Below are 53,701 nucleotides of genomic sequence, written 5' to 3' on the forward strand. Positions count from 1 at the left end.
CGATCGCGTTGGCGAGCATCGTCAGCGCGTGGCCGGCCGGGAACTGCGGCTCGGTGAAGAAGGCCGCCGTCTCCAGCGCCCCGCGCATGTCCGCCTCGGCCGCCGCCGGCTCGCCCAGGTGCATCTGGACCTGGCTGCGCAGGAACAGCGGTCGACAGGCCAACCAAGGCCGTTCGGCCTCGCGGCAGAGCGCGATCGCGGCGCTCAGGTCGGCCTCGGCCGCCGCCGTGCGATCCGCTCGCAGCAGACGCTCGGCCCGGATGTGCAGCGCCGCCGCCTGACGGTGCTTCAGGTCGTGGTCACGGCCCAGATCGTGCAGCTCGGTGAGGAGTTCGTCGACGTCGTCGGCCTCGGTCGCCATCGCGACGATCGCGCGGTGGTGCAGCACCAGCGCGAGCGGTGCAGCGTCGGCGAGCCCGTCCCGCAGCAGCTCGGCGGCCCTGGCCCGGGCGGCGTCGAACAGCTCGTCGGCGTCCGGCTCCTCGCCCCGGAACCGGGCCATCGCGATCCGCACCTCGGCCCCGACCGCACGCCCGGGCGCGTCCGCCGCCGCGTAGCCGGCCGCGGCCCGCACCAGCTCCGCGACGCCGGCCGCGAACTCGCCCTCCTCGACCAGCTCGACACCCCGCGCCTCGGCGATCGCCGCGAGCGCGAACGGGTCCACCTCCAGCCCCTCGGCCCGCGCGGCCGCCGCGTAGTCCCGCCAGGCGGCCTCGGAACGCGGATGTCCCTGCTCGTCCAACTCGCGTGCGTGTGCCAGCAGTTCGCCAGCGTCGCCGCCCGCCTCGACGGCCGGGGCGGCCGGCTCGATCGATCGGGGCTCGGCCACCTTGACCGAACGCAGGCCCAACGGCAGCGACTTCGCCACCGGCGCGGCCCCGAGCCGCTTGCGCACCCGCGTGGTCACCGCGTCGTTCCCGTTGCGCGCGTCGAAACGCGCGGTGATCTCGAACAGTTCGCGCTCGACCGTGTCGCGCAGCGCGCCGGCCGAGGTGTCCTCGAAGACCACCAACTCGGGCCCGCCGACCGCGACGAGCCGGCGCAGCAGCACCGCGACGCCCGCGAGGAAGTCGGAGTGGTCGGACGGGTCGCTCTGCGGGCGCTCCAACCACGCGCGGTGCTCGGCGAGGATCTCGATCCCGCGGCCCTCGTTGCCGGTCAGCGCGCAGAACTCGATGTGCTCGGCGACGGCGCCGTACGTGCTGACCTTGCCGCGCACCGAGCGGTAGCCGCGCAGGTGGTGCGCCCGCGCCTCGTCCGGCCTGCCCTCGCGCACGAGCGGCAGCATCGAGGTCGCGAGCGAGATCTGCGGCTCCTCGGCGCAGGTCAGCGTTCCGGCCAGGGTCGGGGCGAGCAGTTCGAGCGCGTCCGCGTCGGTGCCGCGCGCGATCAGCCAGCGGGCCTGCTCGCGCCGCTCGCACGCGTCGCAGTCGGCGAGCCGATCGCGATCCGCCGCGAGCCACGCGTCGAAGGCGACGGCGCTCTCCGCGTCGTCCCCGAGGTGTCGCGCGAGGTAGAACCGGCTCTGGTGCACGGGCCGCAGGCTGTGTCCGGCCGTGCGGTAGCGGCGTTCCATGTCCGTGAGATAGCCGCGGATCGCGGGCAGCGGAACCTCGGGCACCGACAGCAGCGAGCTGGTGATCCACTTGAGGTCCCAGAACAGATGGTGCGTCAGCTGCTCGTCGAACCCCTCGGGGTGCTCGTCCCACAGCTTGAGCAGCCGCGACAGCGGGACCGGCGTGCGCGGCGACTCGCCGCCGTAGTTGTACGCGGTGATCAGTCGCAGCAGCGCCCACGCGAGGTTCGCGTCGCTGCCCATGCGCTCGGCCACCACGACGAGTTCCTCGGCCCGGGCGGAGCGGCCCTTGCCGTACGGCAGTTCCTCGTTCGCGTCCAGCGCGGCGAAGAACCCGGCGTCGTCACGGATTTCCATCGAAAGCTTCCTATTCACCGGGGTTCGGCTGGTGGACGGCGCGCTCGAGCAGGCCCAGGAACGAGCGGCCGAGCAGGCCGGTCTCGGCCGATGTGAGCGGCCGGTGGCTGAGCAACAGCGCCTGGCCGTACAGCCCTTCGACCGCGGCCCGGGCCAGCTCGGGGTCGCCGAGCCCGGCGATCCGGCGGACCAGCGGGTTGAGGTGGTTGAGCACGAGCTGCGCGCGCGGGCCCTGGCCGCGAAGCGAGCCGAGGATTCCCGACCAGAGGTCGTCGCCGCGCCCGGCCGCGTCCTGCTCGGCCTCGGCCCGGCCCCGCTCGCCGCGCGCGTCCCGGCCGTCGAGCAGCAGCGCGGGCACGCCGACCGGCTGGAAGGTGCGCAGCGACACGTCGCACGAGAGCGGATCCAGCGCGGCGCGCGCGTGCGCGAGGAAGGCGGCCGCCGCCAATTCGGCGGCCGGGTCGACCGAGTCCAGGTGCGCGGTCACGGTGTCCGGGTCGAGCTCGGCGACGGTCGTGCCGGGCCGGATGTCGGGCAGCCGGTACACCAGGTCGAGGTCGTACGTGTAGCCGCCGTTGACCACCCCCAGCCCGGCCGCCGCCGCGATCGGCGCGACCTGCCGGTACTCCTCGACCGAGGACGTCACGTGCACGACCGGGTGCCGGCGGGCGAACTCGTCGAGCGCGATCCGCCCGTCGGTGGTCTCGAAGGGCAGCCACGGCAGCACCAGTCGCAGCAGCTCGTTGTCGTGCCGGGCGAGCGCCTTCACGCCGAGGTGATGCACACTCAGGAACCGTGCCAGGCGTGCCTGGTCGTGCGCGGCGACGTCCGCGAGCCAGTCCCGGATGTGCCCGCCGAGCGCCTCCCGCACGCCGGCCAGCGACTCGTCGTCGTACAGGCTCTCGCGGGACGCGGTGGGTCGCAGCGTGTCGGTGTCCACGACGCAGCGCACGAAGAACGCCCAGTCGGGCAGCAGCCCGTCGGCGTTCTCGGTGAGCAACATCCCCTTGAGGTGTACGCGGTGCTTGCCGCGCATCGCCGGGCTGACCGCCTCCGGCAGCACGAACGCGGCGCCGCGCACGCCCGCGAGCGGCACGTCCAGGTCGATCACGTCCAGCGGCGTGAAGCCCAACCGGGACTCGCAGTAGGCCGTGAGCGCGGCCCGGCGCAGCCCGGCCGTCGGGTAGGAGCGGTCCCAGACCGCCGGCGTTTCGGTGATCGGCGTGCGGTCCGCGCCGGCGACGACGGTGACCTCGTACGGCAACAGCGCGCCGAAGTCGCGGGCGAGCTCGATCACCCGCTCGGCGGTGAACCACTGCTCGCTGCCCCGACGCGGCGTCAGGAACACGGTGGTGCCCGGCTCCCGCCGCTCGATCGGGTCCAACGTGCGGACCGTGTACCGGCCGTCGGAGCCGGCCTTCCACTCCACGGGCGGCGCGTCCACCAGCGCCGAGCGGGTCACCACGGTGATCTCGTCGGCGACCACGAAGCACGCGAGCAGCCCGATGCCGAACTGCCCGATGTAGTCCCGGCGCGCGCTCTCCAGCGCGTCCCGCTTGGAACTGCGCCCGATCGTCGCGAGGAAGCGGTGCACGTCGGCCTCGGTCAGCCCGACGCCGGTGTCCTCGACCCGAAGCCCGCCGCCCTCGACGGTGATCGTGATCGCCGCGGGGGCGTCCGGGGTCGCGGAGCGCCGCGCGGTGACCGCGTCGACGCCGTTCTGCAGCAGTTCGCGCAGGTACACGCGGGGACTGGAGTACAGGTGGTGCGACAACAGGTCGACCAGACCGCGCAGATCGACCTGGAAGGTGTGGTCTGCGGCGGGTATCGCGGCGTCGTTCATACGGGGTTCGTCACCTCGGGGCAGGTTCGCCGGCCGGTCCCGGCCGAGTGCTGATGGTACGAAACGGCGGGGACAGGCGGCGAGTCACTCCCGGGGCCGGAACCTGGTCGCAACCGGGCCGGACCCCCGACCGGCTCCGACCGGACCGGTCCGGAGCGAGCCTCCGAACCGGTCCCGGCCGCGAGGGAACGTGCGGCCGCCGGCCTACTTCTTCGGCGAATCCACGGTGCGCCCGTCACGCAGTGCCTGGAACAGCGCCTTGGCGCCCTTGTCGTCCCACAACACGGTGGACATCTTGCCCACGGTGTAGTCCCGATTCGCGATCGGCACCGTCGTGCTGACGCCGTTGCCGCCGGACAGACTGCCCATGTCCTTGAACAGGCCGTACAGGTCGAACAGGCCGGCGTCGTCGTCCACGATCACCGAGCCGAGCGAGGCGTCGGCGACCGGGAACGCGCTGAACGGGTTGAGCAGGATGCCCGGTGACTTGGCCTTCTTCGCGATCGCGCCGAGGAACTGCTGCTGCCGCTCCATCCGGCCGATGTCCTGATTCGCGTCGAAGTGGCGGGCCCGGACGAACGAGAGCGCCTGCGCGCCGTCGAGCGTCTGGCAACCGGCCTTGAGGTCGGCGCCGGAGTCCTTGTCCTGGATCGGCTTCTTGAGGCAGATGTCCACGCCGTCCATCGCGTCGACGATGTTGTTGAAGCCGCCGAACCCGATCTCCGCGTAGTGGTCGAGCCGCATGCCGGTCGACATCTCGACGGTCCGCGCCAACAGCGACGCACCGCCCAAGTCGAAGGCCGCGTTCAGCTTGTTCTTCTGCGGCTTCACGGTCTTGCCGTTCTTCTTGTACGCGGGGATCTCCACGTACGAGTCGCGCGGCAGGCTGATCAGGACGGTGCCGCCCTTGCCCTTGTGCAGCAGCATCATCGAGTCGGTGCGCTTGCCCGCGGCCTTGCCCGTGTGCAGCTTCTTGCGGTCCTCCGCGTCGAGCCCCTCGCGGCTGTCCGAGCCGACGATCAGCCAGGTCGTGCCCGCGGACGCCTTGGGCCGGCCCTCGTAGTTGTCGAGCACGTCCTGGTGCCGGATCTGCGAACTGGCCCAGAAGTACGTGACCGTGCAGAACACGATCACCAGGACGACGAAGACGCCGAGCCCGATGAGGATGCGTTTCTTCCAATTGACCGGGCCGGCCGCACGCCCCGAGCCGCGGCGCGACGGGCCGCCGGGGCCGCCCGGACCGCCGGGGCCACGGGGTCCACCCGGACCGTCGGGGTCGTCGGGGCCGCCGGGACCCGCCGGCGACCGCTGCGGAGGCGGCCCCACCGGTGCCGGCGGCGCGCCGTGCGCACCGCCGATCGGCGGCTGGGGCGGGTAGCCGTCGGGCGCCTGTACCGGCATCGCGCCGGCCGGCGGCCCACCCGATTGCGGTGGCAGCACCGCGGTCGGGTCGGCGTCCGGCGCCGGCGGATAACCGCCGGGCGTGTGGCCCGCGGGGCGGGCCGGAATCGTTCCCGGAGGGGGCTGCTGCGGCTGTTGGTCGCCATCCGCCCATCCCGGCGGCCAATTGTTCATGGGATCGAAGCTTTCACTCGATCAGCCCTGAAGCAACCGAAAGCCCATCTCATCGACCATCTGTTCCACAGTTGATGCTCACTTCTTACACGAGACCTCGTCGCCGGATTTGGCGGAGTATGCCGGATTCGGCGTCGCGGTGTCGGCGGGCTGCTCGGTGGGCACGTTGCCGACCCGCACCTGGGCCGCCCCGGCGTACGACGAGCCCGCGATGACCTCGATCGTCCGGCCGAGCCCGGTCACCGGTTCCAGGACCGAGCCCGGGAGCGCGGCCTGGACGGTCTTGACCGAGCGGTTCCACCTTGGGTCGAACCGGATGATGGTGCGCACGCCGTCGGTCGCGGTCGAGTTGCGCGGCGCGCCGACCATCGCGAAACCCGCGCCCTTGAGATCGTCGTGGACGCGCGTGCCCAGGCCGGACGTGGCGGTGCCGTTGTAGACCTGTACCGAGATCTCGTTCGGCGCGACCTCGACCGGCACGGGCCCGGAGGACACCGGGGCGTTCGTCGCGCCCGGTGTGTCGGCCTTCGGCGGCGCGATCAGGTCCTTGTCGTCGCGGATCGCCTGGAACAGGCCCCGCGCCTTCACGTCGTCCCACAGCACCGTCGAGCCCCAGTCGGGGACCTGGTGGTCCATGCTCTTGAGCGGCACCTGCGCGTAGGTGACGCCGGAGTTCGACAGGTTCTTGAGCTTGCTGCCCAGGTCCAGGAAGTTCTGCGGGCTCATGCCCTCGTCGACCTTGATCGAGCCGAGCACCGCGTCGAGCACGTTCTTGAGCTTCAGCGGGTCGGTCAGGGTGCCGGAGGCGGTGGCCTTCGCGAGCACCTGCGTCATGAACTTCTGCTGGCGCTGGGTGCGACCGATGTCGCCGGTCGGGTCGCTGGCGATGTATCGGGCCCGAACGAACTGCAGGGCCCTGACGCCGTCCAGCTTGCTGGTGCCGGCGGGCAGGTCGAGGCCGGACTTGGGGTCGCGCAGCGGTTTGGGCGTACACATCTCGATGCCGCCGAGGGTGTCCACGACGCTCACGAACGACAGGAAGTTGACCTCGATGTAGTGGTCGATCCGAATCCCGGTGGCCTGCTCGACCGTGGCGACCGTCAGCGGCGGCCCGCCCAGCGTGTAGGCCGCGTTGATCTTGCCCTTGGAGGGGCCGCGCTGCTGGCCGGTGGCCTTGTCCCGGTGCGCGGGGAACTCCACGTAGCTGTCCCGCGGCAGGCTCGTGATCGTCGCGCGATCCCGTTTGCCGTTGAGGTGCACGATCATCAGCGTGTCGGTGCAGTCGCACGACTCCCCGCCGGCGTGCAGCTTCTCGAGCGTGGACTTGGGGATGCCGGCGCGGTTGTCCGAGCCGACGATCAGAAAGTTGAGGTCCTTGCCCGAACCGGTGTCCGGTCGGTTGTCGAGGCCCTTGAACGGGTCGATCCGTTCGATCTTCCCGTCGAAGTGCTTCACCCAGGCCCAACCGATGCCGCTGCTGACCAGAATCGCCGCCGCGAGCACGCCGGTGACCAGGACGAACCAGTTGCGGCCGACGTTGCGCCCGCTCCGGTCGCCGTTCGTGGTTCGCGCCGGGGACCGGCCGCCTGTCGTCGCCATGGGTGCGGTTGTCCCTCCTCGCGGGCCGTTCTCGTCCGACCGTTCGGTGCGTACCGTCCCGGCGCGCCGTGTGGATGCCATCCGTACCCGCGTACACCCAAAGGACGCCTGCGCGTCGCGCCGCGGTTGCGGTGGGGCGTCGAACCACGGTAAAGCGGGACGGACCGGGAATCGGGACGGCACGCCGAGGGCCGCACACCATCCCCCAGTCGGTCGGTGCCCGCCGACGGGTCCGTTCGCAGTACGCTCCGAGGCGATGAATCCCACCGCCGACGAGCCCGCCACGCCCGAGCTTCCCGCTCGCACGGTGGCGGAGCCGCTCCCCGAAAAACCGTCCGTCTCCGTGATCATGCCGGTGCTCAACGAGGCCCGGCACCTCGAAGAGGCCGTGGGTCGAGTCCTCGCGCAGGACTACCCCGGCGAGATCGAGGTCGTGATCGCGCTCGGGCCGTCCACGGACGACACGGACGCGATCGCCGCCCGCCTGGTCGCGCGCGACCCGCGGGTGCACACGGTCCCCAACCCCACCGGCCGCACGCCCAGCGCGCTGAACGCCGCGATCGGGGCGTCCAAGCATCCCGTCGTCGTGCGGGTGGACGGCCACGGCATCCTGCCGGCCGGCTACATCTCCACCGCCGTCCGGCTGCTCGCCGAAACCGGCGCGGCCAACGTCGGCGGCCTCATGCACGCCGAGGGCACGACCCCGTACGAGGAGGCCGTCGCCCGCGCGATGACCTCCAAGCTCGGCGTCGGCAACGCGCGCTTCCACACCGGTGGCGGCGCGGGTCCGTCCGACACCGTGTACCTCGGCGTCTTCCGGCGCGAGGTGCTGGAGGAACTGGGCGGCTACAACGAGGAGTTCGAGCGCGCCCAGGACTGGGAGCTGAACTACCGGATCCGCCAGGCGGGCTACCTGATCTGGTTCTCGCCGGAGCTCAAGGTCTCGTATCGGCCGCGACCGACGACCAAGGCGCTCGCCAAGCAGTACTACAACTACGGGCGCTGGCGCCGGGTCGTCTCCCGGCACCACCAGGGCTCGGTCAACCTGCGCTACCTGGCGCCGCCGGCCGCGCTCGCCGCCGTCGCCGCCGGCGCGGTCGTGGGCCTGTCCGGGCGCAAGGCCGGCTGGCTGCTGCCGGGCGGGTACGCGGCGGGCATCCTGGCCGGCGCCGCGTGGGAGGGCCGCGACCTGCGCCCGAACGCGCTGGTACGCCTGCCCGGCGTGCTCGCCACGATGCACGGTTCGTGGGGCGCGGGCTTCCTGACCAGCCCGAAGAGCCTTGCCGACCGGGTCGAGGCGGGCACCGAGAAGCAGGCGGAAGAGCTCGACTGACAGGACGTCGTCCGCTGTTCGTCGGCCCGGGTCGCGCGCGTGCGGCCCGGGCCGACGCGCGTCCGCGAGGCGTCGCTCCGCCGACGACTCGCCGTTTCCCCGGCCGGAAACCGGGTCCTTCCGGTAAAGCCAAGTAACGTGGCCGCCTGTTCACCGCCCGTCCCCGGTGACAGTCTGTGAAGCGTCGGCACGGCCTTGGGAGACGACGGCAATGAGCGACAGGGACTCGGCTGTGGCCGCGGGTGTGGCCATCCCGGATGCCCGGCAGGCCGCGGAGGATCGCGCGCCCGGGCCGCCCGAACGGCTGCGGCGGGTCGTGGTCACCCACACGGGCGTGGGTGACGAGGACGCCGAGGCAGCGGTCGAGGGCGCGTACGTGCTGCGCGTCGGACCCGCCGAGACGGTCGAGGTCGACACGTCCGTCGAGGTCACCGAGTCGGGCGTGGTGCGCTCCCTGCGGGTGCCGGTCGATCCGGCCAAGGCCGCCGAACTGGCCGCCGCGCGGGCCGCCGTGGCGGCGGTGGACGGCGCCGGCGGCGTCCTCAAGGGCCTGCGCCGGATCATGGCCCAGCGCGACCTGGAGGCGGTCCGGCGCACCCATCGCGCGGACGCGCAGCGGGACGCGGACACGTGGGCGGCCCGCTGCGCCGAGGCGTACGAGCCGTACGTGCGTGCGTTCGCGGCCGGCTCCGACCCCGACCCGAGGCCGGCCCCGGCGGCCCCGGCAGCCCCGGCCCCCGTACTCGGCATCGGGCCCACCAACACCGGCGGGCAGGGGTACGCGTGGGCCCGCGCGGTCGAGCGGCACCTGCCGGGCGTCCGCGCCGAGGCGTCCGCGCTCGCGTCGGCCAACACGCTCGGTCACCCCGCCGATCACACGATCGGCACCGACGACTGGCTGTCCACCCGGTGGCAGCTGGGCCGGCTCGGGCACGTCCTCGACCGCTACACGCACGTGCTCGCCGAGTGCGGGATGCCCGCGTTCGGCCGGCTCGGCGGCTCGTGGGTGGACGCCGACGCGGCCGAACTGCGCGCGGCCGGGATCGCGCTCGGGCTGGTCCTGCACGGCTCGGAGATCCGCGACCCCGCGAGGCACCGTGCGCGGGTCGAGTTCTCGCCGTTCGATCCGCGGCACGAGCTGACCCACGCGCTCCAGGCCAAGGTGGACCGGCTGCTGCCGATGCTGCGCGAGCTGGCCGTGCCGACGTTCGTGGCCACGCCGGACCTGATCGCGGACGTCCCGGACGCGCTGTGGCTGCCCGCGACGCTGGATCCGGCGCTCTGGCGCACCGAAGCGCCGGTGCTGGAGCGCGAACGCCCGGTCGTCGTGCACGCGATGACGAGCCCGTTCCTGCGGGGCACCGCGCGGATCGAACCGACGCTGCACCGGCTGCACGACATCGGGCTGATCGAGTACCGCCGGATCCTGCACCGATCGGCCGCCGAACTCCCGGGACTGATCGCGGATGCCGACGTGGTGCTCGACCAATTCGCGTGTGGTGCCTACGGCATGACGTCGTGTCAGGCGCTCGCGGCGGGCCGGCTGACGATCTGTTACCTGCACGAGTCGGCGACCGGGCACCTGCCGGCCGACGTACCGATCCTGAACGCGAACCCGGACACCCTGGCGGAGGTCCTGGAGCGGGTCGTCGCCGAGCCGGACCCGGCCCGCGAACTCGCCGCGCGCGGCCCGGCCTACGTCGAGGAGCACCACGACGGCCGGCGCTCGGCCCGCGTCCTGGCCGATTTCCTGGGCGTGGCCGCGGAGTGACCACTAGCGTTCGGGTGTGGCAATCGACCCGAGCGCGGACGTGGACGAATCGGCGATCATCGGCGCGGGCACCCGGGTGTGGCACCTGGCCCAGATCCGGGAGGACGCGGTCCTCGGCACGAACTGCGTGATCGGGCGCGGCGCGTACGTCGGTCCGGCGGTGCGGATCGGCGACAACGTCAAGGTGCAGAACCACGCCCTGGTGTACGAACCGGCGATCATCGAGGACGGCGTCTTCATCGGCCCGGCGGTCGTCCTGACCAACGACATGTACCCGCGCGCGGTCACCCCCGACGGCGCTCTCAAGGGCGAACAGGACTGGCGGGCACAGGGCGTGACGGTCCGTCAGGGCGCCTCGGTGGGCGCCCGCAGCGTCGTCGTGGCCGGCGTCACGATCGGCCGGTGGGCGCTGATCGCGGCGGGCGCGGTGGTCCACCGCGACGTCCCGGACTTCGCCCTGATGGCCGGCGTCCCGGCCCGCCGCGTCAAGTGGGTGGGCAGGGCGGGCCACCCCCTGACCCAGGCGGGCGGCACCCACTGGCGCTGCCCGGAAACGGGCGAGCTGTACACGGAACGCGCCGGCGCACTGAGCCCGACGAAGCCGGTCGACTGAGCTGCGCCCGCCCTGTCCGGTCGCGGTCCTCGACGCCGCCCGCGCGCGTTCCGCGGCGGGCGCCGTCTCAGTCCAGGTCCAGTGTCGCGTCGATGGTGTCGCCGTTCGGGTGTGGGTGGGCTCGGTGGTGGACCCGGGCTCCCGCGCCTGTCAGCAGGCGTTGTGCGGCCGTGTTGGCGTCCGTCGTGCTTGCCACGATTCGGGGGGCGCCCTGGGACTCGGCCTCGGCGCGCAGGAGGGCCACCACCGCGCTGCCCACGCCCTGGCCGCGGTGTGAGCGGCCGATCCACAGGCCCGTCTCCAACGCGCCGTCCGGGCCCGGTTGGAGGCGGGCCGCGCCCACCACGCGGTCGGCGACCAGGATCGCGTACGTGGTCGGGGTCGCGGCCCACTCGTGGTGGAAGGCCAGGAACGCGGCGCGGCGGTCGGCGGTCCAGCCCGGCGGGCCGTCCACCGGCGGCATGACCTCCAGCGGATCGGCATCGGCCACGGCCGTGTCCAGGAGCGCCGCCAACAGGTCCTCGTCCAAGCGGTGCAGCCGCACCCGCGCGTTGTCCACCCCCGGAGCGTGACCGCGACCGGCGACCCGCGTCAACCGGATCGGCGAGCCGGTACCGGCGGACACCCCGCGCCCACACACGCCCGCGGCCGGCCCCCGACGCCCCCGATCAGGGGCGCGGGCGGCCGGCCGCGATCGTGCCGTGCTTGTCGCCTACCGGCTCTTCTTCGGCGCGCACACGTTCTTGTCCGCCGTCTCCAGATCGATGTTCTTCGGCGGCTCGCTCGACGGCTTCGTCATGTCCGGGGGAGCCGTGGCCGGATAGTCCTTGCCGATCAGCACCTCGTACCGGGTCAGCGTCGTCGACGTGCTCTCGATCAGCGCGGTGTCCGGTAGGCCCGTCGCGGCGGCCAGGGCCTTGGCGCCGTCCAGCTGGCCCTTGGGATACGTGATCGTGCTGGTCGCGTGCGGCTTGCCGTCCCTGGCGTTGCCGGCGCTGACCGCGACGAACTTGCGGGAGACGAGGTCGGTCGCCACCTCGTTGGCCCGCTTCGACACGCCGCTGCCGTTGCGGACGTCGACCTTGATCGTCGCCGGGTCCACCTTCGGCGCCTCGGGAGTCGTCGCCGGCGGTTGCTCGGTCGCCGGCTTCTCACCCACGGTCAGGGGGGTGTCCGTACGCAGCATCGCCATGAGGTTGCTCGCCTCGGGCTGCTTGGGCTGCACCTTCGACTTGGCCATCGGCGGGTACTCCTCGATCGGCAGCGTCGTGAACGCCATCCGCTTCTCGGGCACCTTCTTCAGCTGGTTGCCCAGCGAGATCAGCTTGTCCACGCCGCCGAGGCCGTTGTCCACCGTCAGCGACGACACGGCGATGTTGGCGAGCTTGAACATCCCGTCGACGTTGGTCAGCGACGCGCTGCTCTTGAGCTTGCGCGTGAGCGCCATCAGGAACGCCTTCTGCGCCTTGATCCGGGCCAGGTCGCTGCCGTCGCCGAACGCGTGCCGCGCGCGCAGGAACTTCAGCGCGGTCTCGCCGCTGAGGTTCTGGTCGCCCTTGTCGAGCTTGAGGTCGGTGCCACCCTGCCCGTTCGGCAGGACCGGGTCGTTGATCGGCTCGGAGATGCACATGTCCACGCCGTCCACGGCGTCGGTCATCTTCTTCACGCCGGTGAAGTCGATCATGATGTAGTGGTCCACCTGGACCCCGAGCATCTTGTCGACGGTCGACACCGTGCACGGCGGACCGCCGTTGGCCAGGCTCTCGTTGAACGACTGCGGCCCGTTCGACGCCGGGTAGGTCTTTCCGTCCACGACGCACTTGGGTATCTGCACCATGGTGTCGCGCGGGATGCTGACCAGCGTCGCGTTGGAGCGGTCGGCCGAGACGTGCATCAGGATCGTGACGTCGGCCAGGCCCTCGGTGTGCTCGGCCGCGCCGTACTTCTTGCCGAGACCCTTACGGCTGTCGTTGCCGATCAGCACGATGTTCAGGGCCTTGCGCCCGAACGCGTCCTCCTCGCCCTTCGGGATGCCTTCGCTGCCCGCGTTCTTCTGGGTCGTCGATATCTTGCTGTCCAGGTACTTGATGTACCCGTACGCGCTGCCGGCCAGGACCACCATCAGGCCGACCACGGTGATCGCGATCCACTTGAGGCGCTTCTTCACCTTGCTCTTGGTCGGCGTGCTGTTGCGCGCCCCGGCGCGGCCGGTCGGGGCGGTGCCCGCGCGGTCGCGTCGGCGCGGCGGGCCGTCGGCGCCCGCGGAGGACGCGGAGGCCGCCGCGACGGCCGGCGCTCGCCGGGTCTCGGGCCCCGCGTCCCGGCGTCGTGGGTTCGGCACGTCGGCGCCGGCGGCCGGACCGTCGGCTCTGCCGCCGGTCGTACCGCCTCCGCCCGGTGCCCGCAGCTCGAAGCTGCCGGTGTCCGGGTTCATCACCCACATGTCCGCGACATCCGCGTCGTCCATGCCGCCCAGGGGATCGTTGTCCCCAGGCGCGCCACGGTGCGGCCCGTTGCCTCTGTTCACGCCGAGATCCCTCCGGCTGTTCCCGCTGACACGGCCCCCGGCTGCGCGCGGCCCTCGTATGGCGACACCGGGGCTCCGGAGCCAGACGCGCGGAACCTGTCGGTGGTACGTGGTGGTCGGTATGGAGCAGCCACCATAACCGGCGAGATCTCGCCATGGTCACAACGACTGCGCTTCGTTGGCACTCGGATCATCAGAAAAGGTGCAAAACCTGTCACTCGATGGATCCTGATCAATCGTCAGCCGGTCGAGAGGGATCGTGGCGGAGCGATGTCGCTCGATGTCCCCACGATCCCCCCGACCGTGCCGGTGCTACTTCTTGCGCGGTGATGCGCACTTCGTGTTGTCGGCCGTCTCCAGGTTCAGATCGGTGGCCTTGGGCGGTTCCGGCGGGGCGCCGGGCGGGGTGCTCGACGAGCCCTGCGTGGGCGAGCCGTTCGGGTCGCGTTCCGGCAGGTCCGCGCCGATCAGCAGTTCGATCGTGGTGTCGCCGGAGCGGGCGACCTCCAGGGCGGTCTCCGGCAGGCCCAGGGCCGTCGCGATCGCCTTGGCCTGATCCTGCTTGCCCTCGGGGTAGGTGATCCTGCTGTTGGCGTGTTCTCGGCCGTCCGGCATCGTCGTGCCCGAAGTGGCCTTGAAGCCCTTCTCCTTGAGCGCTTCGACGACCGGTGTGATCCGCTTCTTGGCGGTACCGGTGTCCACGGTCACCCTGATCTTGGCCGCGTCGGCCGGCGCGATCGTCTGCGGCGGTGCGGACGGCGGGACGGTCACGGGCGGAGGCGGCGGATCGGCGGCCGGATCGCCCTCGGTCAACGGGCGGTCCGCGCGGATCGCGGCCCACAGGTTGTCTGCGGCCGGCCGCCGCGGCTGTACCTGGTCCGGTGCCGGACGGTACGTCTCGGTCGGCAGCGTGGTGAAGGCCATCCGCTTCTCGGGGACCTTCTTGATCTCGTCGGCCAGGTCGATCAGCTTGTCCACGCCGGCCAGGTCGTTGTCGACCGTCAGCGCGCTCACCGCGCTGTTCGCGATCTTGAACATCCCGTCGACGTTGGACAGCTTCGCGTTGTTCTTGAGCTCGCGGGCCAGCGCCATCAGGAAGACCTTCTGCGCCTCGATCCGGGCCAGGTCGCTGCCGTCGCCGAACGCGTGCCGCGCGCGCAGGAATTGCAGCGCGTCGTTGCCGCTGAGGTTGTTGGGCCCGGCCGGGAGTTCCAGGCCCGTACCACCGCGCTGGCCGGAGAGCACCGGATCGTGGATCGGCGCGTCGAGGCAGATCGGTACCCCGCCGACCGCGTCGGTCAGATCCCGAACGCCCTTGAAGTCGACCTCGATGTAGTGGTCGGTCCGCACCTGGAGCATCCGGTCCACGGTCGCGACCGTGCAGGACGCGCCGATACTGCGGAAGCTGTCGTTGAACTGACCGAACCGGGCCTCGGTGACCTTCTTGTCCTTGCCCTTGCCGATCTCACAGCGCGGGATGTCCACCATCGTGTCGCGGGGGATGTTCACCAGCGTCGCGTTGGAGCGGTCGGCGGACAGGTGCATCAGGATCGCGACGTCGGCGAGTCCCTCGTGCCCTTCCGCGCCGTAGCGCCGCCCCTCGCCGACGCGGCTGTCGTTGCCGATCAGCAGGATGTTCATCGGACTTCGGCCCTGCGAGTCCTTGGCGGCGGCCGGTGGTCGGCCGTCCTTGTCGGCGGTGATCTGGGTGTGGTGCAGCTTGCCGTTCAGGTACTGGATGTACCCGTACGCGCTCCCGGCCAGGACCAGCAGGAAGCCGACCACGGAGATCGCGATCCATTTGAGGCGCTTCTTCACTGTGCTCTCTCTGCGTCTGCCCCACCTGCCGGGTCCCGCGTGCTCCCCGACCTCCGTATCCGTGTTCGTGCCCATGTGCTCGCGTCCCCTCCGGCAACGTGCCGGCGCGCGACTCGCGGTCGTGCGCCGGCCCTCCCTGATGCGGCGTCGGAATCAGCCCGAGCACACGTCCTGTTCCGCCGTACGCCCCGAGACGGTGACGATCGGGCTCTTGTCCGCGGCGGAGGTCGGCTGGGCCGACGGGGCAGTGCCGCCTGTCGAAGTCGGGTCGGCCGTGGAAGTGGACGTGCCCGATGCGCCCGAGGGGTCGGCGGTGCCCGACGCGCTCGGCGTCTCGGATCCCGAGGGGGACCGCGTGTTCGTGCCCTTGCCGCGTTCGCCCGACGCGGGCGCGCTCGGCGGGACGGTCACGCGATCGCCGTTCTCGTCGATCGTCGTGCGCGCGGACGGGGCCGGGGTCGCCGACTGCTCGATCCGCACGTCGCCGTTGTTCTCGAAGCCGTTGTCGTCCTTGCCGGTGACGGCCGCGCCGACCGCGACGCGGTCGAGGCGGATGGCGTCGAACAGTCGGTTCGCCTTGGGCTGGACCAGCTCGTCGCGGTCGGTGTCCAGCCGGTACGGCTGCCGCGGCACGGTGAGGAACGCGACCCTTTCGTTCGGGATCCCCTTGATGCTGTCGAGCAGGTCCATCAGGTCCTCAAGCGAGCTGAGCCCCGGGTCGGCGGTGATCGACCGGGTTCCGGCGTCGAGGAGGTTGTACAACTTCCACGGCTGGGTCAGCAGGTCGCCGACCTTGACCTTCTTAACGAGCGCGGCGAGAAAACGCTGCTGCCGGGTCATCCGCTGGGTGTCGCTGCCGTCGTCGACGTTCTTGCGGGCGCGCACGTACGCGAGCGCCTCCTCGCCGTCGAGCTTTTGCTTGCCCGCCGGCAGGTCGAGCTTGGCGGCGGTGTCGCGCATCGGTTCGGGCAGGCATACGTCGACGCCGTCCACCGCGTCGACCATCTGCTTGAAGCCGGAGAAGTCGATCACGATGTGGTGGTCGACGCGGATCCTCGTCATCTGCTCGATCGTCTTGATCGTGCAGGCCGCGCCGCCGATCTCGAAGGCGTGGTTGAACTGGTCCCGATACGCGCGCGACTTGCTGCCGTCGTCCCGTACGCAGGACGGGATGTCGACCATGAGGTCGCGCGGGATGCTGATCGCGACCGAGCTCTTCCGGTCGGCGGCGAGGTGCATCAGGATCGTCGTGTCGGAGCGCTTGGTGCCCTCACCGATGTCGCCGTACGTCTTGTTGTCGCCGCTGCGGTCGTCCGAGCCCATCAGCAGGATGTTGACCGCGTCGTGCGCGACGACCGGCGGTCGTTCCTGCTCCGGGCCGATCTTCGCGGTCAGGTCCTCGGTGGTGATGTTGCCGTCGAGCTTGCGATACAGCACGTAGGCCGCGACGCTGCCGGCCACCAGACACAGCGCGACGGTGACGGTGACGCCGATCAGTACGCGCTTGTACACGCGGCGGCGCCGGTCGCGGCGGGCCAACCGGTCCAGGCCCGCGGGCGCGGCGGGCGTGGCGCCGGCCTCGGGCGCGCCGGCCGCGGGCACCTCGGACGCTACGGGCGTAGCGGTGTCGGCCGCCGAGACGACGGCCTCCGACACCGGTGCCACGGCGACCGGTTCGTCCGGTTCGCCTGACGCGGCCGGTTCGGTGGGCCCGCCTCCTTCGACCGCGTCGACTGCCTCGGCCGGCTCGGCCGATGTCGACGCGCCCGATATCTCGGGTTCGGTCGGTTCGTCCGGCGCCGTTTCCGGGCTCGCGTTCCGGCCGGGTTCGGCCTGCTTGCCGTCCCGTTCACTTTCACTCACGTCGTGTCTGCTCTTTCCCCGGGGCGCTCAACGCTGATCACGAGCGACGAACCGCACATGGGGCGGTCGCTGCACTGATAGACGTGCTGCCACTTCCCTGAGTTGCGTATGTTGTTCGGCCTGTGATGCAGGTCACAGACGGAAGTCGTAACGAAACGTGTCAGAGCAGCCGCACATCGGCGAGCACGCTACCGTGCGCCGCCGTACGTCCGGGAGGGAAGGTGGGCGTCTCGCCGCGAAATGGGTGACACCTCGTCAGTTGGCTTTGCAGATGTCCTGATCGGCGTCCCGGGTGCCGGCCCTGACCGGTGCCTTCGGCGGTTCGGACGCCGCCGCGGCGGGATCCGACCCGGCGTCCGCCCCGACGGTCCCCGCCGACTGCCGCGCGGGTGCGCCCGCCGCGCTCGCCCCGGCCGAGGGCGGGGCGACCCTGCGCCGTCCGTCCAGCGGCTCGTCGTGGTTGATCGCGTCGAACAAGCGGCGCGATTCGGGCTGGACGAGCGCGACCCGGTTGGGGTTCTCCGGCGGGTTGTACACCGGGACGTGCGCGAACGTGATGTCCTTCGTCTCCAGATCGCTCATTCCGCGCGCGAGTTCGACCAGGTCCTTGACCGAATCGAGGCCCTCGTCGGCGCGGATCGACTTGGTCAGCGCATCGGCGAGGGCGAAGACCTTGGACGGATCGGTGAGCGTGTCGCTGCTGCGGATCTGCTTCGCGAGCGAGGCCACGAACGCCTGTTGGCGCTTGATCCGGCCGAGGTCGCTGCCGTCGCCGCCGAGCCCGATGTCGTGTCGCAGGCGTACGTAGTCCAACGCCTCCCTGCCGTGCACCTTGCGCCGCCCGGCGGACAGCGAGATGTTGCCCTGGTGGTCCTGCACGTTCCGCGGCAGACAGATCTCGACCCCGCCCACCGCGTCGACCATGCCCTTGAATCCCGAGAAGTCCACGATGATGTGGTGGTCCACGCGCATCTCGGTGACCTTCTCGACGGTGTTGCGCGTACACGCGGCGCCGCCGAGTTCGAAGGCCGAGTTGAACATCGCCCCGCGCTGTTCCACGGACCGGGTGCCGTCCCTGGCCACGCAGGACGGGACGGTGACCAGGAGGTCGCGCGGGATGCTCATGACCACCGCGTGCCGGCGATCCGAGGACAGGTGCACGAACAGGGTGGTGTCGGAGCGTTCGCCGTTGTCGCCGCCGCCGCCGAGCGCGCGATTGCCGCCCGCGCGCGAATCCGAGCCGATGATCAGCAGGTTCATCGGTTTGCCCGTGCCGTTGCCGCCCACGTCGGGGCGGTCGGCGTTGAGCTTGTCGCCGACCGAGTCGGTCCTGAGGTTGCCGTTGAACCGCTGGTACGCGACGTAGGCGGCCGAGACGCCGGTCAGCAGGACGATCGAGACGCCGACCCCGATCGGGATGAACACCTTGCGGCGCCGATTGCGCTTCTTGCGGGCACGCCGCGCGGCGGCCCGCCCCGAGGCGGACACGGGCCGGGTCTCGACGGAGACCGGGGGAACCTGCGGGGCCGGGGTGTCGGGCTCGGTCGTGCCCTCGGGCCGATACAGGTGATCCCACGAACCCATGAACCCAACGCCTCCCCGCCTGCTGAGGGACCGCCGGCCCCGGTGCGTTACAGGCGGTCGGGGCCACGAAAGCGCAGCACGACCCGTCTTGTCATGGACTAGTCGGCGGAACGGGTGACGGCGCGCGTGACGCGCTCCGCCTCGATTCGCCGGTCCAGCAGGGATTCATCCAGGTGACGGCACACGACGACCGGGACGGACGCGGCAAGGGGTGCGAGCAGGCCCGCGCGCAATCCACCCGTTCGGGCGAAGCTCAAAGAGGTGAGTACCCGGTCGCCCGGGACGAGCCGCCACTCCCGCGCGGCGGCCGCGCCCTCCTCGGCGACCTCGCCGGCGGTCAGCGTCCGGCCGGCCGTCGCCAGGGCGGGATCGTCCGCGCCGACCGGACCGTAAGGCACGAAGCGGTCGCCGTGCCCGGCGACTTCGGCCGCGTAGTCCAGGAAGCCCGCCGGCGGCGTCGGGAACCGCCCGCCCATCGGCCGCAGCGCGAGCGCGACCCGCTCGCCCGGGCACGCGGCGGCGCGATCGAGCGTGTCCGGCCCCGACACCACGACGTCGGCGTCGGCGGGATCCCCGTCGAACGTCACCACCAGGCCGAGCGACCAGGCCGCGAGCAGCCACACCTGCGTCTGCCAGTGCGCGGGCAGCAGCAGCGACACCCGCGCGCCGGGCTCGACCGCGAGGTCGTCGCGCAGCAGATTCGCGGTCTTGGCCACCCAGTTGTCGAACGTCGCGACCGACAGCTCGACCCGCTCGCCGGTGGCGTCGTCGTAGAACGTGGTGAAGGGCCGCGCGGAGTCGGCGGCGAGCGCGACGCGCAACTGATCGACCGGGGTGTTGGGCATGCGCCCAGCCTATCGAGACCGCGAATCGATGGGTCAAATGGGTGTATTTGTCGCATTTACCATGAACATCGGCTGATGTCGGGCAGCTGTACAGGTTCGTTGACCTGGATGACGAGGGGCCTGCCCGTGTACACCAGAATCGCGTTGTCGATCGCCGCCGTCACCGTGCCCGCCGCGCTCGTAGGGCCGCCGGCGCACGGCACCAACCTCTACGCCCCCGGTTCCAGCGTGACCATCCCGCTGACCGGTATCGAACAGGAGTCGGACGCCGCCGCGCCGCGCGCGGGCCGCACCGCGGTCCTGACCGCCGAACGCGCCACCGCCGCCTACTCGTTGCTCGGCGTCACCTGGGCCGACCCGCACGCGGGCGAGCGCGTGGCCGTACACGTGCGCACGCGCACCGGCGGCACCTGGAGCCCGTGGCACGCCCTGCACGCGAACGGCGACGGCACCGGCCAGGCCGAGGGCGTCGGTCGCGGCGGCACCGAACCGTTCTGGGTCGGCCGCTCGAACGGCGTCCAGGTGCGCGTGGGCGTGCTCGCCGGCGACGTGCCGCAGGACCTGCGCGCGGAACTGGTCGACCCCGGCGAGTCGATCGCCGACCGCCGCCCGTCCCGGCCGCAACGTCCCACCGGCCGGGTGGTCAAGGGCCGTGCCGCCAAGCCCGCGATCGTCACCCGCAAGGACTGGGGCGCCGACGAGTCGATCCGGGACACGAACTTCAAGTACACGAACACCGTCAAGGCCGCCTTCGTGCACCACACGGCCGACGGCAACGACCTGTCGTGCGCCGAGTCGGCCAAGGTGATCCGCGCGATCTACCGCTACCACGTCAAGACCAACGGCTGGGCCGACATCGGCTACAACTTCCTCGTCGACAAGTGCGGCACCGTCTTCGAGGGCCGCGCCGGCGGCGTCGACAAGGCCGTACTCGGCGCGCACACGCTCGGCTTCAACACCGACACCACCGGCGTGGCCGCGCTGGGCACGTACACCTCCAAGACGCCGCCGGAGGCGATGCTGAACGGCATCGAGAGCGTGCTCGCGTGGAAGCTCGGCCTGGGCGATCGCAACCCCACCGGCAAGGTCGCGCTGACCTCGGCCGACAGCGGCAGCCGTTACAAGAAGGGCGCGTCCCACGCCTTCGACGTGATCTCCGGACATCGCGACGGCTTCAACACCGAGTGCCCCGGCCAGAAGCTCTACGACAAGCTGCCCGCGATCCGCGCCGACGTGGCCGCCCGGATGGGCTGACCGACCATGCCGAACAGGGGCCTGACGGCTGGGCTCAGCGGGCTCAGGCCCCCTTGCCGACCATCTCCCGAAGCCGCTCCACCAACGGCTCCACGACCGCCTCGGGGACGAACCGCTCGTGCGCGAGCGCGCCCGCCGCCGCCCGCAGCCGCGCGACCTCGGCCGGATGCTGGGCGAGCCGGCGCAGCGCGTCGGCCAGCGCGTCCGAATCGCCCGCGGGCACGAACAGCCCGGCCGCGCCGAACAGCCGGCGCTGCGGCGCGGTGTCCGACGTCAGCACCGCACAGCCCGCCGCGGCGCCCTGGAAGACCTTGTTCGGCACCACCCGCAGCGCCTTGGCGCCGGTGCCGAACACGCCCAGGCACACGTCGTGCTCCGCGACCAGCGGCGGCAGTTCGGCCTCCGGCACCCACGTCCGCCACGTCGTGCGCGGCGCGTCCGTCCCGACCAGGTCCTTCGTTCGCTGCGCCTGCAAACCCCGGCCGATCATCGTCACGGTGATCGGATAGCCCTCCAAGCGGCTCAGCGCGGCACCGATCACCGGCGCGCCCTGGACCGGCGAGTACAGGCCGAACGAGATCACCCGCAGGTCCTCGCCCCGCCGGAAGTCCGGTTCGGCGCGCGGCGCGGGCTCCGCCCCGTCCGCCGCGTCCGCCGCGCGGCCCGCGTCGAACCACACCGGCGATGCCCCGATCGGCACCACCACGGTCCGGTCCCGGTCGCGCGGCGCGAGCACCCGGCGGTGCTCCTCGGTGTCCACGAGCACCAACCGGGCCGCCGCGATCGCCGCCTGCTCGATCCGGTCGACCTTGCGCAGCTCCGCCCGCGCCGCCTGCCCCCTGCGGTCGGCGACGTCGTCCACGCTCTCCAGGTGGTCGAGCACCAGCGGGACGTTCGGGAACAACCGGCGGGCGATCTGGATGTCGAGCCGGCCCTGGTAGCCGACGATCACCACGTCGGGGCGCGGTGCCCGGCGGGCCTTGGCGACCAGTTCCGCGATGCACCGCGCGTGCCGCAATCGCTGGCGCGGGATCCCGGGATGCGCCGAGGGCGGCGGGACCATCACCCCCGCGTCCATGTGACCGAGGGGAACATTGCAGGTCACCACGTCGATGCCATGGCGCCGCAAGCCCTCGATGAGTATTCCCACCCGGGGGTGGACGGTCGTGTCATACGTGCCGAACGCCATCACCCGCATAGGTGAAGTGTGCTCTGCGCACTTCGGGGCAAAACCGGGAAGGTACCGTGGCGGTCCGAATCGGATCGCGAGGAGACCCCGTTGGACACGAGTGCCCGCCATCGCGTGTGGCGGCCCGGGTTCGCGCTGGACCTCCGACTCACCGCCGGCCAACTGCGCCGCGGGCACAGCGACCCGACCTATCACGCGGGCTCCGACGGGTCGGTGTGGCGCACGTCGCGCACCCCCGCCGGGCCGTGCACGCTGCGGCTGATCGACCGCCCCGCGACCGGCGAGATCGAGGCGAGCGCGTGGGGACCGGGCGCCGAATGGCAGCTGGACGCGGTGCCCGCGCTGCTCGGCGCCGGCGACGACCCGGACGCCTTCACCGCCCGGCATCCGATCGTCCGGGACGCCCAGCGCCGGTTCGCGGGCCTGCGGATACCACGTACCGCGCTGGTCCTGGCCGCGCTCGTGCCCTCGATCCTGGAGCAGAAGGTCACCACGATCGAGGCCCGCCGGGCCTTTCGGCTGCTGCTCGGCAAGTACGGCGAGGCCCCGCCCGGGCCCGCGCCGGCCGGGCTCCGTGTGGTGCCCGACGCGCGCACGTGGGCGCTGATCCCCTCCTGGGACTGGGCCCGCGCCGGCGTGGACGGGCGCCGCTCGCGCACCGTGATGGAGGCCACCCGGGTCGCCGGCCGGTTGGAGGCCACCACCGGCGTCGAACACGCCGAGGCGGCACGCCTGTTGCGCGTGGTGCCCGGGATCGGCGTGTGGACGGCGGCCGAGACCATGCAGCGCTCGCACGGCGATCCGGACGCGTTGTCGGTGGGCGACCTGCACCTGCCCAAGACCATCGGCTTCGCGCTCGCGGGGCACGCGGTCGACGACGCCGGGATGCTCGAACTGCTCGCGTGCTACGCCGGAAACCGGCATCGGGCCGCGCTGCTCATCCGGATGTCGGGGGTGAAGGTGCCGCGCCGCGCGCCGCGCTACGCGCCCCGCAGGCACCTCGCGGGACAGGGTTTCTGAGCCGGCGTCGTTTGTCCCGGCAGGTGTCGGGCAGCCATTCATGCGTCACGGGAACGGGTTCCCGACGAGGTGCGAACAAGCCCCCGGACGTCGGCCGGGCATCGCCTCCCGATGTAGCGTCAAGGATCTCCCGAGGCAGCGTCGAGAGCGGTGTGAGTCCGCCGAGTCCGGGCCGGCAGCGGCACAGGAGACGGGCCCGTACCGGAAAACGGGCGGGGTCCGCCGCCGGGATCGACGGCGGACCCCGCCCGTTCGCGTGTTCGGTCCGGTCAGCGCACCACGATCACGTCGTCCGCCGAGCGCTCCGGGCGATCCCGAGGCGCTTCGGCGGGCCGGCCCACCGCGACCGCGCCCATCGGGTCCCACCCGGCCGGCAGCGCGAGCGCCGCGCGCACGACGTCACGACAGAACATCGTCGACGACACCCACGCGGACCCCAGGCCCTCCGCGGTCAGCGCGATCAGCAGGTTCTGTACGGCGGCGCCCGCCGCGACGGTGAACATCTCGCGCTCGGCGCCGGCGCGCTCGGCGTCGGGATAGCTGTGCGCGCCCTCGGTGACCAGGCACGGCACCACCAGGTACGGCGCGTCGCGCAGCACGTCGCCGCGCCGGGTCCGACGGGCGACCTGCTCCTCGGTCATCCCATCGGCCCGCAGGTCCGCGATCCACGCGTCGCGCATCGCGTCGAGCAACGCGATCCGCGCCGGCGCGCTCTCCATCAGCACGAATCGCCACGGCACGGTGTGGTGCGGGGCCGGCGCGGTGATCGCGGCGGCCACCGCGCGGCGTACCGCGTCGCCCTCGACGGGCTCGTCGGTGAACGCGCGAACCGTCCGACGCGCTGTGATCGCGGTCCGGGCCCCCTCGCCGATCGCCTCGGTGGTGCCGAGCCGGAACATGTCGTCCTCGGCGCCGCGCACCAGCGGGCGTACGCCGGCGCCGTCCGCCTCGGTCACCAGGTGCGCGAGTCCGCGCACGATCGCGACCGGGACCGCGCCCGCCTTGCCCTTGACCAGCTCGGCGGCGGCCGCGAGTTCGTCGACCACCGCGGTTATCGTGACCGCGAGTTCGTTGCCGTGCGTGTCGGTCCGGCCGCGGTGGTCGTCCACCGCGTCGAGCCCCGCGACGCCGATCGCGACGTCGGTGACGCCGGTCCGCCACGGTCGCCCGAACGTGTCCGACACGACCACGCCCACCCGGACGCCGAAGCGCTCGGACAGCGCCGCGCGCAGCCACCTCGCGGACGCGTCCGAGTCCTCCGGGAGCAACAGCAGCGTGCCGGGCTCGGTGTTGGACGCGTCGACGCCGGCGGCGGCCATCACGAAGCCGTGCCGGGTCTGCACGATCCGGGTGCGCCCGCGGCGCGCGACCACGCGCACGGCCTCCGCGTCGATCACCTTCTCGCGGTCCACGCCGCGGAGCAGGCGGCCCTCGGCCTTGCTGAGGATCTTCGAGGTGACCACCAGCACGTCGCCGTCGACCAGGCCCGGCCCGTCCGGGCCGGCCGCCGCGGCCGCGATCAGCGCGGCCAGGTCGGCGCCCTCGCCGACCTCGGGGATCCCCGCGACCCCGAGCACCGAATAGCCGCGGGGCGGGCCGGCCATCAACGCACCCCGTCCGCGAGCGCGAGCGCGGCGCGGGCCATCTCCGCGGTCGCCTCGACGTCGGTCATCATCAGCGGGATCGCCCGGCAGCGGATGCCGGCCGCCTCGACCTCGGCGACCGACGCCTCGTCCGCGGTGTCCACGAGCCAGCCGTCCAGCAGGCCGGGGCCGTAGTGCTGGGCGACGGCGGAGGCGCTGGTCCGCACGCCGACCGCCTCCAGGACCCGGTCGGCCATCCCGCGCACGGGCGCGCCGCCGACGATCGGGGACAGCCCGATCACCGGCGCCTCGGCCGCGACGAGCGCCTCGCGAATGCCGGGCACGCCCAGGATCGTGCCGATGCTCACCACCGGATTCGACGGCGGGAACAGGATCAGGTCGGCCTCGGCGATCGCCTCGAGCACGCCGGGCGCGGGCTTGGCGGTCTCGATCCCGACCGGCACGATCGCGTGCGCGGTCGGCGCGGCGCGCAGCCGCACCCAGTACTCCTGGAAGTGGATCGCCTTGCGCGACCCGGGCTTGTCGGGATCGTCGATCACCACGTGGGTCTCCACGCGGTCGTCGCTCATCGGGACGAGCCGTACGCCGGGCCGCCATCGCGCGCACAGCGCCTCGGTGACGGCCGACAGCGGGTAGCCGGCGGCGAGCATCTGGGTCCGCACGATGTGGGTCGCGTAGTCCCGGTCGCCGAGCCCGAACCAGGTGGGTTCGACCCCGTACGCGGCCATCTCCTCGCGAACGCTCCACGATTCGTCCCGGCGGCCCCAGCCCTGCTCCTCGTTGATGCCGTCGCCGAGCGTGTACATGACGGTGTCGAGGTCCGGGCACACCTTGAGCCCGAACAGGTGGATGTCGTCCCCGGTGTTGCCGACGACAGTGATCTCCGCTTCCGGAACGGCAGCCTTGAGACCCCGCAAGAACCGGGCCCCGCCGATGCCGCCGGCAAGTACAACGATGCGCATGGGTTCAGTCTCGCAGGCCGCCCGGACCGAGGCCGGTCCGGAGGTTGCCGACGACCCGTCAGGTCTTACGAACGGGTGACGTCGGGACGGCGCGGGGTGGTTTCCGCCGGGCCCGGCCCTAGCGTCGTCGCCATGAGAATCCTGGTCACCGGCGGAGCCGGGTTCATCGGATCACACGTCGTGGAACGCCTGGCGGCGGCGGGGCACGAGGTGCGCGTGCTCGACCTCGTGCCGGTCGAGGGCGTGGAAGCGGACGTGGAAGCGGTGGAGGGGGACGTCCGCGACGCGGCGGCGGTCGCCCGGGCGTTGGCCGGCATGGACGCGGTGTGCCATCAGGCCGCCAAGGTCGGGCTCGGCCTCGACCTCGACGACGCGCCGGACTACGTCGGCCGCAACGACCTGGGCACGGCGGTGCTGCTCGCGGCGATGGGCCGGGCCGGGATCGGCCGGTTGGTGCTCGCGAGCTCGATGGTCGTGTACGGCGAGGGGTCGGCCCACTGCGCCGAGCACGGCGAGGTCGTCCCCGGGCCGCGGCCGGTCGAGGCACTGGCGGCGGGCCGGTTCGAGCCCCCCTGTCCGCGCTGCGGGCGGGACGTGACACCCGGCCGCATCACCGAGGAGGCCGCCCCCGACCCGCGCAACGTGTACGCCGCGACCAAGCTCGCCCAGGAGCACCTGGCCGGCGCCTGGGCCCGCGCCACCGGCGGAGTGGCCACCGCGCTGCGCTACCACAACGTGTACGGCCCGCGAATGCCGCTGGACACGCCGTACGCGGGTGTGGCCGCGATCTTCCGTTCGATGCTGCGGGCGGGGCAGGCCCCGAGGGTCTTCGAGGACGGCGGCCAACGCCGCGACTTCATCCACGTCCACGACGTGGCCGCGGCCAACCTGACCGCACTCGCCCGCGAGGGCGTGGGCCTGCGCGCGTACAACGTCGCCACCGGCACCCCTCACACGGTGGGCGAGATGGCCACGGCCCTGTCGCGGGCGTACGGCGGCCCGAAGCCGATCGTCACCGGCGAGTACCGCCTGGGCGACGTCCGGCACATCACGGCGTCGGCGGCCCGACTGACCGAGGAACTGGGCTGGCGGGCGGAGGTCGGATTCACCGAGGGCATGGGGGAGTTCGCGGAGGGGGTGGTGGAGGCGTTGTAGATCGCCCGGACGGGCCCGGGCATGGGGGCGGCGGCGGGGCCGGGGCGGGCCCCTCACCCCAGCGGCAACCGCACCTCGAACCGACACCCGCCCCCCGTATTGGCCACCGCCACCCGTCCCGAATGGGCCTCCACGATCCCCCGGACGATCGCCAGCCCCAACCCCGCGCCCCCGCCCGGCGACGGTGTCCGGGCGTGGGTTCCGCGCCAGCCCGTGTCGAAGACCCGGGCCAGGTCCTCCTCCGGGATTCCGCCGCACGCGTCCGTCACCGACACCACGACCTCGTCCGCGCCCTCACACACCCCCACCGCGACCGTTCCGTCGGACGGCGTATGCCGGATCGCGTTGACCAGCAGGTTCGTGATCGCCCGGGACATCTCCCGTCCGTCGACCCGTACCGGTACCGCGACGATGCCCTCGCCCGCGAGCCGGACCGAGCACGACCTGGCCAGTTCCTCGGTGCCGGCCATCGCGTCCGCGACCAGGTCGTACAGCGACACCCGGGCGAGACTCAGCTTGAGGGCGCCGGCCTGGATTCGGGACAGCTCGAACAGGTCGTCGACCATGCCGCTGAGCCGGTCCACCTCGGTCCTGATCCGGCGGTGATAGCGCGCGGGGTCCTCCGGCAGGCCGTCCTCCAGCGCCTCCGCCATCGCCCGCAGGCCCGCGAGCGGCGTGCGCAGGTCGTGCGAGATCCACGCGATCAGCTCGCGCCGCGCGTGCTCGACGGCGCGTTCGCGCTCGCGAGACTCGGCCAGCTGTACCCCGGCCCGCTCCAACTCCCGCCCCAGTTCCGCGAGTTCGACCACCGCCGAGACCCGGTTCGGGTGGGCCGGCGAGCCGCCGCCCAGCGCCCGCGCGGTGCCCCGCAACTCGCGCACGTCGGCGACCACCGGGCGGCCCAGGAGCATCGCGACCCCGACGGCGAGCACCGCCGACACCGCGCACACGACCATCACCACCGTCAGGTCGTGCGACGACAACAACATCGCCTGCGAGACCCCGACCGTGCCGGCGGCCATGCCGGCTATCGTCACGACCGACATCGCGGCGAGCGCGACCGAGAGCGAGCGGTTGCGCAGCGCGCGCAGACCCAGGACGCCGAGCAGCGTGACGCCGAGGCCGCAGCCCGCCGCGATCAGACAGATCAGCGCGAAGTCCTTCAGGGGCATCCGGGTTCGACCTCCAGCCGATATCCCACGCCCCACACGGTCACCAGCAGCCGGGGCGCGGCCGGGTCGTCCTCGATCTTCTCCCGCAGGCGCCGCACGTGCACGGTCACCGTCGACTGGTCGCCGAACTCCCAGCCCCACACCCGCCGCATCAACTCGTCGCGCGAGAAGGCCCGCCCCGGACTGCCGAGGAAGAAACACAGCAGGTCGAACTCGCGCGCGGTGAGCGCCAACTCACGGCCCGCCCGGAGCACCCGGTGCGCCGCGACGTCGATCTCGATGTCCGCGTGCCGCAACACCACGGGCGCCGCGCTCGGCGGCGGACCCGCCACCCGGCGCAGCACGGACCGCACGCGCAGCACCAGTTCGCGCGGGCTGAACGGCTTCGTGACGTAGTCGTCGGCGCCGACCTCCAGGCCCAGCACCCGATCGGCCTCGTCGCCGAGCGCGGTCAGCATCACCACCGGTACAGGGCCGCGCTCGCGCAGCCGCCGGCACACGTCCAGGCCGTCCATGCCCGGCAGCATCAGGTCGAGCACCACCAGATCGGGCATCTGGGCGAACGCCATGGCGAGCGCGGTCGGGCCGTCGGCGGCGTGCGCGGTCGTGAACCCCGCGCGTTCGAGATAGCCCACGACGACTTCGGCCACGGTCGGGTCGTCGTCGACGACGAGCACCTTCATGCCGGCGAGTGTAGGTGCGCGAAGGGGGACGATTCCGGCTCGATCCCGATCCGTAAGGCCCCCGTAACCCACTCGGCCGTATTGTCGCGACGTCAGCACTCCGTAAGCACGTCAAGCCTGGGTACGCGGCTTCGGCGTCCCTAGCGTGAGCGCCATGGACGCCTCTTCAGCGCACCCCGTGGACGTCGTGCTCCCATGCCTCGACGAGGCCGGCGCACTGCCGTGGGTGCTCGGCCGGATGCCGGCCGGATATCGCCCCATCGTCGTGGACAACGGCTCGCGCGACGGCTCGGCCGAACTCGCCCGCTCGCTCGGCGCCACCGTGGTCACCGAGGAGCGCCGCGGCTTCGGCGCCGCCTGCCACGCCGGGCTGCTCGCCGCGACCGCGCCCGTCGTGTGCTTCTGCGACTGCGACGCCTCCCTGGACCCGCGGGAACTGCCGTCGGTCGCGGACCCGGTGCTCGCCGGCGCCGCCGACCTCGTGCTCGGCCGGCGCCGCCCGCAGCGCCTGGGCGCGTGGCCGCCACACGCCCGGATCGCGAACGCGGTGCTGGCTCGCCGACTGCGCGGACGCACCGGCGCCCGGCTGCACGACCTGGGCCCGATGCGCGCCGCACGCCGCGCCGACCTGCTCGCGCTCGGCATCCTCGACCGACGGTCCGGCTACCCGCTGGAGGCCGTGGTGCGCGCGGCCGACGCGCGGTGGCGGATCGCCGAGGTGGACGTGCGCTACCTGCCGCGCTCGGGCCGGTCCAAGGTGACCGGGACGTTCCGCGGCACGGTCACCGCCGTCCGCGACATGAGCGCGGTCCTCACCCGTCCGGGGCGGCCCGCGTGAACACCCTCCTGGTGATCGCCAAGGCGCCCGTCCCCGGCCGGGTCAAGACCAGGCTGACCCCGCCGCTGACACCGGATCAGGCCGCCGCGGTGGCCGAGGCCGCGCTGACCGACACGCTCGCGGCCGTGCTCGCGACGCCCGCCGACCGGCGCGTCCTGGTCCTCGCGGGCGAGCCGGGCCCGTGGCTGCCCGTCGGATTCGAGGTGGTGCCGCAATGTGGCGGCGGCCTCGACCTGCGCCTGGCCGCCGCGTTCGCCGGCTGCACCGGGCCGACCCTGCTGGTCGGCATGGACACCCCGCAGATCACCCCCGAACTGCTCACCGTGGACTGGTCCGCCGCCGACGCGTGGTTCGGCCCCGCCACCGACGGCGGGTTCTGGGCGATCGGGCTCCGGGTGCCGGACCCGAAGCTGTTCCCCGGCGTGCCGATGTCGCGGCCCGAGACCGGCGCCGTACAACGGGCCAGGCTGGTCGCGGCCGGCCTGACCGTGCGCGACCTGCCGACCCTGACCGACATCGACACCGCCGCGGACCTGGCCGCCGTCACCCGGGCCATCCCCACCACGCACTGCGCCGGCGTGGCCCGCGCACTGCTCGGCAGCGAGGTGTACGCGTGACCCCGGTCCGCGCGGCCGACCCCTACGCGGCCGCGCTGCGCGACGGTGGCCCGCTGTACCTGCGCCGGCACGGCGAGCCGGTGCGGCCGCTCGACCTGGCCCGCTGGTGCGCCGCGCCGGACGCCGCCGACGACACCATGCTCGCGCGCTGTACCGGCCCCACGATCGACATCGGCTGCGGACCCGGCCGGCTCGCCGCGGCGCTCGCCCGGCGCGGGCTGACCGCGCTCGGCGTCGACCCGGTCCCGGCCGCCGTCGCGCGCGCCCTCGCCGCCGGCGCGACCGCGCTGTGCCGCTCGGTCTTCGCGCCGCTGCCGGGGGAGGGCCGCTGGGCCGTCGCGCTGCTCGCCGACGGCAACATCGGGATCGGCGGCGACCCGGGCCGACTGCTCGACCGCACCCACGCCCTGCTCGCCCCCGATGGCCTGCTCGTGGTCGAGACCGACCCGCAGGACGTGCACGAGCGCTTCGCGGCCCGGGTCGAGGACGACCGCGGCACGCACGGCGGCGCGTTCCGCTGGGCCCGACTCGGCACCCCCGCGCTGACCCGCCTGGCCTCCGCGCACGGCTACACCGTGACCGAGACCTGGACCCGCTCCACACGGACCTTCGCGAGCCTGCACAAGGCCCACTGACAGCGGCCCGAGACACCGTCTCGGGCCGCTCGCTCACTCCGGCGTCGAACTCCCGCCCCGCGACCGGCCGGGTCGGCGGCCCCAGCCGGATCGGGAGGCCCGAACCCCGATCGCCACCGCCGTCCCCACCACCACCGCCGCCCACACGATCGCCAACCCGCGCCCGTAATCCAACGGCAGTACCGACGGATTCTGCGTCGGCAGCGGCCGCAGCAGCGCCGGCAGCGCGATCAGCGTCCCCACCACCCCGACCGCCAGCCCGCCGAGCAGCGTCCGCCGCACCCACATCGGCGGCCCCGGCCGGACCCGCATCACCGCCGCGCCGACCGCGAACACCAGCACCGCGAACACCGCGTCGTGCAGCAGCAGTCCGCCGATCAGCCACCTGCCGAGCCCCGCCCGGTCGGTGAGGAACGGGTCGTCCAGGACCCCGGCCACGCCCCACCCGATGCCGGCCACCCCGGCCGCGCCGAGCAGCACCCGAACCGCCGTCACCACACGCCCCGTACGCGGCATGCCCAGCGCGTCCACCACTTCCCCGTCGCCCGCTTCCCCCGCGCCCGCGGAACCCTCGAACCGCGTACTCACGTCAGCACCTCCATCCGGGTGACCCACTTCGTCTGCAGCACGCCCGGCCGGTTCGGCGCGATGATCCGCGCCGGATACCCGTGGTCCTCGGCCAGCGGTTCGCCGCGCAGCATCAACGCCAGCAGCGTCAGCGAGTCGCGCGCGTACTCGTCCGGCATGTCCATCACCGAGTACGGACTGAACCGCTCGTGCGAGAACACCCGAAGGTGGGCACCCGCGGGCGCCCCGGCACGGGCCATCAGGTCGCGAATCCGCACCCCCGACCAATCGGCGGACGCGCTCCACCCCTCGACGCACGTGATCGGCAGAGTCACCGTGTGCTGCGCCATCGCGAGCAGTTCCTCGCGGGTCGCCGTGAACGGCCGCGGCCCCATTACCTCCAGCCGCCAGCCGGGATCGCGCACCGCGTCCAGCACCCCCGCCCCGAACGCCGTCCTGTTCACCGGCAACCCCTGCGGCCCGATGTCCGCACGCCGCGGCGCGAGCACCGAAACGCGCCCCAGCGGGGTCACCGTCTGGCCCACCGTCGCCAGCGTGACCACGCCCACCCCCGCGCCCACGACGGTCAGGAGCCCGCGCCGCGACGGCCCGTCCGGGTCGGCCGCCGCGGCCCGCGAGCGCCTCCAGTGCCCGACGATCAACGGCAGCTTCACCGCGACATGCAGCGTCACCGCGCCCGCCGCCACCCACCCGAGCCAGTAGTGCGCGGGCACGAACCAGAACGGCCACGGATACCACTGCACGATGTTGAACAGCCCGGTCGAGAGCTCGAAGATCCCCGCCGCGACCAGGACCCCGATCGACAGCCGCTCAAGGGCGTGCCCGACCGACTTGGCCGGCGGCCACGCGAACAGCCTCGGGTACACCACCCACATCTTCACCAGCAGCAGCGGCACGGCGGCGATCCCGACCGCCACGTGCAACCCCTGGGTGACCCGGTACCCCCACACCGGACGGGACGGCAGCGCGAGCCACTGCGGCTGATGCTGCATCACGTGACTGAGCAGCCCGGTCAGGAAACACACCAGGAAGGCGGCGCCGAGCAACCGGCCCACCACCACGGCCGTCCGCGGCTCGTGCAGTGCGCCGCGAAACGTGCCGGCCCGGAACGGACCACGTCGCAGCACGGCGGGCGGGTCCGGCAAGCGGATGTCGAGCTTCATGTCCCCAGCCAACGCCGAAAACCCTCGGCCGGCCCGCATTGACCGCCTTACGGAGTGCTGACGGTCGGCCGGGGATGCCCGGAAATGGGATCGCCCGCCGACAGACTCGGCCCATGGCCTCCAGCACCTCCACCACGATCACGGCCGTCGCGACCGGGCTCGGCCTCGCCGCGCTCGTCGGCTACGCGGTACACGGGCCGTGGTCGCGCCCCGGCACCCTCGGCGTGTACACCGTGTACGGCGCGGCCTGGGCGGTGTTCGCGCTCGGCGCCTACCTCGTGCTCCGACTGCCGGTGCGCCGCGCGGTCGTGCTGATCCTGTCCGGCGCCGCGGTGCTGCCGGTCCTGGCCGCCGGCGCCGCGCCGCAAACCAGCGACGACGCGTACCGCTACGTCTTCGACGGCCGGGTCCAGGCGGCCGGCGTCTCGCCGTACCGGTACACGCCGAGCGACCCGGCGGTGGCCGGCTTCCGCGACGACTGGCTGTTCCCCGGCGGCGAGTGCGCCGGGTGGTTCGAACACCCGCTGCCGGACGGCTCGTGCACGCTGATCAACCGGCCCGCCGTGCACACCATCTACCCGCCGGTCGCCGAGGCGTACTACTGGCTCGTGCACGTCGTGACGCCCCGCGGCCGGCACGAGCCGATCCAGGCGGGCGCCGCGCTGCTCGCGTTCGCGGTCACCGTCGCGCTGCTGCTCGTGCTGCGCCGCTTCGGCCGCGATCCGCGGCACGCGGTGCTGTGGGCGTGGTGTCCGATGGTCGCGCTCGAAGCCGGCAACAACGCGCACGTGGACGTGCTCGGCGTACTCCTGATGGTGCTCGGCCTGGCCGCGATCGCCGCGCGCCGACCGATCCTCGGCGGCGTCCTGATCGGCGGCGCCGCCGCGACCAAGATGTTCCCCGCCGCGTCGCTGGCCGGCGGCGTCCGCCGCGCGCCGGTGCGGTTGATCGGCGCGGCCGTGCTCACCGTCGCGCTGGTCTACCTCCCGCACGTGCTCGCGGCCGGCGACGCCGTGCTCGGCTACCTCCCCGGCTACCTCGAGGAGGAGCGGTACGACGACGGCGCGCGCTTCGGTCTGCTCGGCCTCGTCCTGCCGACCGACCTCACCCCGTACGCGGCCGTCGTCGCCCTGATCGGCCTCGGCCTCGTCGTCGCCCACCGTGCCGACCCCGACCGGCCGTGGCACGGGGCCCTCACGGCGACCGGCGGCATGCTGTTCGTGCTGACGCCGGCCTACCCCTGGTACGCGCTGCTCGTGGTCGCGCTGGTGGCGTTGGACGGCACACGGTGGGAGTGGCTGGCCCTGGGTCCGGCCGGCTACGCCCTCTACCTCACGTGGGGGATGGAACTCACCGCGCAACAGACCCGCGCCGTGCACCAGGTCGGCTACGGCGCCGCCCTGCTCGTCGTGCTCGGCGCGGCGCTCTACCGTCGACTGCGTCCGGCCGACGGCACGACCGGCAGGCCCGCCGCCTTCCACGCCTGGAAGCCGCCGATCAGGTCGGTCGCGTCGGACAGCCCCAGGTCGAGCAGCGCGGCCGCGGCGAGGCTCGACGCGTAGCCCTCGTCGCACAGCACGACCACCCGCAGGTCGTAGCCGGTCGCCTCGGGCACCCGGGCCTCGCCCTCGGGGTCCAGCCGCCACTCCAGGTGGTTGCGCTCGATCACCAGCGCCCCCGGGATCGCGCCGTCGACGTCGCGTTGGAAGTCGGGACGGGTGTCCACCAGGACCGCCCCGTCGTGGAACGCCGCGTGCGCCTGCTCGGGGGTCACCCGCGCGAGCCGGGCGCGGGCCCGGTCGAGGAGTTCGTCGACGGCGCTCACCACTGGTCTCCCGAACGCTCGACGCCCAGCCGGCGCAGCGGCGCGAAGCTCGGTCGCGCGATGTCCTCGCTGCCGTCGTACATCGTCATCTCGGCCAGCCGCGGCGCGTACACGTGCACGCTGATCGCGGGCTCGGTGCCCATGTTGGTGACCTCGTGGACGTAGGTCGGCCCGAACACGCGGGTCGAACCCGGGGTGAGCACCCGCTCGCGCGCACCGGCCCGGCGCAGCGGGGTGACCACGAGCGAGCGCTCGTGCAGTTCGCCGGAGACGACCGTGAACACACCGGACGAGCCGCCGTGGTCGTGCAGGCCGGTGCCCTGCCCGGGCAGCCAGCTCAGCAGCCAGACCTCCATCTCGTCGGTCGCGGCGAGCCGCTTGTACCAGCGGGTGATCGGGTCGTAGCGCACCTGGTCGAGTTCACCGGCGACGATGCCGGCATGCTGCCGGGCGAGTGCCGCGAGCCGGGCGACGGCGGGACGTACGGGGGGAGCGACGGGGAGTGCGAGACGGGCGGGGGCGGCGAGCGGGTCGCCGGCGACGGTGATGTCGCTGGACATAGGGAAGTCCTTCGGGATGTCTGCGCTATATCTCTGGCGCGGCGGATCAGGCGAACGCGGCGGATCAAAGGCGAACACGCGAGCGGCTGACAACAACCCGGAAGGGACGACGAGCCGTGTCGCACGACTGGTCCACAAAGGGGGAAAAAATGTCGCCGCTAACGCGGAGGACTACCGGAAAAGGCGTCCTCAGGCGGTACAGCTCGGACAACAGCTGTACGCGTGGTCGCACGGCGGACACAGCGCGCCGGCCGTCCGTCGGACGTCGACGGGACGACTCCGGAGGAGGCTGCAGCGCGCGGACATGGGAAAAGGACACCGTCTAGGGGGTGGCCCTGTCAACTCGCCGCCGTCACCGTGTGGCGCAGCGCTCCCCCGATTCGGGCGAGCGCTGCCCGATTCGGGTGAGGAATGTCGGGAAGGGATTGAAGCCCACACGGCACGGGGAGGCCGATTTTTGTGTGACCTCGGTCATCATCACGTTTTTCCGGCCCGTCCCGGGAACTGACCGGATGGTGTGACGCGTAGTCCATACGAAGGTCATCACGGGTTGGCATCGAATGGTGTCGTGGGCCCGCCGGTACGCTCCCCGCCCGGAACGTCGAGGCGATCGTGCGACACATTCCTTGTCCGGATCTGTCCATTTATGTGGTCAATCTGCATCGCTGTGGTCCCGGGGAGTGAATCCCCGCTCTAATAGCAGAGCCCGGCTTGACGTCGCAGCAACGACGCGCTTGTAATTTCACACATGTCGTGAACCGTTATCGGTAACGGCTTAATCACGGGGACGTAAAACGGGTCGAGGAGGCACGCGATGGGCGAGCTGTTCCAGCTACTGGTCGCCGACGGCGAGAGTGAGGAGGAGGAGGAGCTCGGTTGGCAGGAGCGCGCGTTGTGCGCGCAGACCGACCCCGAGTCCTTCTTCCCCGAGAAGGGCGGCTCGACGCGAGAGGCCAAGAAGGTCTGCCTCGCGTGCGAGGTGCGCGACGAGTGCCTGGAATACGCGCTGGCCAACGACGAGCGCTTCGGGATCTGGGGCGGGCTGTCCGAGCGAGAGCGACGCAGGTTGAAGAAGGCCGCAGTCTGACCGTCGGCCCCGAGCCGACGACCGGGACCGATGTCCCGAGCCGGGAGGGTGCGGGGTGCCCGTCGCGTAGTGTGTTGGCCGTTCGGCCGGATGCCGAATAGCTAGCCAGGGCCGGACAGGCCCTGACCACACGCCGCTTCGAGCCCCCCGGGGTCACCGCACTCGATGTCACTTTTCAGCCATCAGTCGGCATACGCGCAAGCTCCGGCTTTCCCACGGCACATCGTCACCGCGATCCTCGTCGCTCATGACGGGGCACGCTGGCTGCCCGGCACTCTGACCGGCCTGCTCGGTCAGGAGCGTCCGGTCCAGCGCGTCATCGCGGTCGACACCGGCAGTTCCGACGCCTCGGCGGGTCTGCTGGAGGACGCGCTCGGCCAGGGTTCGGTGCTGCACGCCGACCGCCGGACCGCGTTCGGCGCCGCCGTGACCGAAGCCCTGCGCAGCGCGCCGCACGTCGACCCCGCGACCCTGCCCTACCGGATCGACGCGTACGACGCGTCGGACCCGTACGGCGACACCGACGAGGACCGCCCGCCGCGGTCGACCGAACCGGTCGAGTGGCTGTGGCTCCTCCACGACGACAGCGAGCCCGCTCCGGACGCGCTGCATCTGCTTTTGCGGGCCGCCGACGAACTGCCCTCCGCGGGTGTGCTCGGTCCCAAGGTCCGCAGTTGGTACGACCGCAGGCAACTGCTCGAGGTCGGCACCACCCTCACCGGCAGCGGCCGCCGCTGGACCGGTCTGGAGCGCCGCGAGCAGGACCAGGGCCAGCACGACGCGGTTCGCGGCGTGCTCTCGGTCTCCAGCGCGGGCATGCTCGTGCGCCGCGACGTGTGGGAGGGCCTGGGCGGCTTCGACCCGCGCCTGCCGCTCTCGCGCGACGACACCGACTTCGGCTGGCGCGTCAACGCCGCCGGGCACCGCGTCGTGGTCGTGCCGGACGCGGTCGTCCAGCACGCCGAGGCGGCCACGCGCGAGCGTCGGCCGATCGACGTCGCCCCGAACCGCCCGCACCGGGTGGACCGCGCGGGCGCCGCCTTCACCCTGCTCGCGAACACGACCGGCCCGACCTGGCCGCTGCTGTACTTCCGGCTGCTGTTCGGCGGCCTGTTCCGCACCCTGGGCTACCTGCTCGGCAAGCTGCCCGGCATGGCGCTCGACGAGCTGCTCGGCACCGTGTCGGTGCTGCTGCGGCCCCACCGGTTCCTGTCCGCCCGGCGGGCCAGGTCGCGGACGCGGACCATGTCGGACAAGGACCTCGGCGACCTGTTCCCCAGCCGCGCCGCGACCATCCGGCACGCGGCCGAGGGCCTGCTGGGCAACCTGCGCCGCGCCGAGGAGCCGGAGACCCGGTCCGGCCGGCACAGCAGCGCGGAATCGGGTCCGGTCTCCGAGGACTCCGAGTCGCTCGACGGCGAGAGCTTCGTCAAGCTGCGCATGCTCATGCGCCGCCCCGGGCTCTCGCTCGCCGTCGCGCTGACGCTGGTCACCCTGGTCGCCGCGCGCGCCGTGCTCAGCGGCGGGACCCTGTTCGGCGGCGCGTTGCTGCCCGCGCCGGAAGGCGCCTCGGACCTGTGGGCGCGCTACGCCGACACGTGGCACGGCGTCGGCTTCGGCGACGCCGCGAGCGCGCCGCCCTACATCGGGGCACTGGCCGCGTTCGCGACGCTGCTGTTCGGCAAGGCCGGTACGGCCGTCGCGGTGCTGCTCATCGGCAGCGTCCCGCTCGCGGGGATCAGCGCGTACCTGTGTTCGCGGCGACTGGTGTCCGCGCCGGGCGTGCGGGTGTGGGGCGCGTCCGTGTACGCGCTGACCCCCGTCGCCACCGGCGCCATCGCCACCGGGCGGATCGGTACCGCCGTCGCGCTCGTGCTCGCCCCCGTCGTCGCGCGCGGCGCGGCGCAGGTGATCGGCGCGGGCGGCCTCAAGGCCTCCATGCGCGCGGCCTGGGCCACCGGGCTCGCGCTCGCGGTGGCCGCCGCGTTCGCACCACTGCTGTGGATCGCGGTCGCGGTGCTCGCGCTCGTCGCCGTCGGGGTGTCCTTCGCCGGACTGCTCGACGTGCGTCCGGGCCCCGGCCTGTTCCTGCGGCTCGCGGCCGTGCTCGGCACCCCGCTCGTGCTGCTCGGGCCGTGGACCCTGGCCCTGGCGGGCAAGCCGTCGCTGTTCCTGACCGAGCCCGGTCTGGCCGGCGACGCGCTGGCCGACAAACGCCCGAACCCGGTCGGTCTGCTGCTGCTCGACCCGGGCGGCCCCGGCACGCTGCCCGGTTGGGTCACCGCCGCGCTCCTGCTCGTCGCGCTGGCCGCACTGCTGCGCGACTCGCGTCGGCGGGCGGTGCTGGGCGCGTGGGCGGTCGCGCTGGTGGGGCTCGTGCTCGGGATCGTGGTCGGCCGGGCGCACATCACCGTCGAGGCGACGGGCGACTCGGTGCCCGCGTGGCCCGGTGCGGCCGTCGTGCTCATCGCGCTCGGCTACGTCGGGGCCGCGATGGTCGGCGCCGAGGACGCCCGGACCCGCGTCGCGGCAGGCAGCTTCGGCTGGCGGCAGCCCGCCGCCGTCGCGCTCGGCGCGCTCGCCGCGCTGACCCCGATCGTGGCCGCGGCGTGCTGGCTGTGGCAGGGCGTGGACGGGCCGTTGGCGCGGCGCGATCCGGTCGTGGTGCCCGCGTTCGTGGCCGAGGAGGCCGCCGGCGCCCGGCAGCCGCGCACGCTCGTGCTGACCTCGCCCGAGGCCGGCAACGTGACGTACACGATCGTGCGTGGCTCCGGACCCGGGCTCGGCGACGCCGACTTGGCTCCGAAGATGTCCACCTACCGGCAGTTCGACGTCCTCCTGGGCAAGCTGCTCTCCGGTGGCGGTGGTGCCGAGGCGAGCATGTTCGCCTCGTACGGCATCGAGTTCGTCCAGCTCAAGCCGCCGGTCGGGGCCGAGCTGACGGCCCGCCTCGACGGCACCCCGGGCCTGTCCCGGGTCGGCGCCGAGAAGGGCACGACGCTCTGGCGCCTGCAATACCCCGTCGGCCGCGCGCTGATCGTCGACCCGGACGGTCGCACGGCGGTCGTCCGCTCCACCCGGGACGGCGTGTCCACCCGGATCGAGCCCGGCCCCCAGGGTCGGATCCTGCGACTCGCCGAGCGCGCCGACTCCGGCTGGGAGGCCACCCAGGGCGGCCACAAGCTCAAGAGCCGCACGATCGACGGCTGGGCGCAGGGCTTCGAACTGCGGCCCGACGGCGGCAGGCTGGAGATCACCCACGCGTCCGGCGGCCACGGCATGTGGCTGCTCGCCCAGGGCGTCCTGGTACTCGTGGTGCTGATCCTCGCGCTGCCCGCCCGCAAGCGCGGTACCGACGACGACCTGCCCGAGGCCGCGGGCCCGACCCCGGTCGCCGGCGAGGGCACGGGCCGGCGCGGTCGGCGGGCCCGACCGGAGCCGGACGAGGCCGCCGAGGCGCCCGAGCCGGTACCGGTCGCGGTGTCGACCGACGGCTTCGACCTCCCCGAACAGCGCACCGACCCGGTCGAGGCGCCGGTGCCGGTGGAGGCGTGGAACGGCGCGCCGTACGACGCGTCCTCGACACCGGCGTACGAGCAGTACCCGCAGCAGGACTACCAGCAGCAGTACCAGGGCTACCCGGACTACCAGGAGTACCAGTACGAGCAGGGCGTCCAGGGCCCGCCGGCGCCGCAGGGCACGCCGGACGCGCCGGGCTCCTACGGCTGGGAACAACCGCAGCCGCAGCAGCCCACGCACGACGCGTACGGCAACCCGCTGAACCCGCAGCAGTACGACCCGAACGCCTACCCGGAGCAAGGCGGCGGATGGCCGCCCGAGCCGCGCTCGGGTGACGACCCGTGGCCGCCGCCCCCGCAGGGAGACCGCCCGTGAAGCGCACCACCCTCTCCCTCGCCGTCGTCGTCGCGCTCCTGGCCGTCGTCGTCGGCCTGGCCACCATGACCCGCCCGGCCGAGAGCAAGGCCGCGCCGCCGCCGGCGCCGAGCCGGGTGCCCGTGCAGCAGGCCGACGTGACCTGCCCGCTGATCCGCGAGCTGCCCGGCAGCTCGACGGTGGTGTCCGCGCTCACCCCGCCCGCACAGGGCGGGAGCACCGGCGGCGCGGCGGCGATCGCCGAGCTGGCCGACCGCGCCAAGGTGCGCGGCACGGTGGAGGCCCCGGGCAAGCTCACCACCTTCGGCGTCGAGAACGTCGACGTCCCGCCGCTCGTGGGCACCGCGTCCGGCGCGTTCGCGCCCGGCTTCTCGGTACACGCGATCACGCGCGTGCCGAGCGGCTCCGGTCGCGGACTGGCCGGTCTCGTCTGCGAAGCGCCCACCACCGACCGCTGGTTCGTGGGCACCTCCACCGCCGAGAACCGCGACGCCTACCTGTACCTGTCCAACAGCAAGGACACCCCGGCCCTGGTCGACATCGACGTGTTCGGCCCGAACGGTCCGATCGACGCCGAGGCGGGTCGCGGCGTGACCCTCGCGCCCGGCGCGTCGCAGGCGATCCTGCTGCGCACGCTCAACCCGGCCGCGGTGTTCCCGGGCGTCGCGGTGCACGTCGTCGCGCGCACCGGCCGGGTCGGCGCGGCCATCCGCGACCAGGAGGGCACGCTGGGCAGCGACTGGCTGCCCTCGGCCGCCGCGCCCGCCCGCAACCTGGTCATTCCGGGTCTGCCCGGCCTGGCCGAGGGAGCGGGCAACGTGCAGCTCGTCCTGGTGTCGCCGAGCGGCGAGAGCACCGACGTGCAGATCTCGATCGCCGGCAAGGTCAACACGTTCAAGCCGGTCGAGAAGGAGTCCACCGAGATCCGGGGCAACAAGGTCACCGTGCTCGACCTCGGGCCGGTCACCCGGGGCGACGCGGGCGCGATCCGGCTGGTGTCCGGGCGTGCCGACATCATCGCCGGCGCCCGCGTGGTGCAGGGCACCGGAACCGACACCGAGGCGGCGTTCCTGTCCGCCACCCCGGAACTCACCGGCCGCGCGGTGATCGCCGAGAACCGCACCGGCGGCTCGGTCGCGAGCACGATCTCGCTCACCGCGCCCAAGGGCGCGGCGAAGGTCAAGCTCACCTCGATCGGCGACAAGGGCGAGCCGGTGTCCGCGGACGTGGACGTGCCCGCCGGGACCACGGTGCAGGTACCCGCCCCGGTGCCGGCCGGCGCGACCCGGTTCGCGGTGATCGCCGAACCGCTGCCCGGCTCGCAGCCGGTGCACGCGGTGCGCACGGTCACCGAGACGCTGGGGAAGGTCACCGGGCTCACGGTCCAGCCGTTCGTCCCGACCGTCGAGACCGCCGTCGTGCCGAACGCGCGCGCGGACCAGTCGCTGCTCGTCCCGCAGAAGTAGCCGCGGGAGCGGACCGAGGCGGTACGCGAGCGGCGCGGCCCGGGTTCCCCGACGGGGGCCCGGGCCGCGCCGCGTTCGGCGTGTGTCCCGCTCAGTCGTCGGGGTCGATGGTGTCCGGGTCCATGCCCAACAGATCGGCGACCTGCTCCACGAGCACGTCGTTGACCAGCATCTCCAGCTCGGCCCGGCCCTCGGCGCGAAGTTCGAGCGGCCGCCGGTACAGGATGATCGTGGCCGGCACGGCCTTGGTCGCCGGCACCAGCCGACCCAGGGCCACCGCCTCGTCGCCGTTCACCGCGGTCTCGGCCTCGGGCACGTCCAGGACCGCGAAGCGGACCTCCTCCAGTTGCGGCCAGCGCTTCGCGAGCCGTTCGACGACGTCGGCGGCGAGGTCGTCGAACCGCTGCGCGCGAGTCAGCGCGATCGGCACGGGGGACGGAGCCAGCGGGCCGCGCATGCCGCGGCCGTGCCGGTCACGCCGACTGCGGCGGCGCCGGTCACGCTCTCGGGGAGAGGAGGGGACGGAGTGCTCGTTGTGCACGGCACGAGCTTAGGGCCTGTACACCCGATCCGGGCGGGGTCCGCGCCGCCCGGCGTCGAACCGGCGAAAGCCGCTCCGGAACGCGGCCGACACCCTGTGAGGAGCGACACGTGAGTCACACCGCGCCGGTATACGACCCGCGTCCGCCCGCCTTGCGGTACCGTCCATCGTCGTGAGCCCTGTACGTCGCTGTTCGCGGACCGCCTGCGGCCGAACCGCAGTCGCCACGTTGACGTACGTCTACGCCGACTCCACGGCCGTCCTGGGCCCTCTCGCGACCTACGCCGAGCCCCATTGCTACGACCTGTGCGCCGAGCACTCGGAGCGGCTGACCGCGCCGCGTGGTTGGGATGTCGTGCGCCTGGCGCCGGATCCGAGCGCGGGCAAGCCCAGCAGCGACGACCTCGAGGCACTGGCCAACGCCGTGCGCGAGGCCGCCCGCCCGCCGCAACCCCCGCAGCCGGCCCCCGAGCAGCCCGACCGGGACGGCCGTCCCGAGGCCGGCCGCCGCGGCCACCTGCGGGTTCTGCGTTCGCCCGAGAGCTGACCCGCGGCCGATAGGGTCTGATGCGTCGTCCGCGGGGCAGGGATCGACGGTCAACGGCGGATACCGCGGCGAATCACGACCGCGAACAAGCGAGTGGAGTCTTCGGGTGCGCGACCTCTCCCAGATCGTGAAGGCGTACGACGTGCGGGGCGTGGTCCCCGACCAGTTGGACGCCGACACCGCGCGGGCCCTCGGCGCGGCGTTCGTCCGCGTCACCGAGGCCGACGCGATCGTGATCGGCCGGGACATGCGCCCGTCCTCGCCGGAGCTGTCCGACGCGTTCGCGGCCGGCGCCGCCGCACAGGGCGCGGACGTCACGCTGATCGGCCTCGCGTCCACCGACGAGCTCTACTTCGCGAGTGGCAGCCTGAACCTTCCCGGCGCGATGTTCACCGCGAGCCACAACCCCGCGCAGTACAACGGCATCAAGATGTGCCGCGCCGGCGCCGCCCCGATCGGGCAGGACTCCGGCCTCGCCGACATCCGCGCGCTCGCCGAGGCGGGCGTGCCCGCGTACGCCGGCGAGCCCGGCACGATCAGCGAGCACGACGTGCTGGACGACTACGCGGCGCACCTGCTCGGCCTGGTCGACCTGACCGGCATCCGCCCGCTGAAGGTCGTGGTGGACGCGGGCAACGGCATGGGCGGCCACACCGTGCCCACCGTGCTGGGTGCCAAGAGCGGGCTCCCGCTCGACATCGTCCCGCTCTACTTCGAGCTCGACGGCTCGTTCCCCAACCACGAGGCGAACCCGCTCGACCCGAAGAACCTGGTCGACCTGCAAGCCAAGGTCCGCGAGACCGGCGCCGACCTCGGCCTCGCGTTCGACGGCGACGCCGACCGCTGCTTCGTGGTCGACGAGAAGGGCGACCCGGTCTCGCCGTCCGCCGTCACCGCGCTGGTCGCGGTCCGCGAAATCGCCCGCGCGCAGGCCGCCGGCGAGCGGACGCCGATGATCATCCACAACCTGATCACCTCGCGCGCGGTCCCCGAGATCGTGCGCGAACACGGCGGCGAGGCCGTGCGCACGCGCGTGGGCCACTCGTTCATCAAGGGCGAGATGGCCGAGACCGGCGCGATCTTCGGCGGCGAGCACTCCGCGCACTACTACTTCCGCGACTTCTGGCGTGCCGACACCGGCATGCTCGCCGCGATCCACGTGCTCGCGGCGCTCGGCGGCCAGGACCTCCCGCTGTCCGAGTTCGCGAGCGAGTACGACCGCTACCCGGCGTCGGGCGAGATCAACAGCGAGGTCGCCGACCAGGCGGCCGCCACCGCCAAGGTCCGCGCCGCGTTCGAGGGCCGCCCCACGGTCGCCGTCGACGACCTCGACGGGATGACCGTGGTGGCCGACCGGTGGTGGTTCAACCTGCGCGCCTCGAACACCGAGCCGCTGCTGCGGCTCAACGTCGAGGCCGACGACGAGCCGACGATGACCGCGATCCGCGACGAGGTCCTGGCACTCGTCCGGGGCTAGTGCCGCGCCCGGCAACGTTCACCCCGTCGCGGCGCCCGGCACGGCGCCTCGCCGCACCGCCGAAACGTCCGAGTACTCCAGTACGAGAACGTTCCGGCGGCACGCCGAGGCACCGCACCGGACACCGCGACGGGGCAAACGTTGCCGGGCGCGGCACTGGCACCGCGGCTCGGTAGTGTGATGGGTTCAATCGGACGGCCGCGGCACCGAATCGGTGCCGATCGGTACGAATCGGTACGAGTGGCCGGAAAAGTGGGAGATGTCGTGAATCTGGAACCGTCGCAGCTGGCGATCCTGACGTGCCCGGTCTGCCACACCTCGCTTCGCCGGGAGGGTGACACCGCGCTGGCGTGCGAGAACCAGTCGTGCGGGCTGGTGTACCCCGTCGTCGACGACATCCCGGTGCTGCTCGTGGACGAGGCCCGCCGGCCCGGCGCCGCGCGGGCATGAACACCCTCGACGAGGGCCTCCTGGACGACCAGGACGGCATCGCCCGGGCCGACGCGGCGGACACGCTGCGCGCCCTGGCCGGTGCCGGGGCCCAGGTCCGGCGGGCCGCGCAGGCCGCGCGCGAGGCCGTGCCCACCGCGATCGCGCCGGGCGACCGGCCGCGCACGGTGATCCTGTCCACGCCCGCGTACGGCCCGCTCGGCCACGCGCTGCGCGCGGTCAGCGGCACCGACGCGGCGCTGCCGATCGTGCTCGCGGGCGGCGCGCTGCCCGGCTGGCCGGCCCACTCGACCTGCTCCTGCTCGCGGGCCGCGGCGACGAGCCGGAGTTGATCGAGCTCACCGGGCAGGCGTATCGGCGCGGCTGCCAGGTCGTCGCGGCGACCCCCGCCGGCACCGCCCTCGACGCGGCCGTACAGCAGACCCGCGGTGTGGTGGTCCGGGTCCCCGTCGACGCGACCCCGGTCGGCGCGGCCGGCTACTCCGACGACAGCGCGTTCGCGGCGCAGACCGCGTTCTGGCCGCTGTTCACCGCGCTGCTCGCGGTCACCGGCGCGTGCGGCGCGAGCGGGTTCACCCCCGGCGAGGGGCTCGCGGGTCTGGACGCGGTCGCCGACCGCCTCGACGAGGCGAGCGCGCGCTGCCGCCCGGCGGCCGACGCGTACCTGAACCCGGCCAAGTCGCTCGCCGTCGCGATCGCCGGGACCATCCCCGTGGTCTGGGGCGCCGGCGCCGTCGCGGGCGTCGCCGCCGAGCGCTTCGCCACCATGTGCACGGGCATCGCCGCGACCCCCGCGCTGTCCGGCACGCTGCCCACCGCCGGCCGCTTCCAGGACCGGGTGTTCGAGGCCGGTCCCGCGGGCGCTCCGGGCGACCCCGACGACTTCTTCCGCGACCGGGTCGACGATGCCGCGCCGGTGCGGATGTACCCGGTGCTGCTCGTCGACCACGACGACCCCGCCGCGGCGCCGCAGCTCGACCGCGCCCGGCGCACGCTCGACGCGCTCGGCCAGTCCGCCGTCGGCGACGTCACCGCGCGCGGCGGCGGCCCCGTCGAGCGGCTCGCCGAGCTGATCGCCATCACCGACTTCGCCGCCGCCTACCTGGCCCTCGGCACCGGGGTGGGACCGGCGACCCCCGGTCTGTACTCCTGGACCGAAGGCGGTCCCCGCTAGCCATGGATCGCCTTCTCAACCGGATCCGCGCCAACGCGTGGGGCTCGCTCACGGCCATTCCCGAACTGCTCGGAGTCGCCCCCACCGGCAAGCCCCAGGCCGAGCTGTGGATGGGCGCCCACCCGGGCGCGCCGTCACAGGTCGACCGCGGCCGCGGACCGCGCTCGCTCGTCGAGCTGATCGCCGAGGACCCCGACGGCGAACTGGGCGCGGACACCGCGGCCCGCTTCGGCCCGCGCCTGCCGTTCCTGCTCAAGGTGCTGGCCGCGGAGGAGCCGCTGTCGCTCCAGGTACACCCCGACGCGGCGCAGGCCCGGCAGGGCTTCGCCGAGGAGGAGGCGCGCGGTGTCCCGATCGATGCGCCGCACCGCAACTACCGGGACTCCAGCCACAAGCCGGAGATGATCTGCGCCATCGGCGACTTCGAGGGGCTCGTCGGCTACCGCGAGATCGCGCAGACCCTCAAGCTGCTCGACGCGCTCGACGTCCCGCAGTTGGCCCCGTTCGCGCGCGCCCTGCGCAACCCCGACCAGGAAGCGGCGCTGCGCGCGGCGACCACGCACGTGCTGATGCTGCCCGCGCGTCTGCGCGCGAGCGTGGTCGACGCGGTCGCCGCGGCCTGTCGCCGGCTCGCGTCGAACGGATCGCCGTACGCGGAGGCGTGCGCCGCGGTCGCGGGCCTGGCCGAACGCCACCCGGGCGACCCCGGCGTCGCGGTCGCGCTGCTGCTCAACCACATCCGGCTGCGCGAGGGCGAGGCCGTGTTCCTGGCGGCCGGCATGCCGCACTCCTACCTGCACGGCGTCGTCGTCGAGATCCTCGCCAACTCCGACAACGTGCTGCGCTGCGGTCTCACCGACAAGCACATCGACGTCGGCGAACTGCTGCGGATCATGGCGTTCCGGGCCGGCCCGGTCGAGATCCTCAGCCCCGAGATCCCCAAGGGTCCGGAGGGTCCCCGGAGTTCCGAGGGTCCCTGGAGTCCCGGGAGTCCCGAGCGGGCGGGCCCCGACCCGGGCGAGGAGGTCTACGCGACCCCGGTCGCCGACTTCCGGCTGTCCCGGCTGCGCTCGACCGCGGGCCGCGGGCCGTACCTCCTGGACACCGCCGGACCGCAGATCCTGTTGTGCGTGCGCGGCACCGCTACGGCCACCGGTGCCGACGGCGAGGTGCTCGACCTCGCGCGCGGTCAATCGGTGTACGTCCGCGCGGGCGAGCCGCGGGTGGCGGTCACGGTCGAGGGGGACGACGGCCTCGTCTTCCGCGCGACCGTTCCCTGCTCCTGACGCCGTCGCGGCCCGACGTAGGGCCGCCGGAACACACGCCTACCCGGGTACACGTGCGCCCGATGGCAAACTGAGCGCCTGCAAACGGTAAACAAGCCGTCGACAGCAATGGTCAACAACGGTGGGAGTCGACCTATGAGCGCGGGTGGCGGGACCAAGGCGGTCGTCGCGGCACTGGTGGCGAACCTCGGGATCGCGGTGGGCAAGTTCGTGGCCTTCGCGTTCACGCAGTCCTCGTCGATGCTGGCGGAGGGCGTCCACTCGGTGGCCGACTCCGGGAACCAGGTGTTGCTCCTGGTCGGCGGAAAACGTGCGCAACGCGACGCCACGCCGGAGCACCCCTTCGGCTACGGCCGCGAGCGCTACATCTACGGCTTCCTGGTCTCGATCGTGCTGTTCTCGGTCGGCGGCGTGTTCGCGATCTACGAGGGCTACGAGAAGATCGCCCACCCGCACGAGCTCAAGAGCTGGTACTGGGCCGTCGGCGTGCTCGTCTTCTCGATCATCCTGGAGAGCTTCTCCTTCCGGACCGCGATCAAGGAATCCAACCTGCACCGCGGCAAGCTGACCTGGCCGCAGTTCGTTCGCCGGGCCAAGTCGCCCGAGCTGCCGATCGTGCTGCTCGAAGACCTCGGCGCGCTGATCGGCCTGTTCCTCGCCCTGGTCGGGGTCAGCCTCGCGGTCGCCACCGGGGAGGGCGTCTGGGACGGCATCGGCACCCTGTGCATCGGCGTCCTGCTCGTCCTGATCGCCATCGTGCTCGCCCTGGAGACCCGCAGCCTGCTGCTCGGCGAGGCGGCCGGCGTGGAAACCGTCCGGGCGATCGAGGCCGCGATCCTCGACGGCCCCGACGTCGAGCGGCTCATCCACATGCGCACGCTGCACCTGGGCCCGGAGGAACTCCTCGTCGCCGCGAAGATCGCGGTCGCCCACGACGACACCGCCGCCGACGTGGCCCGCGCGATCGACGCCGCCGAGGCGCGGATCCGCAAGGCCGTGCCGATCGCCCGCGTGATCTACCTGGAGCCCGACATCTACCGCGCCGAAGCGGCCGCGAGCGGTCCCGACCCGGAGGCCACGCCGGGTGGCAAGGACCGTCACGCTCCCACCGACTGAGGTGTTAACGTCGTTGGCGCACTACGACAGTCGCTGCAGAGGGCGGTCGGGTCTTCGGCCCGTAGGCACAGAAGTGTCCGACTGGATGGCACGGCACCAGCGCCCACGGCACCGGTGTGTCTCCAGTCCCATCCACCCTCGCAAAGGACTTCACCCATGGCTTCGCAGCTCAACGGCGACTTCAAGGTCGCCGACCTCTCCCTCGCCGCGTTCGGTCGCAAGGAGATCACCCTCGCCGAGCACGAGATGCCCGGCCTGATGTCGATCCGCCGCGAGTTCGCCGCGTCGCAGCCGCTCGCCGGCGCGCGCATCATGGGTTCGCTGCACATGACCGTCCAGACGGCCGTGCTGATCGAGACGCTCACCGCGCTCGGCGCCGACGTCCGCTGGGTCTCCTGCAACATCTACTCCACCCAGGACCACGCCGCCGCGGCGATCGCCGTGGGCCCCGAGGGCACGCCCGAGGACCCGCGGGGTGTTCCGGTGTACGCCTGGAAGGGCGAGACGCTGGCGGAGTACTGGTGGTGCACCGAGCAGGCGCTGAACTGGCCCGGGCACGACGGCCCGAACATGATCCTCGACGACGGCGGCGACGCCACGATGCTGGTCCACAAGGGCGTCGAGTTCGAGAAGGCCGGCGCCGTCCCGGACGCCGGCGACGACGACTCCGAGGAGTACAAGGTCTTCCTGGCGCTGCTGCGCGCCAACCTGGCCGACACCCCCGGCAAGTGGACCGCGATGGCCCCCGGCATCAAGGGCGTCACCGAGGAGACCACCACCGGCGTGCACCGCCTGTACGAGATGTTCCAGGCCGGCGCGCTGCTCTTCCCGGCGATCAACGTCAACGACTCGGTCACCAAGAGCAAGTTCGACAACAAGTACGGCGTCCGCCACTCGCTCATCGACGGCATCAACCGGGCCACCGACGTGCTGATCGGCGGCAAGGTCGCCGTCGTCTGCGGCTACGGCGACGTCGGCAAGGGCTCCGCGGAGTCGCTGCGCGGCCAGGGCGCTCGCGTGATCGTCACCGAGGTCGACCCGATCTGCGCGCTGCAGGCGGCGATGGACGGCTACCAGGTCACCACGCTGGAAGAGGTCGTCGAGATCGGTGACATCTTCGTCACCACGACCGGCAACTTCAACATCATCATGGCGTCCGACATGCAGCGGATGAAGCACCAGGCGATCGTCGGCAACATCGGCCACTTCGACAACGAGATCGACATGGCCGGTCTGGCCAAGATCCCGGGCATCGTCAAGGACGAGGTCAAGCCCCAGGTGCACACCTGGACGTTCCCCGACGGCAAGACGCTGATCGTGCTCTCCGAGGGCCGCCTGCTCAACCTCGGCAACGCGACCGGTCACCCGAGCTTCGTGATGTCGAACAGCTTCGCGAACCAGACGATCGCGCAGATCGAGCTGTTCACCAAGCCCGAGGAGTACCCGGTCGGCGTGTACGTGCTCCCCAAGCACCTCGACGAGAAGGTCGCCCGCCTGCACCTGGACGCGCTGGGCGTGAAGCTCACGAAGCTCACCGAGGAGCAGGCCGCGTACATCGGCGTCAAGGTCGAGGGTCCGTACAAGCCGGACGCGTACCGCTACTGACGGATCACCGACAAGCCGGGCCGCGCATCGTGCGCGGCCCGGCTCGTTGCCGGGTAGCCGTCGGGTAGCCGGCACAACCGAAGAACGAAGAACCGACACCCTCGGGGGGCAGTCGCATGCGCCGACGGCAGAGATACGTGCCGATCCTGCTCGCCGCCGCGACCTTGACGGCCTGCCAGGGCGACGGGAAGAACGCCGAGCCCGCCGCGGCCGCGAACTCCTCGGTGTCGGCGCAGAGCCGCCCGCAGAGCAGCGCCGCGACCAACCCGCTCGACAACGAGGACGGCACCAAGCCCGGCCTGGCGCCGCTGAGTTCGGCCGCCGACCTGGCCAGGGCCCGCGCCCTCGTCGAGCGCGTGCAGACCAAAGGGCGTGGCTCCCCGGCCGGTTACGACCGGGACCGGTACGGACCGGCCTGGACCGACACCGTCACCGGCGTTCCCTACGGCGGGAACAGCTGTGGCACGCGCGACGACATACTCAAGCGCGACGGTCGGGCGACCGAGTGGAAGGACGCGAAGGGCTGCGTCGTCGACACCATGACGCTGGCCGATCCGTACTCCGGCAAGACCCTCGCGTTCACCAAGGCGAAGGCTTCGGCCGTGCAGATCGACCACGTCGTCCCGCTGAGCGCGTCGTGGCGGATGGGCGCCGCGCAGTGGGACCCCGACAAGCGCCGCCGGCTCGCGAACGACCCGCTGAACCTGCTCGCCGTCGACGGCCCGATCAACGGCGGCAAGGGCGACTCCGGCCCGGCGGAGTGGCTTCCGCCGAACCGGGAGATCCGCTGCTCGTACGTGGTCCGCTACGCGCAGGTCTCGATCAAGTACGAACTTCCGGTCACCGACGCCGACAAGCAGGCGATGCTCGCCCAGTGCGCCTCCTGACGAGGCGTCACCGGCCCCGCGGCACCAGGACGACCCTGCCGAGGTTGGCCCGGGCCTCGATCACCTCGTGTGCCTTCGCCGCGTCCGCGAGCGCGAACGTGGTGATCGTTGGGAAATCCAATGATTCTCCGGCTAGGCTGCGCTCATGGTCGACAAGCTGCCCGCCCCAGCCCGGATCCGCGCCCTGCCCAGTTGGCTCCTCGGCCGCGCCGCCGCGCACGGGCGAGGGCTCGTCCGCACCGCCCTGGAGGTCGACGGGATGCCGATGTCGCACCACCTCGTACTGATCGCCGTCGAGGAGTACGGGCCGGTGGCCCAGGCCGATCTGGGCCGCGCGATCGCCGTCGACCCCAAGGACATGGTCGCGATCCTGAACGCCCTGGAGACCGACGGCCTGGTCACCCGCGCACCCGACCCGAACGACCGCCGCAAGAACGCCATCACCCTCACCCCGGCCGGCGCCCGCCGACTCGCCCACCAGGAACCGCTCGTGGACGCCGCGATGGACGCCCTGCTCGCGCCGCTGGACCCGAGCGAGCGGGCCACTTTCACGGCCCTGCTCGGCAAAGTCGTGGCGTCGGGCGGCCACGACACCCCCGTCGTGTCGTAGGGTCCCGGCCATGCCCTCCGGCACCTACTCCTTCCACGACCCGCACGACGGCACCGCCCTCGGCGAGGAACGCTTCTCGTGCGCCCCAGGCCCGATCGGCTGGCGGTACACCGGAAGCGGCATCGACCTGACCCTCGACGCCCGCGGTCGCCCGGTGCGTCTGGAGGCGCTCGGCGGCGGCTGGCGGGTACGCGGCGGCGCCGCGGTGGTCGACGGCTCGGCGGGCGTGGTGTGGCTGCGCACCGCGGCGGACCCGACCCTCGACGTGCCCGCGACCGAGGACGAGGCGAAGGCCGCCGGCTTCACGGGCCGCTCGCCGGCCTTCCTGATCGCGACCGCGACGATGCTGAACCTGGCCCCCGGCGGCTCCGCGCGGCTGCGCCTGATCGCGCTGACCGAACCAGCCCTGGCCGCGCACACGGTCGACCGGTCCTGGACCCTGGCCGCCGTCGAGACGCACGACGGCCTGATCGTCGAACGCTACGAGGTCGACGACCTCGCGACCGGCGAGCGCTCGATCGTGCACCTGAGCGGCGACGTCGTCCTCGCGGCCCCCGGCATCGAACTGGAGGCCCTCGACTCGCCGCCCAACGCCCGCATCACGACGGTGGGCTGAACCCGCCATTCTCGCGCCGGGGCGGCTCGGTCGGCGGTACGAACGGCGCGGGCGGCGGGGGAGCCTCCGCGGGGGCCGAACCCCGCGCGGCGGCGGCGTGCCGCTCCCAGTCCCGGCGTTGGCGCTCGGCCAGAACGGCCGACAGGTAGACGACGGGGTGCATCCCCGGCGGCGGCGCCATCCCGATCCGCGCCGAGGTCTCGACGGTCAGCCGCTCGCCGAGCGACGCGGCGATCCCCGGGTCGAGCTGGTCGAGCCGGCCCAGGTACTGCCGAATCGTCAACGCCAGGTCGTCGGACAGGCCGGACAACTCGACGCCGGTCGCCCAGGCCGCGGCCGCCGGATGCAGCGGGATCGGCAACCGCCGCATCCCCGGCGTCCGCTCCCGCACCACGAACGTCCCGGCCGCCATGTCCCCGAGCCGCTTCCCGTTCCGCGACGCGAGCGAGGAGAACACCGCGCCGCACCCGAACGTCGTCCAGAAGTCCACGAAGAATCCGAGGATCGCGCGCACGAACGCGTGCCGGAACCGAATCGGCCCACCGTCGTCCCGCACCACCCGCAGCCCGAGCGCCATCTTCCCGGGCGAGCGCCCGTGCGTCGCGGTCTCCCACGCGACCGGCCACCCGATCGCGACCAGAACCAGGATCCCGAGCATCAGCGCCGCGGCCAGCGCTTCGTCCTGGACCGGCACGGCCACCGAGACCAGCCACACGGCTCCCAGCAACAGCGCCACCTGCGCGACGAGGTCGACGCACATCGCGATCGCGCGACTGGGCAGCCGCGCCGGTCGCAGATCGAGCTCGACCGCTTCCCCCGTGACGAGCTCGGACACGTCCACCTCCACTGTGTGCGTCGATGCCCCTGAAGAGAGGATGCACCGTATGGATGTCGACGTGTTCGTCGCGGTACACCGCCACGAGTGGGAACGCCTGGAACAGCTGACCCGCCGTCGGCGCCGATTGTCGGGCCCCGAGGTGGACGAGCTGGTCACGCTCTATCGGCGCACGGGCACCCACCTGTCGACGATCCGATCCGCCGCCCCGGACCCGGCCCTGGTCGGCCGGCTCTCGACGCTGACCGCGCGGGCCCGTTCCGCGGTCACCGCGCCGCGCACACCGGCCTGGCGCGACGCGATGCTCTTCCTGACCGTCCGCTTCCCGGTCGCGGTCTACCGCAGTCGACGGTGGTGGGGTGTGACCGCGGTGCTGTTCTTCGCCCTGGCCACGCTCATCGCCGCGTGGGTGGCCAACAGCCCGGAGGTCCGCGACACGGTCGCGGCCCCTGAGGACATTCGGCGGCTGACCCGACCCGGCGGCGACTTCGAGACTTACTACTCCAGCGCGCCCGCCGGTTCGTTCGCCGCCCAGGTCGCGACGAACAACGCGTGGGTGACGGCGGGCTGCCTGGCGCTGGGCATCCTGCTGGGCCTGCCCGTGCTGTACATCGTCTTCAGCAACGCGATGAACGTCGGCATCTCGGCCGGCCTGATGGCCGACGCCGGCCGCCTCGACGTGTTCTTCGGACTGATCACGCCACACGGCCTGCTCGAACTCACCGCGGTGTTCATCGCGGCCGGCGTGGGCCTGCGGCTGGGGTGGACGGTGATCGACCCGGGCCCGCGAACCCGTGCGAAGGCGATCGCCGAGGAGGGCCGCATCGCGTTGGGTATGGCGGTCGGCCTGGCACTGGTCCTGGTCGTGTCGGGGGTCATCGAAGCCTTCGTGACCCCGTCGGGACTGCCGACCTGGGGACGCATCGCGATCGGGGTGGCCGCGGAGGCGCTGTTCCTGGCCTACGTCGTCATCCTCGGCCGCCGCGCCGAATTCGCGGGAGAGCGGGGCGATGTGGCATCCTCGGACGTCGCGGACGAGCTGCCCACGATCGCTTGAACAGGTGATCTTGACAGTCCACCGGACGCACACGTAGATTCGAAGGGTTGTCGCAAAGTTGTTCAACGGCGCGACAGTCTGGTAGTCTCTGCCAGGGCCGAGCGGGGCGTGTCCGTCAAGGATCGCATTCCTGCCGCAGCATCACCATCGAATTTCTCGATCATCGGTCGCGTTCATTCGCGACGGGTTCGGCTATTTGCTGTTCTTGTGCATGTGGTTTTGGGATTTCCAATCGGCCGGAGCGTGGCGGAAACGGGTTACCGAATCTGCTAAGCTCGAAGAGCCGGAAGCCAAGGAAACGAAAGTTTCGAAGGCCGAAAGCAACGGGCGAAAAGCGGGTCGCAAGATCTGCTAGAGTCTGAAAGGCGGAAAGCGCGGAAACGCGCCGGACGCCGAAAGCGAGGAAAGCGAAGCGGCCGAAACGGTGTGCTAAGCTGGAAACGCGAAAGAGAAACAAAAGCAACACAAACTGAAACAAACTGAA

At 72.6% G+C, this 53,701-nt stretch carries 46 protein-coding genes and 1 pseudogene (2 of these 47 running past the window's edge); 25 read left to right on the forward strand and 22 right to left on the reverse strand.

Features of this window, described 5'->3' with window-relative positions; translation table 11 throughout:
* The 4 genes from OG928_RS21140 to OG928_RS21155 all read right to left on the reverse strand — a co-directional run.
* Positions 1-1,933, reverse strand: partial view of a hypothetical protein gene (locus OG928_RS21140; protein WP_406286088.1) — the 5' portion only. Its footprint begins 902 nt before the window's first position; 1,933 of the gene's 2,835 nt are visible here — the first part of the coding sequence; the start codon lies at positions 1,931-1,933; its stop codon lies off the left edge, out of view.
* A 10-nt stretch (positions 1,934-1,943) separates the two neighbouring features.
* On the reverse strand, positions 1,944-3,776 hold the full coding sequence (locus OG928_RS21145; protein WP_406286090.1) for an HSP90 family protein: 1,833 nt from the start codon (positions 3,774-3,776) through the stop codon (positions 1,944-1,946).
* Positions 3,777-3,980: 204 nt separating this feature from the next.
* Positions 3,981-5,351, reverse strand: a complete 1,371-nt coding sequence (locus OG928_RS21150; protein WP_406286092.1) for an LCP family protein — start codon at positions 5,349-5,351, stop codon at positions 3,981-3,983.
* A gap of 78 nt (positions 5,352-5,429) precedes the next feature.
* A complete protein-coding gene (locus tag OG928_RS21155; RefSeq protein WP_406286094.1) occupies positions 5,430-6,950 on the reverse strand; it encodes an LCP family protein in 1,521 nt (506 codons plus the stop codon).
* 256 nt (positions 6,951-7,206) lie between these two features.
* On the opposite strand from OG928_RS21155, the gene OG928_RS21160 reads away from it, so the two are divergent.
* From OG928_RS21160 to OG928_RS21170, 3 genes are all read left to right on the forward strand, one after another.
* Positions 7,207-8,283, forward strand: a complete 1,077-nt coding sequence (locus OG928_RS21160; protein WP_406286096.1) for a glycosyltransferase family 2 protein — start codon at positions 7,207-7,209, stop codon at positions 8,281-8,283.
* Between the two features lie 211 nt (positions 8,284-8,494).
* Positions 8,495-10,054 carry a glycosyltransferase gene (locus OG928_RS21165; RefSeq protein ID WP_406286098.1) on the forward strand — a complete coding sequence of 520 codons (1,560 nt, stop codon included), beginning with the start codon at positions 8,495-8,497 and terminating at the stop codon, positions 10,052-10,054.
* 22 nt (positions 10,055-10,076) lie between these two features.
* The gene (locus OG928_RS21170) at positions 10,077-10,667 is read left to right on the forward strand and encodes an acyltransferase (RefSeq protein ID WP_406291105.1); all 591 of its coding nucleotides are present in this window, start codon (positions 10,077-10,079) and stop codon (positions 10,665-10,667) included.
* A 67-nt stretch (positions 10,668-10,734) separates the two neighbouring features.
* On the opposite strand, the gene OG928_RS21175 is transcribed toward OG928_RS21170, so the two are convergent.
* From OG928_RS21175 to OG928_RS21200, 6 genes are all read right to left on the reverse strand, one after another.
* Positions 10,735-11,226: a GNAT family N-acetyltransferase gene (locus OG928_RS21175; RefSeq protein WP_406286100.1), complete on the reverse strand. Its 492-nt coding sequence runs from the start codon at positions 11,224-11,226 to the stop codon at positions 10,735-10,737.
* Between the two features lie 153 nt (positions 11,227-11,379).
* Complete coding sequence (locus OG928_RS21180; protein WP_406286102.1) at positions 11,380-13,194, reverse strand: LCP family protein; 1,815 nt, start codon at positions 13,192-13,194, stop codon at positions 11,380-11,382.
* 312 nt (positions 13,195-13,506) lie between these two features.
* A complete protein-coding gene (locus OG928_RS21185; RefSeq protein WP_406286104.1) occupies positions 13,507-15,012 on the reverse strand; it encodes an LCP family protein in 1,506 nt (501 codons plus the stop codon).
* A 153-nt stretch (positions 15,013-15,165) separates the two neighbouring features.
* The gene (locus OG928_RS21190; RefSeq protein WP_406286106.1) at positions 15,166-16,875 is read right to left on the reverse strand and encodes an LCP family protein; all 1,710 of its coding nucleotides are present in this window, start codon (positions 16,873-16,875) and stop codon (positions 15,166-15,168) included.
* A 255-nt stretch (positions 16,876-17,130) separates the two neighbouring features.
* Entirely contained in the window at positions 17,131-18,459 is a 1,329-nt protein-coding gene (locus OG928_RS21195; protein WP_406286108.1) for an LCP family protein, read from the reverse strand.
* Between the two features lie 98 nt (positions 18,460-18,557).
* Positions 18,558-19,304: a TIGR03089 family protein gene (locus OG928_RS21200; protein ID WP_406286110.1), complete on the reverse strand. Its 747-nt coding sequence runs from the start codon at positions 19,302-19,304 to the stop codon at positions 18,558-18,560.
* 126 nt (positions 19,305-19,430) lie between these two features.
* On the opposite strand from OG928_RS21200, the gene OG928_RS21205 reads away from it, so the two are divergent.
* Positions 19,431-20,558 (forward strand): peptidoglycan recognition protein, encoded by a 1,128-nt coding sequence (locus OG928_RS21205; RefSeq protein ID WP_406286112.1) that lies wholly within the window; start codon positions 19,431-19,433, stop codon positions 20,556-20,558.
* 43 nt (positions 20,559-20,601) lie between these two features.
* On the opposite strand, the gene OG928_RS21210 is transcribed toward OG928_RS21205, so the two are convergent.
* Entirely contained in the window at positions 20,602-21,756 is a 1,155-nt protein-coding gene (locus OG928_RS21210) for a glycosyltransferase (protein ID WP_406286114.1), read from the reverse strand.
* An 81-nt stretch (positions 21,757-21,837) separates the two neighbouring features.
* Between OG928_RS21210 and OG928_RS21215 the strand changes: the two genes are divergently transcribed.
* Complete coding sequence (locus OG928_RS21215; protein WP_406286116.1) at positions 21,838-22,767, forward strand: DNA-3-methyladenine glycosylase family protein; 930 nt, start codon at positions 21,838-21,840, stop codon at positions 22,765-22,767.
* Positions 22,768-23,036: 269 nt separating this feature from the next.
* On the opposite strand, the gene OG928_RS21220 is transcribed toward OG928_RS21215, so the two are convergent.
* Both OG928_RS21220 and cofD read right to left on the reverse strand, forming a co-directional pair.
* The gene (locus OG928_RS21220) at positions 23,037-24,371 is read right to left on the reverse strand and encodes a coenzyme F420-0:L-glutamate ligase (RefSeq protein WP_406286118.1); all 1,335 of its coding nucleotides are present in this window, start codon (positions 24,369-24,371) and stop codon (positions 23,037-23,039) included.
* Entirely contained in the window at positions 24,371-25,333 is a 963-nt protein-coding gene (cofD, locus tag OG928_RS21225; RefSeq protein WP_406286120.1) for a 2-phospho-L-lactate transferase, read from the reverse strand. Before cofD ends, OG928_RS21220 begins: the two co-directional genes overlap by 1 nt.
* A 132-nt stretch (positions 25,334-25,465) precedes the next feature.
* On the opposite strand from cofD, the gene OG928_RS21230 reads away from it, so the two are divergent.
* Positions 25,466-26,488, forward strand: coding sequence for an NAD-dependent epimerase/dehydratase family protein (locus OG928_RS21230; RefSeq protein ID WP_406286121.1), 1,023 nt, complete (start codon positions 25,466-25,468; stop codon positions 26,486-26,488).
* A 53-nt stretch (positions 26,489-26,541) separates the two neighbouring features.
* Here OG928_RS21230 and OG928_RS21235 read toward each other — a convergent pair whose 3' ends face one another.
* Together OG928_RS21235 and OG928_RS21240 are read right to left on the reverse strand one after the other, a co-directional pair.
* On the reverse strand, positions 26,542-27,654 hold the full coding sequence (locus OG928_RS21235) for a sensor histidine kinase (protein WP_406291107.1): 1,113 nt from the start codon (positions 27,652-27,654) through the stop codon (positions 26,542-26,544).
* The gene (locus tag OG928_RS21240) at positions 27,651-28,343 is read right to left on the reverse strand and encodes a response regulator (protein WP_406286123.1); all 693 of its coding nucleotides are present in this window, start codon (positions 28,341-28,343) and stop codon (positions 27,651-27,653) included. The genes OG928_RS21235 and OG928_RS21240 overlap by 4 nt, the downstream gene beginning before the upstream one ends.
* Before the next feature lie 154 nt (positions 28,344-28,497).
* On the opposite strand from OG928_RS21240, the gene OG928_RS21245 reads away from it, so the two are divergent.
* Genes OG928_RS21245 through OG928_RS21255 form a run of 3 tightly spaced genes read left to right on the forward strand, consistent with a single transcriptional unit; the run spans position 28,498 to position 30,433 of the window.
* A complete protein-coding gene (locus tag OG928_RS21245; RefSeq protein WP_406286125.1) occupies positions 28,498-29,181 on the forward strand; it encodes a glycosyltransferase family 2 protein in 684 nt (227 codons plus the stop codon).
* Complete coding sequence (locus OG928_RS21250; protein WP_406286127.1) at positions 29,178-29,798, forward strand: DUF2064 domain-containing protein; 621 nt, start codon at positions 29,178-29,180, stop codon at positions 29,796-29,798. Before OG928_RS21245 ends, OG928_RS21250 begins: the two co-directional genes overlap by 4 nt.
* Positions 29,795-30,433 (forward strand): methyltransferase domain-containing protein, encoded by a 639-nt coding sequence (locus OG928_RS21255; protein WP_406286129.1) that lies wholly within the window; start codon positions 29,795-29,797, stop codon positions 30,431-30,433. Before OG928_RS21250 ends, OG928_RS21255 begins: the two co-directional genes overlap by 4 nt.
* A 33-nt stretch (positions 30,434-30,466) precedes the next feature.
* Here OG928_RS21255 and OG928_RS21260 read toward each other — a convergent pair whose 3' ends face one another.
* The gene (locus tag OG928_RS21260) at positions 30,467-31,021 is read right to left on the reverse strand and encodes a hypothetical protein (protein ID WP_406286131.1); all 555 of its coding nucleotides are present in this window, start codon (positions 31,019-31,021) and stop codon (positions 30,467-30,469) included.
* Entirely contained in the window at positions 31,018-32,184 is a 1,167-nt protein-coding gene (locus tag OG928_RS21265) for a molybdopterin-dependent oxidoreductase (RefSeq protein WP_406286134.1), read from the reverse strand. Before OG928_RS21265 ends, OG928_RS21260 begins: the two co-directional genes overlap by 4 nt.
* Positions 32,185-32,297: 113 nt before the next feature.
* Here OG928_RS21265 and OG928_RS21270 point away from each other — a divergent pair.
* Positions 32,298-33,350: pseudogene (locus tag OG928_RS21270) on the forward strand (glycosyltransferase 87 family protein); the annotation flags it as partial.
* 260 nt (positions 33,351-33,610) lie between these two features.
* Here OG928_RS21270 and OG928_RS21275 read toward each other — a convergent pair.
* Positions 33,611-34,012, reverse strand: coding sequence for a rhodanese-like domain-containing protein (locus tag OG928_RS21275; RefSeq protein ID WP_406286136.1), 402 nt, complete (start codon positions 34,010-34,012; stop codon positions 33,611-33,613).
* Complete coding sequence (locus OG928_RS21280) at positions 34,006-34,569, reverse strand: cysteine dioxygenase (RefSeq protein ID WP_406286138.1); 564 nt, start codon at positions 34,567-34,569, stop codon at positions 34,006-34,008. The genes OG928_RS21275 and OG928_RS21280 overlap by 7 nt, the downstream gene beginning before the upstream one ends.
* Before the next feature lie 814 nt (positions 34,570-35,383).
* Here OG928_RS21280 and OG928_RS21285 point away from each other — a divergent pair.
* The 3 genes from OG928_RS21285 to OG928_RS21295 all read left to right on the forward strand — a co-directional run bounded on the left by OG928_RS21285 (position 35,384) and on the right by OG928_RS21295 (position 41,016).
* A complete protein-coding gene (locus tag OG928_RS21285; protein WP_406286140.1) occupies positions 35,384-35,656 on the forward strand; it encodes a WhiB family transcriptional regulator in 273 nt (90 codons plus the stop codon).
* 165 nt (positions 35,657-35,821) lie between these two features.
* Positions 35,822-39,550 carry a glycosyltransferase gene (locus OG928_RS21290; RefSeq protein WP_406286142.1) on the forward strand — a complete coding sequence of 1,243 codons (3,729 nt, stop codon included), beginning with the start codon at positions 35,822-35,824 and terminating at the stop codon, positions 39,548-39,550.
* Complete coding sequence (locus OG928_RS21295; RefSeq protein ID WP_406286144.1) at positions 39,547-41,016, forward strand: DUF5719 family protein; 1,470 nt, start codon at positions 39,547-39,549, stop codon at positions 41,014-41,016. Before OG928_RS21290 ends, OG928_RS21295 begins: the two co-directional genes overlap by 4 nt.
* Before the next feature lie 91 nt (positions 41,017-41,107).
* Here OG928_RS21295 and OG928_RS21300 read toward each other — a convergent pair whose 3' ends face one another.
* The gene (locus tag OG928_RS21300; RefSeq protein ID WP_406291109.1) at positions 41,108-41,473 is read right to left on the reverse strand and encodes a metallopeptidase family protein; all 366 of its coding nucleotides are present in this window, start codon (positions 41,471-41,473) and stop codon (positions 41,108-41,110) included.
* Positions 41,474-41,729: 256 nt separating this feature from the next.
* Here OG928_RS21300 and OG928_RS21305 point away from each other — a divergent pair, with 256 nt between their 5' ends.
* From OG928_RS21305 to OG928_RS21355, 11 genes are all read left to right on the forward strand, one after another.
* The gene (locus OG928_RS21305; protein WP_406286145.1) at positions 41,730-42,104 is read left to right on the forward strand and encodes a DUF3499 domain-containing protein; all 375 of its coding nucleotides are present in this window, start codon (positions 41,730-41,732) and stop codon (positions 42,102-42,104) included.
* 106 nt (positions 42,105-42,210) lie between these two features.
* Positions 42,211-43,581, forward strand: coding sequence for a phosphomannomutase/phosphoglucomutase (locus OG928_RS21310; protein WP_406286147.1), 1,371 nt, complete (start codon positions 42,211-42,213; stop codon positions 43,579-43,581).
* 264 nt (positions 43,582-43,845) lie between these two features.
* The gene (locus OG928_RS21315; protein WP_406286149.1) at positions 43,846-44,031 is read left to right on the forward strand and encodes a Trm112 family protein; all 186 of its coding nucleotides are present in this window, start codon (positions 43,846-43,848) and stop codon (positions 44,029-44,031) included.
* Complete coding sequence (locus OG928_RS21320) at positions 44,028-44,363, forward strand: hypothetical protein (protein WP_406286151.1); 336 nt, start codon at positions 44,028-44,030, stop codon at positions 44,361-44,363. Before OG928_RS21315 ends, OG928_RS21320 begins: the two co-directional genes overlap by 4 nt.
* A complete protein-coding gene (locus OG928_RS21325; protein ID WP_406286153.1) occupies positions 44,360-45,205 on the forward strand; it encodes an SIS domain-containing protein in 846 nt (281 codons plus the stop codon). The genes OG928_RS21320 and OG928_RS21325 overlap by 4 nt, the downstream gene beginning before the upstream one ends.
* Positions 45,206-45,207: 2 nt before the next feature.
* Positions 45,208-46,491, forward strand: a complete 1,284-nt coding sequence (gene manA, locus OG928_RS21330; protein WP_406286155.1) for a mannose-6-phosphate isomerase, class I — start codon at positions 45,208-45,210, stop codon at positions 46,489-46,491.
* 135 nt (positions 46,492-46,626) lie between these two features.
* Entirely contained in the window at positions 46,627-47,607 is a 981-nt protein-coding gene (locus OG928_RS21335) for a cation diffusion facilitator family transporter (RefSeq protein WP_406286157.1), read from the forward strand.
* Between the two features lie 156 nt (positions 47,608-47,763).
* Complete coding sequence (ahcY, locus tag OG928_RS21340) at positions 47,764-49,212, forward strand: adenosylhomocysteinase (protein ID WP_406286159.1); 1,449 nt, start codon at positions 47,764-47,766, stop codon at positions 49,210-49,212.
* Positions 49,213-49,328: 116 nt separating this feature from the next.
* The gene (locus OG928_RS21345; protein ID WP_406286161.1) at positions 49,329-50,099 is read left to right on the forward strand and encodes an HNH endonuclease family protein; all 771 of its coding nucleotides are present in this window, start codon (positions 49,329-49,331) and stop codon (positions 50,097-50,099) included.
* A 145-nt stretch (positions 50,100-50,244) separates the two neighbouring features.
* Positions 50,245-50,709 carry a MarR family winged helix-turn-helix transcriptional regulator gene (locus tag OG928_RS21350; protein ID WP_406286164.1) on the forward strand — a complete coding sequence of 155 codons (465 nt, stop codon included), beginning with the start codon at positions 50,245-50,247 and terminating at the stop codon, positions 50,707-50,709.
* Positions 50,710-50,719: 10 nt separating this feature from the next.
* Complete coding sequence (locus tag OG928_RS21355; RefSeq protein WP_406286166.1) at positions 50,720-51,325, forward strand: hypothetical protein; 606 nt, start codon at positions 50,720-50,722, stop codon at positions 51,323-51,325.
* Here OG928_RS21355 and OG928_RS21360 read toward each other — a convergent pair.
* On the reverse strand, positions 51,309-52,160 hold the full coding sequence (locus OG928_RS21360; protein WP_406286167.1) for an RDD family protein: 852 nt from the start codon (positions 52,158-52,160) through the stop codon (positions 51,309-51,311). The two genes, OG928_RS21355 and OG928_RS21360, sit on opposite strands and share 17 nt — an antisense overlap.
* Before the next feature lie 49 nt (positions 52,161-52,209).
* Here OG928_RS21360 and OG928_RS21365 point away from each other — a divergent pair, with 49 nt between their 5' ends.
* Positions 52,210-53,217, forward strand: a complete 1,008-nt coding sequence (locus OG928_RS21365) for a stage II sporulation protein M (RefSeq protein ID WP_406286169.1) — start codon at positions 52,210-52,212, stop codon at positions 53,215-53,217.
* 160 nt (positions 53,218-53,377) lie between these two features.
* On the opposite strand, the gene OG928_RS21370 is transcribed toward OG928_RS21365, so the two are convergent.
* Positions 53,378-53,701 carry the 3' portion of a hypothetical protein gene (locus OG928_RS21370; RefSeq protein ID WP_406286171.1) on the reverse strand. It continues 90 nt past the right edge of the window, so the window shows 324 of its 414 coding nt (coding positions 91-414); the start codon falls outside the window, past its right edge — the gene reads right to left on this strand; it ends in the stop codon at positions 53,378-53,380.

Source organism: Embleya sp. NBC_00896 (assembly GCF_045207785.1).
Taxonomy (GTDB): Bacteria; Actinomycetota; Actinomycetes; order Streptomycetales; family Streptomycetaceae; genus Embleya.

Excerpts from the sequence above, each read along its gene's own strand:
- OG928_RS21145 (WP_406286090.1), bottom strand. The coding sequence starts at position 3,776 with ATGAACGACGCCGCGATACCCGCCGCAGACCACACCTTCCAGGTCGAT.
- OG928_RS21150 (WP_406286092.1), bottom strand. The coding sequence starts at position 5,351 with ATGAACAATTGGCCGCCGGGATGGGCGGATGGCGACCAACAGCCGCAG.
- OG928_RS21155 (WP_406286094.1), bottom strand. The coding sequence starts at position 6,950 with ATGGCGACGACAGGCGGCCGGTCCCCGGCGCGAACCACGAACGGCGAC.
- OG928_RS21160 (WP_406286096.1), top strand. The coding sequence starts at position 7,207 with ATGAATCCCACCGCCGACGAGCCCGCCACGCCCGAGCTTCCCGCTCGC.
- OG928_RS21165 (WP_406286098.1), top strand. The coding sequence starts at position 8,495 with ATGAGCGACAGGGACTCGGCTGTGGCCGCGGGTGTGGCCATCCCGGAT.
- OG928_RS21195 (WP_406286108.1), bottom strand. The coding sequence starts at position 18,459 with ATGGGTTCGTGGGATCACCTGTATCGGCCCGAGGGCACGACCGAGCCC.
- OG928_RS21200 (WP_406286110.1), bottom strand. The coding sequence starts at position 19,304 with ATGCCCAACACCCCGGTCGATCAGTTGCGCGTCGCGCTCGCCGCCGAC.
- OG928_RS21210 (WP_406286114.1), bottom strand. The coding sequence starts at position 21,756 with ATGCGGGTGATGGCGTTCGGCACGTATGACACGACCGTCCACCCCCGG.
- OG928_RS21220 (WP_406286118.1), bottom strand. The coding sequence starts at position 24,371 with ATGGCCGGCCCGCCCCGCGGCTATTCGGTGCTCGGGGTCGCGGGGATC.
- cofD (WP_406286120.1), bottom strand. The coding sequence starts at position 25,333 with ATGCGCATCGTTGTACTTGCCGGCGGCATCGGCGGGGCCCGGTTCTTG.
- OG928_RS21230 (WP_406286121.1), top strand. The coding sequence starts at position 25,466 with ATGAGAATCCTGGTCACCGGCGGAGCCGGGTTCATCGGATCACACGTC.
- OG928_RS21240 (WP_406286123.1), bottom strand. The coding sequence starts at position 28,343 with ATGAAGGTGCTCGTCGTCGACGACGACCCGACCGTGGCCGAAGTCGTC.
- OG928_RS21245 (WP_406286125.1), top strand. The coding sequence starts at position 28,498 with ATGGACGCCTCTTCAGCGCACCCCGTGGACGTCGTGCTCCCATGCCTC.
- OG928_RS21265 (WP_406286134.1), bottom strand. The coding sequence starts at position 32,184 with ATGAAGCTCGACATCCGCTTGCCGGACCCGCCCGCCGTGCTGCGACGT.
- OG928_RS21280 (WP_406286138.1), bottom strand. The coding sequence starts at position 34,569 with ATGTCCAGCGACATCACCGTCGCCGGCGACCCGCTCGCCGCCCCCGCC.
- OG928_RS21285 (WP_406286140.1), top strand. The coding sequence starts at position 35,384 with ATGGGCGAGCTGTTCCAGCTACTGGTCGCCGACGGCGAGAGTGAGGAG.
- OG928_RS21290 (WP_406286142.1), top strand. The coding sequence starts at position 35,822 with ATGTCACTTTTCAGCCATCAGTCGGCATACGCGCAAGCTCCGGCTTTC.
- OG928_RS21300 (WP_406291109.1), bottom strand. The coding sequence starts at position 41,473 with ATGCGCGGCCCGCTGGCTCCGTCCCCCGTGCCGATCGCGCTGACTCGC.
- OG928_RS21320 (WP_406286151.1), top strand. The coding sequence starts at position 44,028 with ATGAACACCCTCGACGAGGGCCTCCTGGACGACCAGGACGGCATCGCC.
- manA (WP_406286155.1), top strand. The coding sequence starts at position 45,208 with ATGGATCGCCTTCTCAACCGGATCCGCGCCAACGCGTGGGGCTCGCTC.
- OG928_RS21335 (WP_406286157.1), top strand. The coding sequence starts at position 46,627 with ATGAGCGCGGGTGGCGGGACCAAGGCGGTCGTCGCGGCACTGGTGGCG.
- ahcY (WP_406286159.1), top strand. The coding sequence starts at position 47,764 with ATGGCTTCGCAGCTCAACGGCGACTTCAAGGTCGCCGACCTCTCCCTC.
- OG928_RS21345 (WP_406286161.1), top strand. The coding sequence starts at position 49,329 with ATGCGCCGACGGCAGAGATACGTGCCGATCCTGCTCGCCGCCGCGACC.
- OG928_RS21350 (WP_406286164.1), top strand. The coding sequence starts at position 50,245 with ATGGTCGACAAGCTGCCCGCCCCAGCCCGGATCCGCGCCCTGCCCAGT.
- OG928_RS21355 (WP_406286166.1), top strand. The coding sequence starts at position 50,720 with ATGCCCTCCGGCACCTACTCCTTCCACGACCCGCACGACGGCACCGCC.
- OG928_RS21365 (WP_406286169.1), top strand. The coding sequence starts at position 52,210 with ATGGATGTCGACGTGTTCGTCGCGGTACACCGCCACGAGTGGGAACGC.